The organism is Loigolactobacillus iwatensis, from assembly GCF_003950295.1.
GTDB lineage: Bacteria > Bacillota > Bacilli > Lactobacillales > Lactobacillaceae > Loigolactobacillus > Loigolactobacillus iwatensis.
The window spans coordinates 1-57,671 of record NZ_RHNP01000010.1 but is presented as its reverse complement, the minus strand read 5'-3'; the positions used below and the strand labels follow the sequence as shown (position 1 = coordinate 57,671).

Annotated in this window: 43 protein-coding genes and 2 pseudogenes; 34 read left to right on the top strand and 11 right to left on the bottom strand. The window is 41.3% G+C overall.

Annotated features, from left to right (window positions below):
- Window positions 1–221 precede the first annotated feature (221 nt).
- The 3 genes from EKM98_RS04415 to EKM98_RS04405 all read left to right on the top strand — a co-directional run bounded on the left by EKM98_RS04415 (window position 222) and on the right by EKM98_RS04405 (window position 4,355).
- Window positions 222–2,021: a DUF2075 domain-containing protein gene (locus EKM98_RS04415; RefSeq protein ID WP_125980844.1), complete on the top strand. Its 1,800-nt coding sequence runs from the start codon at window positions 222–224 to the stop codon at window positions 2,019–2,021.
- An 18-nt stretch (window positions 2,022–2,039) separates the two neighbouring features.
- Window positions 2,040–2,360 carry a nucleotide pyrophosphohydrolase gene (locus EKM98_RS04410; protein ID WP_125980842.1) on the top strand — a complete coding sequence of 107 codons (321 nt, stop codon included), beginning with the start codon at window positions 2,040–2,042 and terminating at the stop codon, window positions 2,358–2,360.
- 504 nt (window positions 2,361–2,864) lie between these two features.
- Window positions 2,865–4,355: a flavocytochrome c gene (locus tag EKM98_RS04405; RefSeq protein ID WP_125980841.1), complete on the top strand. Its 1,491-nt coding sequence runs from the start codon at window positions 2,865–2,867 to the stop codon at window positions 4,353–4,355.
- A gap of 186 nt (window positions 4,356–4,541) precedes the next feature.
- On the opposite strand, the pseudogene EKM98_RS04400 reads toward EKM98_RS04405, so the two are convergent.
- Window positions 4,542–5,410 (bottom strand): annotated as a pseudogene (locus EKM98_RS04400) (YitT family protein).
- 118 nt (window positions 5,411–5,528) lie between these two features.
- Here EKM98_RS04400 and dapB point away from each other — a divergent pair.
- The 5 genes from dapB (at window position 5,529) to EKM98_RS04375 (ending at window position 11,645) form a co-directional block, all read left to right on the top strand.
- Entirely contained in the window at window positions 5,529–6,317 is a 789-nt protein-coding gene (gene dapB, locus EKM98_RS04395) for a 4-hydroxy-tetrahydrodipicolinate reductase (RefSeq protein ID WP_125980839.1), read from the top strand.
- Window positions 6,314–7,522 carry a CCA tRNA nucleotidyltransferase gene (locus tag EKM98_RS04390; protein WP_125980838.1) on the top strand — a complete coding sequence of 403 codons (1,209 nt, stop codon included), beginning with the start codon at window positions 6,314–6,316 and terminating at the stop codon, window positions 7,520–7,522. The genes dapB and EKM98_RS04390 overlap by 4 nt, the downstream gene beginning before the upstream one ends.
- A 769-nt stretch (window positions 7,523–8,291) precedes the next feature.
- A complete protein-coding gene (locus EKM98_RS04385) occupies window positions 8,292–10,175 on the top strand; it encodes an ABC-F family ATP-binding cassette domain-containing protein (RefSeq protein WP_125980836.1) in 1,884 nt (627 codons plus the stop codon).
- 15 nt (window positions 10,176–10,190) lie between these two features.
- On the top strand, window positions 10,191–11,138 hold the full coding sequence (locus EKM98_RS04380) for a thymidylate synthase (protein WP_125980834.1): 948 nt from the start codon (window positions 10,191–10,193) through the stop codon (window positions 11,136–11,138).
- 12 nt (window positions 11,139–11,150) lie between these two features.
- Window positions 11,151–11,645, top strand: coding sequence for a dihydrofolate reductase (locus EKM98_RS04375; protein ID WP_125980832.1), 495 nt, complete (start codon window positions 11,151–11,153; stop codon window positions 11,643–11,645).
- A gap of 774 nt (window positions 11,646–12,419) precedes the next feature.
- Here the strand turns inward: EKM98_RS04375 and trhA are convergent.
- Complete coding sequence (gene trhA / locus EKM98_RS04370; RefSeq protein WP_125980830.1) at window positions 12,420–13,067, bottom strand: PAQR family membrane homeostasis protein TrhA; 648 nt, start codon at window positions 13,065–13,067, stop codon at window positions 12,420–12,422.
- 154 nt (window positions 13,068–13,221) lie between these two features.
- On the opposite strand from trhA, the gene EKM98_RS04365 reads away from it, so the two are divergent.
- The 7 genes from EKM98_RS04365 (at window position 13,222) to EKM98_RS04335 (ending at window position 21,396) form a co-directional block, all read left to right on the top strand.
- Window positions 13,222–14,067 (top strand): DegV family protein, encoded by an 846-nt coding sequence (locus tag EKM98_RS04365; RefSeq protein ID WP_125980828.1) that lies wholly within the window; start codon window positions 13,222–13,224, stop codon window positions 14,065–14,067.
- Between the two features lie 69 nt (window positions 14,068–14,136).
- Window positions 14,137–15,021: an SGNH/GDSL hydrolase family protein gene (locus EKM98_RS04360; RefSeq protein ID WP_225418521.1), complete on the top strand. Its 885-nt coding sequence runs from the start codon at window positions 14,137–14,139 to the stop codon at window positions 15,019–15,021.
- The gene (locus tag EKM98_RS04355; protein WP_125980826.1) at window positions 15,021–15,653 is read left to right on the top strand and encodes a YpmS family protein; all 633 of its coding nucleotides are present in this window, start codon (window positions 15,021–15,023) and stop codon (window positions 15,651–15,653) included. Before EKM98_RS04360 ends, EKM98_RS04355 begins: the two co-directional genes overlap by 1 nt.
- The gene (locus EKM98_RS04350) at window positions 15,653–15,880 is read left to right on the top strand and encodes a YozE family protein (RefSeq protein ID WP_125980879.1); all 228 of its coding nucleotides are present in this window, start codon (window positions 15,653–15,655) and stop codon (window positions 15,878–15,880) included. The genes EKM98_RS04355 and EKM98_RS04350 overlap by 1 nt, the downstream gene beginning before the upstream one ends.
- Window positions 15,881–15,896: 16 nt before the next feature.
- Complete coding sequence (locus EKM98_RS04345; protein ID WP_125980824.1) at window positions 15,897–17,333, top strand: S41 family peptidase; 1,437 nt, start codon at window positions 15,897–15,899, stop codon at window positions 17,331–17,333.
- A gap of 403 nt (window positions 17,334–17,736) precedes the next feature.
- Window positions 17,737–20,133: a phosphoenolpyruvate synthase gene (gene ppsA, locus EKM98_RS04340; RefSeq protein WP_125980822.1), complete on the top strand. Its 2,397-nt coding sequence runs from the start codon at window positions 17,737–17,739 to the stop codon at window positions 20,131–20,133.
- 345 nt (window positions 20,134–20,478) lie between these two features.
- The gene (locus tag EKM98_RS04335) at window positions 20,479–21,396 is read left to right on the top strand and encodes a quinone oxidoreductase family protein (protein WP_125980820.1); all 918 of its coding nucleotides are present in this window, start codon (window positions 20,479–20,481) and stop codon (window positions 21,394–21,396) included.
- Window positions 21,397–21,417: 21 nt separating this feature from the next.
- Here the strand turns inward: EKM98_RS04335 and EKM98_RS04330 are convergent, their stop codons facing one another.
- From EKM98_RS04330 to EKM98_RS04315, 4 genes are all read right to left on the bottom strand, one after another.
- Window positions 21,418–22,293, bottom strand: a complete 876-nt coding sequence (locus EKM98_RS04330) for a helix-turn-helix domain-containing protein (protein WP_125980818.1) — start codon at window positions 22,291–22,293, stop codon at window positions 21,418–21,420.
- Between the two features lie 277 nt (window positions 22,294–22,570).
- Entirely contained in the window at window positions 22,571–22,807 is a 237-nt protein-coding gene (locus EKM98_RS04325) for a hypothetical protein (RefSeq protein ID WP_125980816.1), read from the bottom strand.
- A gap of 91 nt (window positions 22,808–22,898) precedes the next feature.
- Window positions 22,899–23,198 carry a hypothetical protein gene (locus EKM98_RS04320; protein WP_125980814.1) on the bottom strand — a complete coding sequence of 100 codons (300 nt, stop codon included), beginning with the start codon at window positions 23,196–23,198 and terminating at the stop codon, window positions 22,899–22,901.
- Between the two features lie 146 nt (window positions 23,199–23,344).
- Window positions 23,345–23,914, bottom strand: coding sequence for a TetR/AcrR family transcriptional regulator (locus EKM98_RS04315; protein ID WP_125980812.1), 570 nt, complete (start codon window positions 23,912–23,914; stop codon window positions 23,345–23,347).
- 141 nt (window positions 23,915–24,055) lie between these two features.
- Between EKM98_RS04315 and EKM98_RS04310 the strand changes: the two genes are divergently transcribed.
- The 10 genes from EKM98_RS04310 (at window position 24,056) to EKM98_RS04265 (ending at window position 35,792) form a co-directional block, all read left to right on the top strand.
- The gene (locus EKM98_RS04310) at window positions 24,056–24,925 is read left to right on the top strand and encodes an SDR family oxidoreductase (protein WP_125980810.1); all 870 of its coding nucleotides are present in this window, start codon (window positions 24,056–24,058) and stop codon (window positions 24,923–24,925) included.
- Between the two features lie 815 nt (window positions 24,926–25,740).
- The gene (gene ylqF / locus EKM98_RS04305; protein WP_068224154.1) at window positions 25,741–26,595 is read left to right on the top strand and encodes a ribosome biogenesis GTPase YlqF; all 855 of its coding nucleotides are present in this window, start codon (window positions 25,741–25,743) and stop codon (window positions 26,593–26,595) included.
- Window positions 26,588–27,346: a ribonuclease HII gene (locus tag EKM98_RS04300; RefSeq protein WP_125980808.1), complete on the top strand. Its 759-nt coding sequence runs from the start codon at window positions 26,588–26,590 to the stop codon at window positions 27,344–27,346. Before ylqF ends, EKM98_RS04300 begins: the two co-directional genes overlap by 8 nt.
- Window positions 27,347–27,405: 59 nt before the next feature.
- A complete protein-coding gene (dprA, locus tag EKM98_RS04295) occupies window positions 27,406–28,278 on the top strand; it encodes a DNA-processing protein DprA (protein ID WP_125980806.1) in 873 nt (290 codons plus the stop codon).
- A 110-nt stretch (window positions 28,279–28,388) separates the two neighbouring features.
- Entirely contained in the window at window positions 28,389–30,467 is a 2,079-nt protein-coding gene (topA, locus tag EKM98_RS04290; RefSeq protein ID WP_125980804.1) for a type I DNA topoisomerase, read from the top strand.
- 15 nt (window positions 30,468–30,482) lie between these two features.
- A complete protein-coding gene (gene trmFO, locus EKM98_RS04285; protein WP_125980802.1) occupies window positions 30,483–31,793 on the top strand; it encodes an FADH(2)-oxidizing methylenetetrahydrofolate--tRNA-(uracil(54)-C(5))-methyltransferase TrmFO in 1,311 nt (436 codons plus the stop codon).
- Between the two features lie 66 nt (window positions 31,794–31,859).
- The gene (gene xerC, locus EKM98_RS04280; RefSeq protein ID WP_125980800.1) at window positions 31,860–32,765 is read left to right on the top strand and encodes a tyrosine recombinase XerC; all 906 of its coding nucleotides are present in this window, start codon (window positions 31,860–31,862) and stop codon (window positions 32,763–32,765) included.
- Between the two features lie 23 nt (window positions 32,766–32,788).
- Window positions 32,789–33,334 carry an HslVU peptidase proteolytic subunit gene (gene hslV / locus EKM98_RS04275; RefSeq protein ID WP_125980798.1) on the top strand — a complete coding sequence of 182 codons (546 nt, stop codon included), beginning with the start codon at window positions 32,789–32,791 and terminating at the stop codon, window positions 33,332–33,334.
- A 15-nt stretch (window positions 33,335–33,349) separates the two neighbouring features.
- The gene (gene hslU, locus EKM98_RS04270) at window positions 33,350–34,765 is read left to right on the top strand and encodes an ATP-dependent protease ATPase subunit HslU (protein WP_100071166.1); all 1,416 of its coding nucleotides are present in this window, start codon (window positions 33,350–33,352) and stop codon (window positions 34,763–34,765) included.
- 136 nt (window positions 34,766–34,901) lie between these two features.
- Window positions 34,902–35,792: an aldose 1-epimerase family protein gene (locus EKM98_RS04265; RefSeq protein WP_125980796.1), complete on the top strand. Its 891-nt coding sequence runs from the start codon at window positions 34,902–34,904 to the stop codon at window positions 35,790–35,792.
- Window positions 35,793–35,869: 77 nt separating this feature from the next.
- Here the strand turns inward: EKM98_RS04265 and plsY are convergent, their stop codons facing one another.
- Window positions 35,870–36,490, bottom strand: a complete 621-nt coding sequence (plsY, locus tag EKM98_RS04260; protein ID WP_191983365.1) for a glycerol-3-phosphate 1-O-acyltransferase PlsY — start codon at window positions 36,488–36,490, stop codon at window positions 35,870–35,872.
- 305 nt (window positions 36,491–36,795) lie between these two features.
- Here plsY and parE point away from each other — a divergent pair, with 305 nt between their 5' ends.
- The 4 genes from parE (at window position 36,796) to pflA (ending at window position 44,899) form a co-directional block, all read left to right on the top strand.
- Window positions 36,796–38,808, top strand: coding sequence for a DNA topoisomerase IV subunit B (gene parE / locus EKM98_RS04255; RefSeq protein ID WP_125980794.1), 2,013 nt, complete (start codon window positions 36,796–36,798; stop codon window positions 38,806–38,808).
- A gap of 18 nt (window positions 38,809–38,826) precedes the next feature.
- On the top strand, window positions 38,827–41,286 hold the full coding sequence (gene parC, locus EKM98_RS04250) for a DNA topoisomerase IV subunit A (RefSeq protein ID WP_125980791.1): 2,460 nt from the start codon (window positions 38,827–38,829) through the stop codon (window positions 41,284–41,286).
- A 369-nt stretch (window positions 41,287–41,655) separates the two neighbouring features.
- Window positions 41,656–43,917 carry a formate C-acetyltransferase gene (pflB, locus tag EKM98_RS04245; RefSeq protein ID WP_125980789.1) on the top strand — a complete coding sequence of 754 codons (2,262 nt, stop codon included), beginning with the start codon at window positions 41,656–41,658 and terminating at the stop codon, window positions 43,915–43,917.
- Between the two features lie 166 nt (window positions 43,918–44,083).
- The gene (gene pflA / locus EKM98_RS04240) at window positions 44,084–44,899 is read left to right on the top strand and encodes a pyruvate formate-lyase-activating protein (protein WP_125980787.1); all 816 of its coding nucleotides are present in this window, start codon (window positions 44,084–44,086) and stop codon (window positions 44,897–44,899) included.
- 53 nt (window positions 44,900–44,952) lie between these two features.
- Here the strand turns inward: pflA and EKM98_RS04235 are convergent, their stop codons facing one another.
- Window positions 44,953–45,402 (bottom strand): universal stress protein, encoded by a 450-nt coding sequence (locus tag EKM98_RS04235; protein ID WP_225418520.1) that lies wholly within the window; start codon window positions 45,400–45,402, stop codon window positions 44,953–44,955.
- Between the two features lie 190 nt (window positions 45,403–45,592).
- Here EKM98_RS04235 and EKM98_RS04230 point away from each other — a divergent pair, with 190 nt between their 5' ends.
- The 4 genes from EKM98_RS04230 to EKM98_RS04215 all read left to right on the top strand — a co-directional run bounded on the left by EKM98_RS04230 (window position 45,593) and on the right by EKM98_RS04215 (window position 51,550).
- Window positions 45,593–46,549, top strand: coding sequence for a LysR family transcriptional regulator (locus EKM98_RS04230; protein WP_125980785.1), 957 nt, complete (start codon window positions 45,593–45,595; stop codon window positions 46,547–46,549).
- A 43-nt stretch (window positions 46,550–46,592) separates the two neighbouring features.
- Window positions 46,593–47,522: a manganese-dependent inorganic pyrophosphatase gene (locus tag EKM98_RS04225; protein WP_125980783.1), complete on the top strand. Its 930-nt coding sequence runs from the start codon at window positions 46,593–46,595 to the stop codon at window positions 47,520–47,522.
- A gap of 277 nt (window positions 47,523–47,799) precedes the next feature.
- Window positions 47,800–50,448, top strand: coding sequence for an aconitate hydratase AcnA (gene acnA, locus EKM98_RS04220; RefSeq protein ID WP_125980781.1), 2,649 nt, complete (start codon window positions 47,800–47,802; stop codon window positions 50,446–50,448).
- Window position 50,449: 1 nt separating this feature from the next.
- On the top strand, window positions 50,450–51,550 hold the full coding sequence (locus EKM98_RS04215) for a citrate/2-methylcitrate synthase (RefSeq protein ID WP_125980779.1): 1,101 nt from the start codon (window positions 50,450–50,452) through the stop codon (window positions 51,548–51,550).
- 255 nt (window positions 51,551–51,805) lie between these two features.
- Here the strand turns inward: EKM98_RS04215 and EKM98_RS04210 are convergent, their stop codons facing one another.
- Both EKM98_RS04210 and EKM98_RS04205 read right to left on the bottom strand, forming a co-directional pair.
- Window positions 51,806–52,726: an L-lactate dehydrogenase gene (locus tag EKM98_RS04210; RefSeq protein ID WP_125980777.1), complete on the bottom strand. Its 921-nt coding sequence runs from the start codon at window positions 52,724–52,726 to the stop codon at window positions 51,806–51,808.
- Between the two features lie 486 nt (window positions 52,727–53,212).
- On the bottom strand, window positions 53,213–54,073 hold the full coding sequence (locus tag EKM98_RS04205) for a DegV family protein (RefSeq protein WP_125980775.1): 861 nt from the start codon (window positions 54,071–54,073) through the stop codon (window positions 53,213–53,215).
- A gap of 277 nt (window positions 54,074–54,350) precedes the next feature.
- Between EKM98_RS04205 and EKM98_RS04200 the strand changes: the two genes are divergently transcribed.
- Window positions 54,351–56,069: an NFACT RNA binding domain-containing protein gene (locus tag EKM98_RS04200; RefSeq protein ID WP_125980773.1), complete on the top strand. Its 1,719-nt coding sequence runs from the start codon at window positions 54,351–54,353 to the stop codon at window positions 56,067–56,069.
- 190 nt (window positions 56,070–56,259) lie between these two features.
- Here EKM98_RS04200 and EKM98_RS04195 read toward each other — a convergent pair.
- A pseudogene (locus EKM98_RS04195) lies at window positions 56,260–57,566 on the bottom strand (IS3 family transposase); the annotation flags it as partial.
- Between the last annotated feature and the right edge of the window lie 105 nt (window positions 57,567–57,671).

Sequence of the window (57,671 nt, the reverse complement as noted above, 5' to 3'; positions counted from 1 at the left end):
ATCGAAATGTATTTTAGGACTAACGGTATTCAAAGATTGACCTTTAGGTAAATAACGACGAATCCTGCGGTTGTGAACTTCATTGGTTCCACAATCAAAAAAACTATGTGGTAAGTGCTCTGGAATCACCTAAACATTAAATTAGTCGTTCTTATATCCGGAAATTTGGAATACAATAATAGAGTAAACAAAAAAGAATTGAGTATTGCGAGGAACACAAAATGGCAATAAAAGGTCCGATCATAAAAGAAGTTACTTACAGTGAAAATTTCACCAACGAGCTAGATGATGCGATTGGTGATAAAAAGATTGATAAAAAATTATTGATTGATTACCCAACTGTTTACATTATTCGGGATAAGGATAGACAGGAACAATATACAGTTTATGTTGGGGAAACGACTAATATTAATCGCCGAACTAATCAACATCTTTATGAGGATCCTGCTAAGCGGTTAGACTGGGATGATCTTTCTAATGCAAAAAATGCCCGTTTATTTGTTATTGGCCATGATCACTTCAACAAGTCACTAACGCTGGATATTGAAAATCAATTAATGATGTATCTGTTAAGTGTCGATAATATTAAACAATTAAATAACCGCCGAACTAATGCGCAAAATCTTTATTACACGTCCGATGAAATGCAACCTATTTTTTCAAAAATTTGGCGTGGCCTACATAAATTCGATCAAAAGTTATTTCCCTTAGAGAGTATTATTCGTGATTCGGCCTTGTTTAAAGCTTCCCCGTTTCATAAGTTGACGGAAGAACAAGTCATTGCAAAGAGAAACATTGCCGGTAAGATTGAACATGCACTGAAACAATCCCAGGCTGGTCAATTAATTTTTGTCGAGGGTGAAGCCGGATCAGGGAAGACAGTTTTACTGAGCAATCTATTTTATGAGCTTAATTCAAGTCTTTTAGATCAACAGGATAATAAAGAAGCAACTGAACACGTTAATCCGCGCAGTTATCTTCTGGTTAATCATGAACAGCAACTGACTGTTTATAAACAGATTGCTAAAAAACTTGGCCTAATACGCTTGGCGAAAGACATTGTAAGCAAACCAACTCATTTTATTAATGAACATACGGGAAAGCCATTAGTGGATATTGTTTTAGTTGATGAGGCTCATTTATTGTGGACACAAGGCAAAATGTCTTATCGAGGCAAAAATCAACTCAAAGATTTACTGAAACTAGCAAAGGTAGTTGTGATTGTTTTTGATAGACATCAAATTTTGACAACTGAAGAGTATTGGGATGAAAAGGAACTATTACAACTTGAAGTTAAGGCACGTGATCGAGGTAATTTAATTCATTTAAAAGACCAAAAGCGAATTGTTGCTGGTCAACCAACAATTGATTGGATAAGGAAGCTTGTGTTTGATAGGACTATTTCTAAAATTCCACTAGATAGTGCAGCAAAGCATGGCAAGGGTTATCAACTTAAAATTGCAGAAGATCCTGAAAGTCTCTATGATGCAATCAAGTCACATTCACGTGAGGACGAAGTTGATAGAGTCGGTATTTCACGAATGTTAGCAACTTTTGATTGGAAATATAATCAAAAAGGACCTGAGAATGGTGATTATTGGCGTGTTAAGGCCGGGGATTTATCTTTGCCTTGGAATTTAGAAATTCCCCAAACTAGGACAGAAAAGCGGAAAAATAGAGGATTGTCTTGGGCTGAACAACCACAGACTATTCAAGAGGCTGGCTCAACTTACACAATCCAGGGATTTGATTTAAATTATGCAGGTGTAATAATTGGTCCGTCAGTTAAATTTCGTCAGGGAAAGGTTATTTTTGATCCTGATGCCAGTCAAAATAAGAAAGCCACGCAAAAACGAACAACTGATGATGGTAAGAAAATAGTTATCGCAGAAGATCTGTTACAAAATGAACTGAATGTTCTCTTGACAAGAGGTGTTCATGGTCTGTTTATTTATGCCGTTGATCCAGAATTACAACAAGCATTACTTAACGCCGCCGATAAAGATCATTTAATTAAATAACAAGGTCAGGAGTAAATAATGAATAATAAAGTAGATTACCAGCAAGTTATTGCGGAATTAATTAAATTTCGTGATGACCGTAATTGGCAAAAATATCACAATTTAAAGAATCTAGCCGAGTCTCTGAATCTGGAGGCTAGTGAAGTATTAGAAATTTTTCAGTGGAAACCAGAAGGCCAGCAGTTGGATGACGCCGAGGTCGATCATTTAAAAGAAGAGTTGGCCGATACATTAATTTATAGTTTTTACATGTGTGAGAAACTAGGGGTGGATCCACTGGAAATTGTGCAGAAGAAAGTTGATTTTAATCAGAAGCGACATTGGAAGATTGATGATTAATTTTGGTTGATTGAATATATTCTAAAGTAGGAAGACAAGCAAAGTGGCTTGGTTGGTGTGATGGATTGATATCTGGTCAATAAATTGCTAATAAAGGCCTATAACTTGTTTGATTTTATGGGTCGGCTTAAACTAGTTGATATTAGTAAAATGAGTTATGAATAAGCTTGTAGTTAGCGTATTTCTAAGAACTAACCTCGGTGGAATTTATCCAGCCGGGGTTATTTTTTTGTAGAATATGAATATATATTTTGAAATTGGAATAAGTTAAATTGTTAAGTATAAGGTTAGTTATTTATCAAACAAAGCCCGTAAATCAGAATTCAAGTACGAGTACACCAGAATTATCAAGAAATAGTTCTAGTATACGGAAATTTTGTTCATCTCCTATTTAATTCATTTTTAATTCATTAAAAAATTATAGCAAAATAACAACCAACATTGCCAATTTCTTCACAATATAATACAATATCTAATGTAGGATAAAAAGAGGAGGGCTATGTTGTGAAGCAAGGGAAGCTATTTACTGTTTTTGCATCTGCGTTGTTACTCGTTTCTAGTTCATTGGGGCTGGTCAGTGGGGTTAGTGCTGCCAGTAAGACGGATGTAACGACATCGGCGTCGAAGGCAAAGTACACGCCAGACAAGGATTTGAAGGGTAAGTACGATGTTGTTATTGTTGGTGCCGGTGGTGCTGGGATGGCGGCCGCTTTGTCCGCCAAGCAGAAGGGTTTGAACCCGGTTATTTTGGAGAAAATGCCGGTTGCTGGTGGGAATACGCTGAAAGCTTCATCGGGAATGAATGCTTCAGAGACCAAAGTTGAAAAGGCAAATGGCGTCAAGGATAGCAATAAACAATTTTACGAAGAAACGCTTAAGGGCGGCCAATATACGAATAATAAGGCGCTCTTGCATTATATGGTAAATCACTCATCGTCTGCCATTGATTGGTTAGATAGTATGGGCATGAAGCTTGATAAACTAACTATTTCTGGTGGGATGAGTGTTAAACGAACACATCGGCCACATGATGGTTCAGCAGTCGGGCAGTATTTGGTCAATGGTTTACTGCGAAACGTTAAGGAAAAGAAAATTCCAGTATTCGTGAATGCCGACGTGACTAAAATTAATGAAAAGAATAACAAAGTTTCCGGTGTCAAGGTTGTTATGAATCAAGATAAGACGAAAACAATCAGTTCCAAGGCCGTGATTGTTACAACTGGTGGTTTTGGTGCTTCTAAAAAAATGATCAAACAATATCGACCTGATCTAGCGAAATACGTGACGACTAATCAAGCTGGTAGTACTGGTGATGGGATTAAAATGATCAGAAAATTAGGCGGCTACACGGTTGATATGAATAAAATTCAAATTCACCCAACGGTTTACCAAAAGCCACCGTATTTAATTGGTGAGGCAACTCGTGGTGAAGGTGGCATCTTGGTTAATAAACAAGGTGATCGTTTCACAAATGATATGTCAACCCGGGACAAGGTTTCGGCCGCAATCAACAAGCAATCCGGGAAGATGGCGTACGTGCTGTTTGACGCTGGCGTAAAGCAACGTTCTTCAGCAATTGATGAGTACGAAAAGAAGGGCTTCACTAAGAAGGCCGATACGGTTGAAGAATTGGCTAAGGAAATCAACGTCCCAGCCGCTGAATTACAAAAAACAGTGACAACTTGGAATCAGGCTGTTGCTAATAAGAAAGATACGCAGTTCCAGCGAACAACTGGTATGGATCATCAGTTGAATCAGGGACCTTACTACGCGATTCCAGTTGCGCCTGGTATTCACTACACAATGGGTGGCGTGAAGATTAACACCAAGACGCAAGTGCTCAAGAAGTCTGGCAAGGCGATTCCTGGTCTGTACGCTGCTGGTGAGGTTGCTGGTGGTTTGCACGGCAATAATCGAATTGGTGGTAACTCAGTTGCAGATATCATCGTGTTTGGCCGGCAAGCAGGTGACCAAGCGGCGGATTATCTGAAATAATTAATGACGTTATCAACTAAAAAATGAGCGGCATGTCTAATTTGCGGACATGCTGCTCAGTTTTTGATTGCAACACATTTTGGGTCTGGACGCTTTTGAAAATTATGCCTATTGACCAAATTTAGTATAAACGTATTTAAAATAGCGTAAGACATTGTTTTTTCAAGCATACTTTCTCAACCATCCCTAAAAAAACGATCGTCCCTTGCGTTTATAAGTAAAGCCCTCCCCAATTGCCTCGTGAACGTTGATAATCGACACGAAGGCCTGCGGATCACGATAGGCAATAATTCGTTGACGGCGGCGATTTCGTTTGGTGCGACCACGCAATAAATGATTTGTTTTTGTTGATTTTGGAAGCCGCCAGTGCCATTGAGGAAGCTGACGCCGCGTTCAAGTTGTTCCATCAGATCGCTGGAGATTGCTTGATAATTTTCACTGATGATTAGGACACCTTTGGCCGCGTACGCTCCTTGTTGAGTGAAATCAACGACTTGGGAGAAAATGAATGAGGCCAGTAGCGTGTACATCATGTGGCGAATATCCAGGTAACTTAAGGATAGTAGCAAAACAACGGTGTCAAAGATCAGCATTGTGCGGCCCATGGAAACGCCGCGGTTACGTTCAATAATTTTAGCAATGACGTCACTGCCACCAGTTGTGCCGCCGGAACGGTAGATTAAGCCGCTGCCGAAACCGCCGCAAAGCCCTGCCATGACACCAGCAATGAAGAGGTCGTGGTGCAAGTTGAGTTGAACGGGTAGTCGTTGCCAAATCCACAAGAAGACGGATAACATGACGGTTCCGTAAATCGTTAGAATTAAAGCGTGGCGACCTAAATATTTATAGCCGATAAAAATTAACGGAATGTTAAGCACCAGGCTTGAGTAAGCGGGATTAATTTGGAACCAGTAACGCAAAATCAAAGTGATCCCGGTAATGCCGCCCTCGGCCAAGTGACTGGCAATGTTAATGCTGACGAGGCCTAGTGCGTAGAGTGCACAGCCTAAAGTGATGAGCAATAAGTCTTGTAGTCTAATCCGTGTATTTTCCAAATAACCGCCTCCAAAGTAGCCCTCAGTTGCATTATACCGAATTAAGCTAACTTTACCCGTTTTATTAGAAAGTAAATTTTGTTACTATAGAAGTATCTTGAAGAAAAGGGTGATCGGTTTGAAGAAAATTGTTGTCGCTGGTTTTAAAGGGCGCATGGGCTCTACCGCAGCAAAGATGGTTTTAGATAATGAAGATTTTGACTTAGTTGGGGTTTATGATCCACGAGCAACGGAGAAAAGTCTCGCTGGGGATGCCACTTTTAATAACGTTGACGTGCCAGTTTTCACTGAACGCGAGGCTATTCTTAGCGTTAAACCCGAGATTTGGATTGATTTCACTGTTCCCGCAGCCGCCGTTAAAAACACTAAGTTTGCCCTTGAACACGACATTTCACCAGTTGTGGGCACGACTGGCTTCACCGATGACGATATTAAACAGTTACAGGCAATTGCCAAAAAGCGTCAAGTTGGTGGCTTAATCGCACCTAACTTTGGCTTAAGTGCCGTTTTAATGATGCAGTTTGCTAAGCAGGCGGCCAAATACTTCCCGGATGTTGAAATTATTGAAATGCACCACGATAATAAATTAGATGCCCCAAGTGGCACGGCTTTAAAGACGGCTGAAATGATGCAAAAAGAGCGGGGCGACAAGCCACAAGGTAATCCCGATGAAACTGAATCCTTACCTGGTGCGCGGGGTGCTAACTACCACGGCATGCGCATTCACAGTGTTCGCCTTCCTGGTTTGATTGCCCACCAACAGGTTCAGTTTGGTGCTGTTGGCGAAGGGTTGACGATTCGTCAGGACACCTATGATCGTGCCTCCTTCATGACTGGCGTTGCGTTAGCTTGTCGTAAGGTAACTGACCACCACGAATTATTTGATGGATTAGAGTATCTACTATGAAATTAAGCACCATTCCCGAAGAATTCACCCAAGCAATACCGATTATTCAGGCAATTGAACAGGCCGGTTATGCGGCTTATTTCGTTGGCGGTAGTGTTCGTGACGCCATTTTAGGTAATAAAAAAATTCACGATGTTGATATTGCCACCAGCGCCTACCCAGCCGAAGTGAAGGCTATTTTCCGACGAACGATTGACACGGGCATTCAGCACGGCACGGTCACAGTGATGGAAAAGGAGACTGCCTATGAGGTGACAACCTTTCGCACGGAATCCACTTACCAGGATTTTCGCCGGCCTGATCACGTTACCTTTGTCCGTTCCTTAGATGAAGATTTAAAACGCCGGGATTTCACGATTAACGCCTTAGCTTTGCGCCACGATGGCACGATCATTGATTTATTTGATGGCTTGACTGATTTAAAACACGGTCTGATTCGGGCAGTCGGTATTCCTGAGGAACGTTTTCATGAAGACGCCTTACGCATGATGCGCGCAGTGCGTTTTCAAAGTCAGTTAAATTTTGAGCTTGAGCCTTTGACTGAAGCGGCAATCGCTAAAGAACATGACTTGCTAGCCAAGATTGCAGTGGAACGAATTCACGAAGAATTTGTCAAACTATTATTAGGCCAAAATCGAGCGGCTGGTTTGAAAACTTTTGTTGAAACTGACCTCTACCAAAAATGCCCCGGTTTTCGTTCCGCTGGCGCCAATCTGTTACGAATTGCCGACTTACCGGATAGGCGCCTAGTCCGTGAAAAGAGTGTCTGGCTACTGATTGCCTATGAATTAGGCTTGGACACAACTGCAACGCGACAGCTATTAAAGCAGTGGAAATCGTCCAATGAGTTAGTGAACAACGTCGGCAACAACGTCACTTTGCTGGCAAAATTTTTGGCCGATCACATAACTAACTGGGATTTATATGCTGCTGGTCGCGACAATTTATTGTCCGTTAATGAAGTTGCCACTTTGCTGGGTGCCGGCCAGACTCCGGCAACGTTGACGACGGCCTATTCGTCCTTAGCAATTCACGACAAGCACGAACTAGCAGTTAACGGCGCTAATTTAATTCAACAGGCTGGGGTTAAACCAGGGCCTTTATTAGGCGATATCTTGGCCAAACTGGAACGGCAAGTGGTGGAAAACCAGTTAGCTAATGATGAAGCTAGCTTATTGGCGGCGGCAAAAGAACTTCTAAACTAAGGCGTGTTTGGAAAATAACCTTAATTAGTGATTTTTTAACCAATTTAGTTGAGTAAAGGTGTTAAAATTGATTGTTTAGATGGGTAAAACAGCAGATTGCGTTAACTGCTGTTTTATTTTTATCATTGGTTAATTTTTTTGCAAATAGTCTGCTGTGACTGGAATGTAGTTGAAGAGCGTGGTTACAACGGTTAAATGCTATTACTGATAGCCGTTTAATTGGCGAAAACGTGTCTAAAAAGGCAGATTCCTGTGCCTAGCTACAATCGCCAAATAATCCACTGCGTGAATTATTCGTTAATTTAGGCTACCCACAGGAATCTTGCCGCCTTTTTAGATAGGCTAAACGTGTTTGGAAAAGCAGGTTCCTGCGGTTGCCATGTTTCAACTTGGCGTTCTTTGCCTTAGTTGAATGGACAACGGATGGAGCATCAGGATTATTAGCGTACTAAAGCTAATAATCATCAATTGCGGAATAGTGGCTACAACAGCCAAATCACCTTTTTCAAAGGTGATTCGTCTGTTTAGGCCAATCCTCAGAGCCATGTTTCTTGCGGTGACCGAGACGAACCTAGTCGAGGAAACACAGTTATGGACTTTATAACTGTGTTCCTTAGCTTTTGCCACAAGAATGGCCATCGTTCGTAGCATCAAGATTATTAGTGGTCTAGGCTAATAATCATCAATTGGGGAGTAGAACCTGAACGCTTTTCCAAACACTCTGTTTTTATAGTATGATGGACTGTGAATATAGTTGGGGAGATAACGTATGCAAACTTTAGCAGTAGAAGATCTGACCAAAATTTACGGTGAAAAAACGCTGTTTGATCATATTTCATTTATGATTAAGGAAGGCGACCGTATCGGTTTAATTGGAACTAACGGAACGGGGAAAACCACTTTACTGAACGCAATTACTGGTTTAGACAGCTATGATGCGGGGTCGGTGGTGACGCCGAAACAGTACCGAATTAGTTATTTGCAACAGATACCACAATTAAATGATGAGTTGTCAATCATGGCCGCCGTTTTTGCCGGGGATAACCCGATTTTTAAAACGATTCAAGAATACGAAAGTGCCTTGCAGCAGTTAGGGGAACAGGCCACTAACGAAAAAGTGCAGGACCGTTACACTAAGGCTGAGCAGGCGATGAACCGTGATGATGCTTGGACGGCGGATACGCAAATCAAATCAATTTTAAATCAGCTGAAGATTACCGATCTCAATCAGAAGATTGGGACGCTATCCGGTGGGCAAAAAAAGCGGGTCGGTTTGGCGCAAGTGTTGATTGAGGCGCCTGATCTATTAATCCTTGACGAACCTACCAATCATTTGGACTTTGAGTCAATTGCCTGGTTGGAGTCTTATTTAAGTAGCTACAAGGGTGCTTTGCTGGTCGTAACCCATGATCGTTATTTTCTTGATCGGGTGACTAATCAGATTTATGAGCTTTCTTTTGGCAAACTGGAGGCATATACCGGCAACTACGAAAGCTACTTAGGGCAAAAAGTGAAGCGGGATGCGACTGAAAGCGAACAAGCCGCTAAGCAGAAGAAACTTTATAAAAAAGAATTAGACTGGATGCACGCCGGCGCCAAGGCACGTTCTACGAAACAGCAGGCCCGCATTAATCGTTTTAATGACCTGAAGGAATCCGTCAGTGGCGGCACGAATAGCCAAGATGATGTTGATATCAACTTGGGCCAGCAACGTTTGGGCAAAAAGGTGTTGCAACTTAAGGATGCAAGTCTGACTTTTCACGATCACGTGATTATGAAAAATTTCGACCTCATGATTCAAGGTGGCGCTCGCTTGGGAATTACCGGTGAAAATGGTGCCGGTAAGACAACCTTCCTCAACGCTTTGACGGGCAAGTTACCTTTAACTAGTGGCACCTTGATTCTCGGTGAAACGGTCAAAATTGGTTTTTATACGCAGATTACGGAACCAATGGACCCAGATAAACGCTTAATCACTTATCTGCAAGAAGTCGGTGAACAAGTCGTTAACAAAAATGGCGATACGGTGAGTGTGACGCAATTATTGGAACAGTTTCTTTTCCCACGATTTATGCACGGCACACTGATTCGCAAGCTATCTGGTGGTGAAAAACGTCGCCTGTATTTACTGAAAATTTTAATGACGCAACCGAACGTTTTATTACTCGATGAACCAACGAATAACCTTGATATTGGCACTTTGACGGTGCTTGAAAATTATCTAAAAACTTTCAATGGTGCTGTTATCACGGTTTCACATGATCGTTATTTTCTTGATCACGTTGCGGATGAATTGTTGATCTTTGATGGCAGTGGCAAGATTGAACGTTTCACCGGCCAGCTATCGGATTACTTAAAAGAAGCCGCTAAACCAAAGCAAACTGCACCAAAGGCAGCTCCAGTCCAAAAAACACAAAGCACGGAACAGGCAAAAAAAGTTAAATTAACTTATAATGAAAAGAAAGAGTGGGCAACCATTGAGGCTACGATTGATGGACTTGAGCAACAACTTGAACAAGTTCAAAAAGAAATGGCCAACAATGGGGCCGATTATGGTAAGTTAGCTGAACAACAACAGTCAGTGGATGATTTAAATCAACAGATTGAAGAAAAAATGCAACGGTGGGATTATTTGAGCCAGTACGCAAACTAAGGCGGTGCAATGAACTTGGAAGAGGAATATTTAAACCTAGCTCGTAAAATCTTGAAAGATGGTCACTATAAGGACGATCGGACTAATACTGGGACTTATAGTATTTTTGGCTATCAAATGCGTTTTGACCTAAGCCAAGGATTTCCTTTATTAACAACTAAAAAGGTTCCTTTCGGTCTCATTAAAAGTGAATTGCTCTGGTTCATTAAGGGCGACAGTAACATTCGTTATTTGTTACAGCACAAGAATCATATTTGGGACGAATGGGCCTTTGAGCGTTACGTCAACAGCAAGGACTACCAGGGCTCAGATATGACGGATTTTGGCCACCGGCATCTGAGCGATCCTGAATTTAATCAGCAATATCAAGAACAAATGCATTTGTTTGACGATCGAATTTTGGCTGATGAAGCTTTTGCCAAACAGTACGGCGAGCTGGGTAATATTTACGGTAAACAGTGGCGGGCTTGGAAAACCAGCCAGGGCACAACAATTGATCAACTTAAAAACGTTATTGACGCAATTAAGAAGACCCCTGATTCCCGACGCCTGATTGTTTCGGCCTGGAATCCGGAAGATATTCCGAATATGGCCTTGCCACCATGCCACACAATGTTTCAGTTCTACGTTAACGATGGTAAATTAAGCTGTCAGCTTTACCAACGTAGTGGCGATGTTTTCCTTGGGGTACCGTTTAATATTGCGAGTTACGCACTGTTAACGGCCTTAATTGCTCATGAAACTGGGCTTGAGGTTGGTGAATTTATTCATACGTTAGGTGATGCTCATATTTACAAAAATCACGTCACCCAAATTAAAGAGCAATTGCAGCGGGAAGTCCGACCAGCACCAACGTTAGTCTTAAATCCTGATAAGCAAAGTATTTTTGACTTTGATGTCAGCGATATTAAGCTAACGAACTATGATCCGCAGCCGGCCATTAAGGCGCCAGTTGCGGTGTAATGAGGTGAGCAAATGTTAGCTTATATGTGGGCTGAAGATAAGAATCACTTGATTGGCGCAAAGGGTGCTTTACCATGGCATTTACCTGCCGATTTGAAGCATTTTAAGGATGTGACTACGGGTAAGCCAGTCATTATGGGACGCAAAACTTTTGTCGGCATGGAACAGGCACTGCCTAATCGACTTAATATTGTGTTAACCCAGAAAAAAGAACTGGCCGTCCCTGATGGCGTTATGGTGCTTCACAGTAAGCAGGCCGTTTTAGATTACGCGGATCTACACAACGATGAAGAAATTATGATTATTGGCGGTGCTAAGATTTTCAGTTTATTCGCCGATGTTGTGCAACGCCTGTACATTACGCGCATTGACGGTGCTTTTTCTGGCGATACGTACATGCCAGAACTTAATTGGAAGGATTTTGAAATGATCGACCATTTTGATGGCAAAGTTGATCAGGACAACAAGTACCCGTATACGTTTGCGACTTATCAACGAAAGAGCTAAGGCTTGCCGCGAAGGTAGGGTTAGTTTGGTTGATTGAAAAATAATGTAAAAGTTGTTTAAAAAGTACGTTAAAAAACGCGAAATGGAGGCCGAAATCGGTCGTCTATTTCGCGTTTGTGTGTTTGTGGATTGTCTTTTTTAGATGAAATTGTGTTTGAAAGCTGGCTTTGCTTGGGTCTGGCCAATTTGGCGGAAACGTGTTTGAAAAAGCAGATTATTGCGTATAGCTACGCCGGTCGAACGATCCGCTGCGCGTGTCTTTTCGCCCGGCTGCCATGTTTCTTGCGGTGACTGAGACAAACTTAGTCGAGGAAACACAGTTATGGACTTTATAACTGTGCTCCCTAGTTTTTGCCACAAGAATGGTCAACGTCCGTAGCATCAAAGAATATTAGCGCTCTTCGCTAATATTTCTCCTCCATTGCGGAGCAGTAGGCTATACTCCATAATCTGAACGCTTTTTCAAACACTCTCTCGACTGAAACGTGCCTAAAAAGGCAGCTTCTTCCGCTTAGCTACGATCATCAAATAATCCGTTTCACGAATTATTCGCTAATCTAGGCTGCGACTCGGACTTCGGTTTATCTTAGTCCGATCGACATCGTCAGTAATGCTCAGAAGCTGGACGCCTTTTTCAAACACTCTCTCGACTAAAACGTGCCTAAAAAGGCAGCTTCTTCCGCTTAGCTACAATCGCCAAATAATTCATTGCATGAATTATTCGTCAATTTAGGCTAATGCTCGGAAGCTGAACGCCTTTTGAGGCACTCTGTTTTATACAAACAACAAAATCGAAAAGTACATGAAGCCTGTTCCTAGTAGAACAAATAGGTGCCAGATGACGTGGATGAATTTGATTCTGGGGAAGCTATAGAGGACTGCGCCTAGGGTGAAGGCCACTCCTCCGGCGACTAGTAGCCAGAAGCCAATTGGGCCTAGGTGCTGGTAAAGTGGTTTCATGGCAACTAGGCAGCCCCAGCCCATTAGCACGTATATGACGGTTGTTAAGTGGTTGAATTTATTTCCGGCAATGGATTTAAAGATCACACCAAATATCGCCAAGGCCCAGATCACGGCGCATAAGACGTAACCCAGTGTGTTGTGTAACGCGATTAGGCAATAAGGCGTGTACGATCCGGCGATGAGTAAGTAGATACTACAATGATCAAATACTTGAAAAACCGACTTGGCTCGGGTGAAAATTAGACTATGAAATAAAGTCGAACTGAGATAAAGGATCATGAGCGTAATGCCGTAAATTGTGTACGCAATTGTTTGACCAATTGTGTTAGCCTTGATCAATAAAAAGATTAGGCCGACGACACTTAAAACAAAGCCAATACCGTGAGTTACTGCATTTAGGACTTCATTGACGATGAGGTAGCGCCGGGAAAAAGGTGACTGCTGAAAAGTACCATGCATAACTTGTTGCTCCATTCTTTAATTTTTAGCTGTAGCAGTGAAAAACAGAATTTAATCTGCTATACTAGTCAATATTAGATAAATACCATGTCCACAATTTCATTGTAGCATGGTTTAAAAAACCTTAGTAAGAAAGTGTGGCTGAATAAAAGTCATGGCAACTATAAAAATTGTAACCGATTCTTCGGTTCAACTCACACCAGAAGAAATTGAACAGAATCACATCACTGTTATTCCGTTGTCCGTTATGATCGACGACACGGTGTACGTGGACGGTAAGACCATTACTCGTCCTAAGTTTATTGAATTAATGGGTCAGGCGAAAGCTTTGCCCAAAACAAGTCAGCCGCCAATTGGCGAATTTATTGAGCTCTTTGATCAGCTGGGTGAAGACGGCAGTCAGGTTATTGCCCTTCATATGACGGATGCCATTAGTGGTACCGTTAACACGGCTCGGCAAGCAGCTCAATTAAGCAAAAGCGACGTTACCGTTCTAGATTCTCGGGAAACTGATCGCGGGATGGCTTTTCAGGTCTTGACGGCTGCTCGGATGGCCCAACAAGGAAAAACCAAGGCTGAGATTTTAACTGCTTTAGAACGGGTTAAGGCCAATACTAAACTTTATATGGCAGTTATGACCTTAGACAATATCGTTAAGGGTGGTCGGGTTAGCCGGGTAACTGGTTTGATCTCCAACATTCTTAATATGAAGGTTATCTTTGAGATGGTCGATGGTGAGCTACAAGTTCGAACCAAAGGCCGGGGCATGAAGACCGTTAATAATTTTATGCGCGAATTGATTGCCAAGTTGGAAAAAATTCCGAATATCAAGGAAATTGGTATTTCCCACGTGGCAGCGGATAAGGTAGTTAATGGGTTTAAAGCAGATTTGGAGAAGGCGTTACCTAAAGTTCCTGTCTTAGTTCGCGACACAAGTCCAATTATCGCAACTTATGCCGGGCTAGGCGCTTTTGCCATTATGTATTACACGGAAGATTAATGATTTTTAAAGGGCGTAGACGTTATTTGTCGTAGCCCTTTTATTTTTAAATTGTAAGGAGTTGGCAAGTTGAAAGTCCTGAAGCGATTACGGGATATCTTGCTTGCACTAGTTGTACTGGGAATTGTTGCGCTAGGCGTTTACTTTGGGTTTAACCATTTTTATCCAGAAACTGTGCAGCAAAAGACCCAACAGGTGACCAAAAAGAAACAACCAGCTAAAAAGAGCCAAATTAATTTAGTGGCATTAGGTGATTCGTTAACGCAGGGTGTTGGCGATCAGAACAAGGCCGGCGGGTACGTGGGCATGATTAAGCACTCGTTAGTCGATAAGGATCACGTTCAGGTTAAAACGGCCAACTACGGGGTTGCCGGCGATACGAGTACCCAGATCGATCACCGCTTGCAATCCCAAGCAGCAATTCAAACCTCGCTCAAAAAAGCGGATGTCATTGTGATGACAGTTGGCGGTAATGATCTGATGGGTGTCGTCAAAAAGGATATGCTTGATACTAACGAAAAGGATATTCAAGTGGCGCAAAAAAGTTACACCGCACACTTAACGACCTTACTAGGGCACGTGCGGCAATATAACGCTAAGGCACCGATCTTTTTGTACAGTATCTACAATCCTTTTTACGTTTATTTCCCTAAAATGACGAAAATGCAGGATGCGGTGGTGAGCTGGAATACGACATCGCAACAAGTTTTGCAACAGAGTCAGCCTAGTCATTTCGTCAATATTTGTAATTTAATGTCTAAAAGCTCAGTTTTAACGAAACAGGCTAAGGACAGTAGCGGTGGCAGTAGTAGTAATAGTAGCAGTAGCGATAAAAAGAATCCGTTAATTTCGACTGAGGATAACTTTCACCCCAACGTGACTGGCTATCGGAAAATGACGCAAAAATTATACACTAGCATGCAGCAAAACCAGAAAGAGTGGCTAGAAAAATAGTGACAACAAGAACACAAAAAAAGACGAAGCCAACGCCAACTAATTTTAATATTTGGAAATGGCTTTTTATAATCTTAGTGGCAATTATCGTCGGTACCGGCGTCTATTTTGGCCACAAAATAACCCAACCACCGGCTCAGACCGCCCCGAATGAGCAGTTAATTAAGCGCCAAGCAACCTTTTCGGTTAATTTAAATAAATCCCAAGTGAACGATGTTATTGGTTATTATTTAAACCACTATTTGAAGAAAACCAAGATTAAATACACTTTCGATCTCGGCGATCAGGCTGTCTTAAAGGGCAAGTTCAAATTGTTGGGTTACGGCGTGCCCTTTAGCATTTACCTGGATCCGTACGTGATGGAAAACGGGGATGTTCAATTAAAGGCCAAGCGAATGGAAATCGGTGCGTTATCCGTGCCAATTAAAGTTGTGATGAATTACATTGGCAATAGTTATAAATTCCCTAAGTGGGTCGTTTTGAATAGTAAAAAAGAAACAATTCAACTGCGACTTAATCAGTTTAAGATGAAAAACGGGATGCAGATCAAGGCTAAGAAGATCGACCTGGCAAATAATAAAATCAATTTAGACGTTTATCTGCCCCAGGTAACCAGTGAAGGGGGACAATGATGCGAAAAAGTTTCTATCAATTTTTAATGACACAACGTAACCCTAATAGTCACGATGAAGTTGCGGAGTTTGCGGCAAATGCTTTTTTTGATCAAAGTTTTCCTAAGTTAGAAGAGGATTACGATAAAATTTCCAAATACCTTGAAGAAAACGGTGGTTATTTACCGACGATGACAATTTTCGATGAGGCGTTTCAACGATATCAGGAACAGGCAAGTTTACTGTAGTTAGCGGAGGCAAGTTATGGCACAGAAGAAGCGTAAACGGCAGGTTCGCCTGCCTATTTTTATTAGTTCAGTTGTATTAGCGTTTGTCGTTGGTGTTTTTGGGACGGTGATTTTGTTAACCGCCCACTTTAATGCCCAAACGGCAGCAACTGGGAGTTACCCAGCAGGTTTTGAAAAGCTAAATGCAGTTTACCAAACGATTGACCAAAATTATTATAAAAAGGTCAGCAAAAAGAAGTTAATGAATGGGGCCATTAACGGCATGATTAGTAGCTTAGGCGACCCTTATTCAGAGTACTTAACGGGCAGTGATGCCGGCGATCTCAACAACACAATTTCTGGTAATTTTGAAGGAATTGGGGCCGAAGTTCAAAAAGCCGGCGGTCGCATTCAGATCATTTCGCCAATTGCTGGTAGTCCGGCTAAAAAAGCTGGCTTACGGGCTAATGACGTTATTATGTCAATCAATGGTGACTCGACATCTGGTTTGACGGCTAACCAGGCCGTCGCTAAAATTCGGGGTAAAAAAGGCACTGACGTTAAATTAACGATTAAACGAGGCGACCATAACTTTAACGTCACCGTTAAACGCGATGTTATTCCGGTTAAAACCGTTAACGCCCATATCGTCAAGAAACAACCAACTGTTGGCTACATTCAGATCACGACTTTCTCTAACCCAACCTTTAAGGAAATGAAAACGGCGGTTAAGAAATTACGGAGTGAAGGGGCCAAATCCTTTATTGTCGATGTTCGGGGCAACCCTGGCGGCTTAATGGATCAAGCACTGAAGATTTCTAGTATGTTCCTTAAAAATGGTCAAACCATCATGAAGGTTCAACCACGGACAGGCCAACCAGAAGTTTATAAAGCTAGTAAGAAGCAAGACGGCGGCTTTAAGATTACCGAACCAACTACCGTTTTGATCGATGACGGTAGTGCGTCGGCTGCCGAAATCTTCTCAGCCGCTTTAAATCAATCGGCCCACGACCCATTAGTTGGGACTAAGTCGTTTGGTAAAGGGACTGTCCAAAACGTCACTAACTTTAAGGATAAGAGTGAATTCAAAATCACGATTGCCAAATGGTTGACGCCAAACGGTGATTGGATCAATAAAAAAGGCCTAACGCCAACGACGAAGGCCGATTATCCAAGTTACGCCTATCTGCCAGTGGTCAACGGCAAGAAAACTTACCAACAAGGTGACGTTAATACCAATATCAAGACGCTGCAAAAGGCCCTAACTGCCTTAGGTCAGAACCCAGGCGAAGCAAACGGCTACTTTAGCCCGCAAACCGAGCAAGCAGTGAAAGCTTACCAAGCCACTGCCAAATTACCCCAAACTGGTAAACTTGATCCGGCTACAATTGACAAAATGCAAGTTGCCTTAACTCAGAAAATCAGTCAAAATGATGTTCCATTAGAAAAAGCATTGGCACAAATGAAAAAATAACGACTAACTTTAACGGAGATTACCTATGTAGTGATTTAGTGGGTGAAACCATTGAGTTGTCACTCTGTTAATGAGGTTCGTTTGTGTCGCAAAGTTAATTAACAAAAAGCCCTTGAAATCGGGCTTTTTTGTTTGGCCTGAAGAAGCACATTTTGTTGGGTAAAATTTGGGGTGGTTGAGCAGTAAAATCATATTTTTACCTAACTATTTAAATTCTTTGCTAAAAATTAATTCTTGGTGCTTCCGGTACTGAGCACGGCTTATTTGTACAGTAATGATACTATCACTTCCCCTTTATGCGAAGTTGAACTATAATGAAGTATATTGACGTAATCGCTTTCATCAGAAACCTGATGTTTGCAGTCAATAAAATTAAAGTGATTAATTACAGGGAGGTAATTTCATGAGTAGTCGGGATACGGCAAATGTTTTATGGTTTAATGAATTGCACCGTGAAGATGTTAACCTAGTAGGTGGTAAATCTTCGTCACTAGGGGAAATGACATCCTCAATGGATATTCCAGTGCCATACGGCTTTGCTACGACTGCGCGGGCCTATCGTTATTTTATGGACCAAACGGGATTAAATGATAAAGTTAATGCTTTGCTTGATGGGATTAAAGATTATGAAAATTCGGATGAACTGCGCGCAACTTGTGAGCAGATTCGTGATTTGATTGTTGGGGCCAAGATGCCAGATGATTTGGCGTCTGATATCAAGCAGGGGTACGCTGAACTGGCTAAAAAGGTCGGGCAGGACAATCCGTTTGTTGCGATTCGATCTTCCGCAACGGCTGAAGATTTACCAGATGCTTCGTTTGCCGGCCAGCAAGAATCTTATTTGAACATTAAAGGGGCCGCGGACGTTGTTGACCGAGTCAAGCAGTGTTATTCTTCACTCTTTACTGACCGGGCAACCTATTACCGCCACAAACAGAATTTCCCCCAAGAAAAGGTAGCTCTCTCAGCAGCAATTCAGATGATGGTCTTTTCTGAGGCGTCTGGCGTGATGTTTTCCGTTAACGTTGCCAATGGTGATGACACAAAGATCGTGATCGACGCCATCTATGGTTTAGGCGAGTACATTGTTTTAGGCAAGGTCACACCAGACCACTTTGTAATCGACAAACAATCGAAAAAAATTGTTGAGAAAAACATCATTAAGCAATCCGTTGAATTAGTTCGACTTCCCGATGGCGGAACCAAAGAGCAAGCCGTCCCTGCTGAATTGCAGGAGCAACCAGCACTGACGGATAAGCAAGTGATTGAGTTGTCCGGCTACGTTTTGAAAATAGAGCGGCATTACGGCTGCTACATGGATATGGAATACGCCTTGGATGCTAATACCAAACGGCTATGGATCGTGCAGGCACGGCCCGAAACTGTTTGGTCACAGCGCAATAAGAAGAAATCTGCTGAGGATGACGCGGATAACGTAGTTGCAGCAGCTGATGCCAAAGTTGCCGTTCGTGGTTTACCAGCTAGTCCTGGTTTAGCCAGCGGTGTGGTTCACGTTATTGATGATCCGAAAGACATTGATCAATTCAAATCGGGCGAAGTTTTAGTGACGCTAATGACCTCACCGGATTGGGTTCCAGCTATGAAAAAGGCGGCGGCAATCGTTACTAATAATGGCGGGATGACTTGTCACGCGGCGATTGTTTCCCGAGAAATGCAGATTCCTTGTATCGTTGGAACTAGAAGTAAGAACCTTGCGGCAACTGATGCCCTTAAAGATGGCGATGTGGTAACCGTTGATGCTAAAAACGGGGTCGTTTATCATGGTAAGGTTGCTAGCATGCTCAAGCCAGACGACGCACCAGCAACTGCTCAAGCCGTGGTTGCGGAAACCTTTGCGCCAACCGCTACCGGCGTGATGATGAATCTCGGTGATCCCGAATTAGCTGATAAGTATGCTTCCTTACCAGCCGATGGGATTGGTTTGATGCGGGAAGAATTTCTCTGGACCACTTATATTCACGAACATCCGTTATATTTAATTGAACAAGGTCACCCGGAAAAGGTGGTCAATCAGTTGGCCGACGGCGTTGCCAAAGTTGTTCGCGCAATGGCCCCACGACCTGTTATCCTGCGGCTTTCAGACTTCAAGTCAAGTGAATACCGAAACCTTAAGGGTGGCGAGAAATATGAACCACATGAACCTGCCGATTTATTAGGCTGGCGAGGAGCTTCGCGTTACTACGATCCTAAGTATATCAATGCCTTTAAGCTTGAATTAGCAGCGGTTAAAAAGGTCCGCAATGAATTTGGCCTGAAGAATCTGAACGTCATGATTCCGTTTGTACGGACAGTCGCTGAAGCTGAAAAAGTCACCACGATTATGCACAACGAAGGATTAATTCGTTCGGCGGACTTCAAAGTTTATATGATGGCGGAAATTCCGTCCAACATTATTCTCGCCGACCAATTCAACCAATTCATTGATGGCTATTCAATTGGATCGAATGATTTAACGATGCTAATTCTGGGCTGCGATCGGAATAACGATACGGTTGCCAGTCTCTTTGATGAACGAAATCTTGCCGTTAAACGTGCTATTCGGCACCTAATTGAAACCGCTCACAAAGACGGCAAAACTGTGTCAATCTGTGGTCAAGCACCTTCAGAATACCCAGATTTCACAAACTTCCTAATTCAAAGTGGCATTGACTACGTTTCGGTCAACCCAGATATGGTTAAAGAAACTAAGCGCAATGTGGCTCACTTTGAACAACGAATCATGCTTGATAAGGCTACCGGAAACGGCCTGCAAGATCAAACTGATTATGATTGGAAATAATCAAATTGAAATCTAGAAAAAAGTTAAAGAAAATCTGTTTAAATAAGTAGCTAACGCCTTGTTGGTTACGGATAAGCTTTTTGGGAGAATCAATTGTCTTTTAATTGGTTCTCTTTTTTTGGTTACGATCGTTTAATTGAGCATGGTTTTATGGTTGTTTGACCATTATTGAGGTTATCTGCTTAAATTTTAAAATCATTACCAGAGTTGAAAGTTTGCGTTAGAAATGACAAATTATCAGAACTCTTATTTTTGTTTAACCTGGCCGTTTTGTATAGTTAGCTTATTCAAAGTTATTTGAATAAAAATTATGCGAATTAAAGTGATGAAAGGCTAGTGATTAAAATGAAAAGAATTATTCAGCGGGATTTCAATGGGGTTGATAATCTTCAAATTGAAGTGGGCAATATCAACAAACTGACGCCATTATCAGTGTTGGTAAAAAATAAATATACGCCAGTTCTGCCGTATGATTGGATGACTGAATACGGACTGCTAAAAGACATTCGGCCAGTGAAGTTGCCAATGGTGATTGGTTATGCCTTTGGTGGAATTGTTGAAAAGGTGGGATTACTCCGTGATAAAAATTTAATTGGTAAAAAAGTGATTGGTGCGCAGCCAACCGGAGCGGCCGCGGAAATGATTAACTCCCAGTTGCCACCTTTGATTTTTGAGGTACCAGACAATGTGCCATTGAGTGCTGCGGTAACCCTGATTGGTGGGGCAGATGCAGCATTACACGCCATTGATTCAGTTAATGTGACTTCTAAGGACACTGTTTTAGTGACTGGTGCGTCTGGTGGTGTTGGCACGTATTTGATTCAGCTTCTAAAGTTAGCCGGTGCTCAAGTAATTGCCTTGGCCAGTCCTGGCAACCTTGATTTCGTTAAATCTGTTGGCGCCGATATTGTTCTAAACTACCAAGAGGAATTGGCCGCGCAGTTAAAGGCCACGGTGGCCCCAACTAAAATCATTGATACAGTTGGCAGTGCTGCTTTATTGCAATTGATTACTGATATTTACGATAACTTAAACATTTTTTCTTTATCACTGTCCAGTTTTAATCCACCTAAGGCACAACAAACTTTCAAGTTTAGTAATGGCACTATCGGTATTGGTGGCTACAAAAAGTTATTGAAATTACTGGCCGCTGGGGAAATCACTGCCTACATCCAGCACCAGTATGAGTTTACGGACGTAAAAAAGGCCCATTTAGCTTCTAAAAATGGGCCTGCACACGGGAGAATTTTACTTAAATTTTAGAGCCTTAAGCGTGATACTTTTTTAGAATTTATAGGTTTCTACTTTAAAAATGTCGGCCAGTGTTTGACTTTTATTTAACGCTAGTTTGGCCGCGGTCGGATTTTCTAGTATTTCGTGCGTTTTTGCTAAGAGAAAAAATAAATCCGCAAGCATGTAGTATGAGGCGTGCTCAGTTGTCCAAGCAATGCCCTTAGTGATAATTGTGACCGCCTCTGAGTATTGTTTTGCCTCCAGTAAACGTAAGCCAAATTGATAAAAAAGAATGTTACTGTTTTCATCATAGTTAGTGACCTGATTATTTTCGATAAAGGTAAGCGCGGAATTGAAATCGGCAAATCCATTTTTAAAGTCAGTCTTGTTATGAGAAAACTTTGTCTCTAAATAAGCAATACTGGACAGAATCAGAATTTCATTTGGTGTGACCACTTTTTTCTGTGCTGTGAAAGTATAGTTATAGGCTAGGCGAAGATAACGTAGGCCATTCTTAGTATCGTTTAAATATTGTTCCGTTGCAACACCATAATAGTAGTAATAAGTCTGTAAATCCGCGTTTTTGAAAAGTTGATCGGCTAAGCCAGCAGTATCTAAGTAGCTTAGCATACCAGCATAGTTATGCTGATTGCAGAGGTTTTTGATCGTGGCGTTAAATTGATCCAGACCGTCTATTTCTGGATAATTACTGAGCATTGCATTATCCATGGAAATTTTAAGTTTGGCGCAAATTCGTGATAAAAGCACGGCATTAGGAATATAAATTCCTTTTTCAATGCTACTAATCATCGATTGGGAACAAATATTTTCGGCCAGTTGTTGTTGTGAAAGCCGCCTTAGCTTTCTTTCCAGTGCAATCTTTTTTCCAAGCGAGACGGCAATCTGATTCTCAGTTTCATTTTCCATCCTGGCCACACCTTCCACGGAAAGTTTTCGAAATCAATATTAATTTACCATGTGTGTCAAAAAAATGAAAGTAGGTTAGTCTGATGCCACTATTAATAATAGCAATTGGCTTAGCGTTGATTTTTAATAGGTCCATTTACGGAATAATTAGGCTTGTTTTCGGTACTCTGATTAGTTTGTGGGTAATAAGGGCAGGCCTGATCATTTTACTGTTACTGGCGGGAATCCTTTATCTGAAGAAATCTAAATACGATCAAAAATAATACCGGAAGCCAAATTAGACTTTTTTGTTTGAATGCTTGCTTAAGAAATCATGGAACCTAACCCGATCTTTTTCAGTCAAACGGCCAAAGGGGATTGTTACCATTTTTGCTGGGAATTCTAGCGGACCAATGTTGGTATCAATCCAAGACTGTTTACTTAAACTGGCCTGTTGCCAATCGTTTATTTTAAAGTAATTTGCTTTTATTTTCTCCGATCCACGAGCAAATTGGGATGTGATTTTAAACGCCAAAACAAAATTTCCTTTGATTTTAACAATTAGTACTGGGACTGTTTTTCCTTCCACCGAATTAATGTAGCCCACGAACACTCTGGAAATATCATTAATCCTCATTTAACCAGTCCGCAACTATTCGTGGGTCGGAAGTTTTCTTATGGGAAATTTTGTCGGCGATAGCACCAATTTCGTTATCAATTTGCGAGTAAAAGTCGTCTTTTAATTTTTGAAATTCGGCAAAGTCGGTCGCGCTGATCACAAATAAATCCTGATTAGGACCAGAATTTTTATTCGGGATGGTTACTCGAATTGGTCTATTACTTTGGGCAACTTGCTTTAGTAATTTTGATTGGTACTTACGAAAGTTTGATGGTGTGTATGTTGGCGTTGGCTCACTGGTATCCATAATTACATCTCCTTGTTCTTATTTTATCTATATTCTAATTAAATGTTGTACAAAAACCAACCAAATTTAATTATGAATACATACTTTTTCGGGCATACGTCACCGCTGGAAGAGGTGGAAAAATTTCCTTGTGTGTTTTTTAGTGCTTACTGAGTCCGAGTATTCACGATACCTGAAATATGTTTTGCAAGCTCAGCACTGACAAGCGTCGCCATTTGTTCAGCACTTTCTTTCATTCCGGTTTGACTCCAGGCTAGAAGGGTACTGAAAAAACCGCCAACTACAAAGCGAATATTATAGTCTGCAACTTTGCCAGGACACGCTTCGACACAAACGATGGATTCAGAAAAAGCAACAACAAAACTGACCAATTTATCAAATAACATGCCAGTTAATCGTGATCGTTGGAGATTGAGAATGAATTGTAGGTGCGGCTGAAAACAAACAAAAAAGGTGTAGCTTAGTTCGTAATTATTAATCTTGCCTTTTGTAAGCCGTGCCTGATAATCGGCCATAATATCGTTAAGATGTTCGGAGATCAGATCTTCCAAAATATTGTAATGTCGGTAAAAGGCCATCCGTGAGACCCCTGCCTTACGGGTAACCGCTGAAATAGAAAGATCATTGAGATCCGTAAAGGTCATTAACTGCATTAAAGCATTAAACAGACTTTCTTTTGTGAGTTGGGTTTGTTCACTATTAGATTGATTGGCCATAACAATTTTCCTCCTTTTGTAACAGCAGCCCCTTATTTGATTGAATTGTAAGGCATCAATCACTAGACTGTTACTGTATTTGAGCTATTATACACCTTGGCCTTATTTGGCAAGAATCTAAACAAACGGAGGAATTTTAATTTGAAAACATGGTTTATTACTGGTGCAACGGGCGGTTTGGCTTCACAAGTAGTGAAGCGGTTATTGGAACGTGGTGACCAAGTCGCCGCAACGGTACGTAAAATGGGTGCCTTAGATCAAATCCAAAAGAATTACGGCCCTCAGCTACGACAATATCAGTTAGATTTAACAAATCCAGATCAGATTAGTGAGGTTGTCGGGCAAGCATTTAATGATTTTGGATCAATTGATGTTATTTTAAACAATGCTGCTTACGGCCTATATGGCGCGGTTGAAGAAGTGAGCGATGAACAAATTCAACGATTGTTTCAGGTAAATGTATTTGGATCATTGCGGGTAGCTAGAGCGGCTATGCCATTTTTACGTCACCAGCACGATGGTCAAATCGTTCAAATTGCTAGTATGGCGGGAGAATATTCTGAGCCGGCAATGGGGCTTTATAGTGCTTCAAAATGGGCAATTGAAGGTGCCTTTGAGGCTTTATCAAAAGAGGTTGAGCCATTTGGCGTTAAAGTTTTGATTGTGGAACCTGGTGGAATTCGAACTAATTTTGCCGGTAAAAAGGCTTCAGTTGGAAAGACCATGGACGCTTATCAGGATACGCAAGTTGGTAAATTTATGAACCTCTTAACGGGACAAGTGTCTGCTGTGGATGCGGAACGGATGAAACGATTAATTGTTGGTGATCCCGGGAAAATGGCCGAGCAAATCATTTATCGTGTAGATCGTGGTGAAGGACCTTTGCGAATAGCGTTGGGAAGTGATGCTTACACCAAAATCCGTAAGAGTCTTGAGCAACGGTTATCTGATTTAGACGCTCAGAAGAAAATCTCTTATTTGACTGACGCGGATGATACAAAAATAAAGTAAACTGGATGAGCATTATTTAGAAAATACCCTATTTTCAAATTCTACCTGCATAAAAAGGTCTAGCAGCGGTTAAAAAATAATCCGTTAGCTAAAATATCTTTGTGTTAGTGTTTCAACTAGCTGTCCTGAATTTAATTATTGATTTATGAGTGAACTATCGAGTTGGATACAATCTACAACTCTACAGGTTCACTCTTTATTTGGGTTAAAAAGGATTTTAAAAGGTTACCTATTTTTATAGATAATCTTTTGAATGAATCATTTATAATGGTAGATTTATAGTCAATTAATTTCCTAGTCCAAGAATGATTTTTCTATTAGAGGCAATATAGTTATTTGAGAATTACAGCAAAATAATCATAATGATGGTAAAATAGATCAAGCCAATTAGGCTCTGTTTTTGTCCTTTTGTGGTTCAAAAAGGATAAAACATGCATTTTTGAAGAGAAATATGCGTTCAAATGGAAGAAAAACGCCATTCCCGACAGTTTTCGCCACATTCGTTGTTCAGTTCTAACGAGCAGGTTGTGGGATAAAGGTTGTTTTGGCGACGTTTTAGTTTTGGAATAATACCCTGAAATGGTAAGTGGCTAGGACTTTTGTCCCGGCCGCGTGTACCTCAACATTTAGAAAAATTGATAATGGAATTTATACACTTAAAAATGCCATACAGAATAACTTAGCGGTGGCAGTTAGTCGATAGACATTAAGTAGGTAATAAATTGGGTAAAAAAAAAAGATACTCAAAAGTTACTTAATTTCCCAAAAAGAAAAATCAGGGTGCTTAAAGCCTTGGTAAAAAGGAGTTACACAACATGGCAACGATTCAATGGTACCCCGGGCACATGGCCAAGGCCAAAAAGCAAGTTCAGGAGAACCTGCACTTGGTTGATATTGTTTTAGAGATTGTTGACGCGCGAACGCCGAATTCATCCCGGAATCCAATTTTAGATAAAATTATTGAGCAAAAACCACGCTTAATGATTTTAAATAAGGCCGATTTGGCGGATCCGGTGCAATCAGCCGCTTGGATTAAGGAATTTACGGCTAACGGGCTGCCGGCAATTGCGCTGGATTCCCAGCACAATAAGGGCGTTCAGCAAATTGAAAAGATGGCCCAACAGATCTTACACGATAAAATCAAACGGCAACATGAGCGGGGCATTAAGAACAAGCCGATTCGGGCTATTTGCATTGGCATCCCCAATGCTGGTAAATCAACGATCCTAAATCGCTTAGTTAAAAAGAATGTGGCTCAAACTGGCGATCGTCCTGGGGTGACGAAGAAGCAGCAGTGGTTGAAGGCCGGTAAAAATATGGAGTTACTGGATACGCCAGGAATTTTGTGGCCCAAGTTTGAGGATCCCTTGGTTGGAAAAAAATTGGCCTTAACCGGTGCGATTAAGGATTCGATTTACCACGCGGACGACGTTGCCTTGTACGCTTTGGATCACTTTAAGGCTACCAATCCCCAGTTGCTGCTGGAACGTTATCGCTTGGCACCTGAAGATCTGAATTTATCGACGGCTGATTTATTGCTTAAAATAACGCAAAGAATGGGTTTAAAGGATGATTTTGATCGTGCCAGTGAACGCCTAATTCTCGAGATCCGTAAAAATAAATTAGGTCGCTACACCCTAGACACCCCAGGTGATGAAATTAATGGCTAAGGAATCAATTAAGGCGATTCGTGAAAAATTATTGCAGGATCCTTCAGCGGATTATTTGGCTGGCTTGGCAACTGATCCCCGTAAAGGTGTGCAACAATTATTGCAGCAGGTTGCTAAACGACAAGCGGCGCAAAAGCAGCAATTGGCGACTTTTTTGAGCAAGCGCCATTTTGAAGATCAACTATGGCCCCAGTACCCACTGATTGCTGGGATGGACGAGGTTGGACGCGGGCCACTAGCTGGTCCTGTGGTTACGGCTGCCGTGATTTTGCCCCATGATTTCGCCGTGCTGGAGGTTAACGATTCCAAACAGTTGTCGCCCCATAAGCGAGTGCAGTTGTACAATCAGATTCTTGAAACAGCCGTGGCAGTCAGTGTTGGCGTGAGTGATGTTGCAGTGATTGACCGCGTAAATATTCTTGAAGCAACTAAGCTGGCGATGCAGCAGGCAATTCGCGATTTAGCCGTTCGACCAGATTATGTGTTAATTGATGCGGTTAAAGTGGACACTGGCATTCCCGCTACTAGCATGTATAAAGGTGACGCGAAAAGCATCAGTATTGCTTCCGCCAGCATCGTTGCCAAGGTCATTCGTGATCGGTTAATGATTGCCTATGATCGTGCTTATCCAGGTTATGATCTGGCCCAAAATGCTGGTTACGGAACGCAGAAACATTTGGCGGGCCTTGCTAAATATGGCATTACGCCAGCGCACCGAAAAAGTTTTGCCCCCGTCAAAAAATATTTATAATACTTTAAGAACTCCTTTACGTAGATTATTAATAAATCCCGTTAAAGGAGTTTTTTGGAATGCAAAAACGTGAATTACTCTTACAATTACATTTGGCCCAGGGCATTGGTTTGGCCAGCGAAAACCACTTGGCAAAACTATTGGCCAAGTTACCCGCGGATTTTGATTGTAATCATTTAAAAACAACTCAACTGGCCACGTTGGCTAAATTGACAGCCGCTAACCGTAGCCGCTTTATTGCCGATTTTCGAACGGAGGCGCATTTAGCCCGTTGCTGTCAACAAGGGGAGGACTACTTGACAATTTTTGATGCGGCCTATCCAAAGCGACTACGGGAAACTTATCAACCGCCAACTGTCCTGTTTTACCAAGGAAATCTTGCGCTACTGCAGACCACTTGTTTAGCAATTGTTGGTGCGCGGCAAGCTACTAGTTATACGCCGCAAGTACTTAAGAATTTTTTACCTAGTTTAATCAAGGTCCAGTGCACAATTATTAGTGGTTTGGCTCAGGGCGCCGACGGTTACGCCCACCAATTGACCTTGGCCAGCGGCGGTCAAACGATTGCGGTGATCGGCACTGGGTTAGATACCTATTATCCCAAACAAAATGCGCAGTTACAGGCCCAAGTTGCCCAAAACGGATTAGTTCTTTCTGAATACCCGCTAGGAAGTCGGCCAGAACGGTACCATTTTCCCCAGCGTAATCGTATCATCGCCGGTTTATGTCACGCCTTGTGTGTTACCGAGGCCCGGCACCACAGTGGCAGTCTGATTACGGCCAACCTAGCGCTACAGGAAAATCGTTCCGTTTTGGCCGTTCCAGGTTCGATCATGGCACCCTTATCCGCCGGGTGTAATGAATTAATTTTGGCCGGCGCAAAACCAGCCTTAACCGTCCGCGATATCTGGGAAGAATTACAGTATTTCTGAGTATATATAGTAGGAAAAAGTTTTTGAAAGTTGACAAAACTATTAATAATGGCATATGATGTTTAGCGACTTCGTTGAGTTAAAAAAAGACGAATCGAAAGGGGATTGTCATGGCCTATAAAAACCTCGTGATCGTGGAATCACCGTCTAAAGCCAAGACGATTGAAAAGTATTTAGGCCGCAACTATAAAGTGGTTGCCAGCCTCGGCCATATTCGTGATTTACCAAAAAGTAAAATGGGTGTGGACGTTGAAAATAATTACGAACCACACTACATCTCCATTCGCGGTAAAGGCGATACCATTAAAAATTTAAAAAAATACGCTAAAAAAGCGGAGCGCGTCTACCTGGCTTCTGATCCCGATCGTGAAGGTGAAGCTATTGCCTGGCACGTTTCTCATATTTTAGGTTTAGACCCAAAGGATAAAAATCGGGTAACTTTTAACGAGATTACTAAAGACACCGTCAAGAATGCCTTTAAGGAACCCCGTAGCATTGATATGGACCTAGTTGACGCTCAGCAGGCACGACGAATTATGGATCGCCTAGTTGGCTATTCAATTTCACCGTTACTGTGGAAAAAGGTTAAAAAAGGCCTAAGTGCTGGCCGAGTCCAATCAATTGCGCTGAAAATTATTATTGATCGAGAAAACGAAATTAAGGCGTTTAAGCCCGAAGAATACTGGACGATTGATTCACAGTTCAAAAAAGGCACGCATAAATTTGATGCTAGTTTCTACGGCTTAAACGGTAAAAAGTTAGCTTTAAGTGATGAAGATGCTGCTAAGGATATCTTACAGCGGATTAAACCCAGGGCCAATTTTGATATTACCAAAGTAACTAAGCGGGAACGCAAACGTTTCCCCCAAGCACCATTTACAACTAGTTCACTGCAACAAGAAGCAGTTCGGCGTTTGAATTTCCGGACACGGAAAACAATGATGGTGGCGCAGCAGCTGTATGAAGGCATTAATTTGGGTGGCCGTCAGGGCAGTGTTGGTTTAATTACCTACATGCGGACTGATTCCACGCGAGTTTCGCACATTGCCCGCCATGAGGCCAGTGAGTTTTTACACGACAACTATGGTGAAGAATACGCGGCCTTGAAGATTCGTAAAACCAAGAATCCAGAGGGCGCCCAAGATGCCCATGAAGCGATTCGGCCTTCGTCAGTTAAGCGGACACCAAAGAGCTTAGAGGGCGTTTTGAATAAAGATCAGATGAAGCTGTATAAGTTAGTCTGGTCACGTTTTTTGGCTAGTCAAATGACACCGGCTATTTTGGATACGATGGCCGTTACCATCGAACAAAATGGCGTCACTTACCGGGCAAATGGCTCAAAGATGAAGTTTGCTGGTTTCACTAAGGTTTATGATGCACCAGGCAATCAGGATAAAAAAGATAATATGTTGCCTGATTTAGTTGAAGGCGATCACGTTAAATTAGTTAAAAATGATCCCAATCAGCATTTTACCCAGCCACCGGCACGTTATTCTGAAGCAACCTTGATTAAAACTTTGGAAGAAAACGGTGTTGGCCGCCCATCAACCTACGCACCAACAATTGAAACGATTCAACGGCGTTATTACGTCAGGTTGATCACCAAACGTTTTGAGCCAACTGAATTAGGTGAAATCGTTAATAAGATTATTGTCGAATTCTTCCCCGATATTGTTAACATTGATTTTACTGCTGGTTTAGAAAATGATTTGGATAGCATTGAAGAAGGCAAGACGAAGTGGATTAAGGTAGTGGATGAATTTTACCAACCATTTGAAAAAGAAGTCACTTCCGCCGAATCTAAGATTGAAAAAGTTCAAATCAAGGACGAATTGGCTGGCTTTAACTGTGATATTTGTGGCGCACCAATGGTCATTAAATTAGGCCGTTACGGCAAGTTTTACGCCTGCAGTCGTTTCCCTGATTGCCGTAATACCAAGGCCATCGTCAAAGAAATCGGCGTTGTTTGTCCGACATGTCATAAGGGTCAAGTTGTCGAACGTAAATCAAAGAAAAACCGAATTTTCTATGGTTGCAGTCGTTATCCTGAGTGCGATTTTGTGACTTGGGATAAGCCAGTTGGGCGTGATTGTCCGAAAGACGGTCATTACCTAGTTGAAAAGAAAATTAAAGGTGGCAAACAGGTTATTTGTCCAAACGGTGATTATGAAGAAGCCGTTCAAAAATAGAAATGAGGTTCTAAGATGACAACATCCCCAAGTGTTAATGTGATTGGTGCTGGGCTTGCTGGTAGTGAAGCAGTTTGGCAAATAGCAAAGCGTGGCCTGCACGTTGATTTATACGAAATGCGCCCGGTTAAGCTGACGCCGGCGCACCATACAGGTGACTTTGCCGAGCTGGTTTGTACCAATTCTTTGCGGGCTAATCAAATAACTAACGCGGTTGGTTTACTTAAAGAAGAGATGCGCCGCTTGGATTCAGTTGTATTGGCTTCGGCCGATGCTAATGCAGTGCCAGCCGGTGGTGCCTTGGCCGTTGACCGGGGACCTTTTTCCGAACAGATCACGGCCAAAATCAAGCAGTTGCCTAACGTCACGGTTCATGCTGAGGAAGTCACTGAATTTCTCGCAGGCCCAACGGTTGTGGCCACTGGTCCTTTAACCTCAGAGTCTTTGGCCAAACAAATTCAGGCTTTGAATGATAGTGATAGCCTTTATTTTTACGACGCAGCGGCGCCCATTTTAAATCAGGACTCGATTGATTTTGACAAAGTCTATTTAAAATCCCGTTACGATAAAGGTGAGGCCGCCTACTTAAATTGCCCGATGACCAAAGCCGAATTCGAGACTTTTTATGAAGCGTTAGTGACCGCAGAAACGGCTGAAACCCACAGCTTTGAAAAGGAAAAATTCTTTGAAGGCTGTATGCCAATTGAGGTTATGGCTAAACGGGGCATTAAAACCATGTTGTTTGGCCCTCTTAAGCCAGTTGGTTTGGAAGATCCCAAGACTGGTAAAATGCCTTACGCAGTTGTTCAACTACGGCAGGATAACGCTGCTGGCAGCCTGTACAACATTGTCGGTTTTCAAACCCATTTAAAATGGGGCGAGCAAAAGCGTGTTTTCCGGTTAATCCCTGGGTTAGAACAGGCCGAGTTTGTCCGTTATGGTGTGATGCACCGTAATACATTTATGAAATCACCTGATTTGTTGGAACCAACTTATCAGTCTAAACGCCGGCAAGATCTTTTCTTCGCTGGTCAAATGACTGGCGTTGAGGGATACGTTGAAAGTGCCGCTAGTGGCTTAGTTGCGGGCATTAATGCCGCCCGCTTTGCCAATGATCAAGAACTACTGACTTTTCCAACGGAGACGGCCATGGGAGCAATGGCACATTACATTACCCATGCGTCCGCCAAACATTTTCAACCAATGAACGCTAATTTCGGGATTTTTAAAGCACTACCTAATAAAATTCGCGATAAAAAATTACGCAATCAAACATTGGCTGATCGTTCGTTAGCAACTTTAGCTGAATTTTCACAAAAACTTTAAAGGCCCAACATTTAAATCCGCTAACCTGTATGCTACAGTTAATGTAATCAGGTTGGAGGGATTTTTTTGCTTGAATTAAGCTGGCTGGACCTATTCATTCAGTATTTAGAAGTTGATCGGCGTTATAGTCCGGAGACGATTAAGGCCTATAAAGAAGATATTTTGGCCTTTATTGATTTTTTGAAATCAAATGGTGGCGTGACTTCACTGAAAGCGATAAAATTATTTGATGTAAGGACCTATCTGAGCCATTTATATGAAGTTAAATATAGCCGTAACTCAGTTTCAAGAAAGATTTCTAGTCTACGTTCATTTTATAATTACTTAGTTAGAAATGATTTAGTGGCGGATAATCCCTTTGCAACCGTCCAATTAAAGCGGCATAACGCCCACTTACCCCAATTCTTTTACGAAAAAGAAATGACGGCTTTGTTTGATGCCGCCAAGGGTGATCAACCGTTGGACCTACGTAATTCGGCGCTATTAGAAGTTTTGTACGCCACTGGAATTCGGGTCAGTGAGTGCGTTAACCTCACCTTGGCCAACGTTGATTTTGATCTTGGCATGATGTTAATTCATGGTAAAGGCAATAAGGATCGTTACGTTCCTTTTGGTCAATTTGCGGCAATGGCGTTAGACAGCTATTTAACTGATTGCCGCACGCCACTAATGGCAAAGTATCACGTTGAACATGATTATGTGTTTGTTAATCATTACGGCAAAAAATTGACGGCTGCTGGAATTGAGTATATATTGAACCAAATTATTAAAAAAAGTAGTTTAACGGCGGATATTCACCCGCATATGTTGCGCCATACGTTTGCAACCCATTTGCTAAACAATGGTGCTGATCTGCGGACGGTACAGGAATTACTGGGGCATAGTAGTTTATCCACAACACAGATTTATACCCACGTAACAACCGAGCATTTACAGCAAGATTACCGGAAATATTTTCCCCGCGCCAAATAAGAGAGTTTAAAGGAGTTAATAAAATGACAGCACCAAAATTTGAAGCAACTACGATTTGTGCAGTTAAACATAACGGCCACCTTGCAATGGCCGGTGATGGTCAAGTGACAATGGGCGAAAGTGTCATCATGAAAGGTACCGCCAGAAAAGTTCGCCGAATTTACAATAATGAAGTCGTTGTCGGTTTTGCCGGCAGTGTTGCCGATGCGTTTAATTTAGAAGATCGGTTTGAAAAAAAGTTAAATGAATACAGCGGTAATTTAACCCGGGCGGCAGTTCAGTTGGCCCAAGAATGGCGTTCCGACCAAACATTACAGAAGTTAGAGGCACTGTTAATTGTTATAAATAAAGACCAATTACTACTGGTTTCTGGTAGTGGTGAAGTGATCGAGCCCGATGATAATATTTTGGCCATTGGTTCAGGTGGTAACTACGCTTTGGCCGCAGCTAAGGCTTTAACCGTTCACGCAAAGGATATGTCCGCAAAAGAAATCGCTGAAACGGCGATCGGTATTGCCGGCGACATTGATATTTTCACCAATCACCACATTATTAGCGAAGAATTATAAAAGTGAGGTTTAATTATGCAAGAAATTGAAAAAACACCCAAACAGATTGTTCAAGCATTAGATGAATACGTGATTGGCCAGAATGATGCTAAAAAGGCAATTGCAGTCGCATTACGTAATCGGTACCGGCGCATGCAGCTTTCTAAGGGGATGCAAGAAGAAATCACCCCAAAGAACATGCTAATGATCGGACCGACTGGGGTTGGTAAAACCGAAATTGCCCGGCGTTTAGCTAAGATTGTCTCGGCGCCATTCGTCAAAGTTGAGGCAACTAAATTTACTGAAGTGGGTTACGTTGGCCGCGATGTTGAATCGATGGTTCGGGACCTACTTGATGTTGCGATTGAAATGGAAAAGGACGAACAGTACAAGACTGTTCGGAGTGAGGCGGCCCGTGAGGCTGATAAGCATTTGGTCAAATTGCTGGTTCCTGGAGTTAAAAAGGAACAGAATCAAACGAATCAATTCCAGAATTTAATGAGTGCTTTTACAGCAATGCAAAATGGCCAGAATCCAACTGCAACACCGGAAAACAACGAAGAAGTTACGGATGACGTTCGTGACCAACGTCTTTCTGTTAAAGAACAATTAGATCGTGGTTTGTTAGAAAACCGTGAAGTTACGATTGAAATGGATGATCCTAAGCAGGCCGTTGCGATGAATAACAATATGATGGGCCAAATGGGGATCGATTTATCCGAAACCTTAGGTGCGTTAACACCAAAACGGAAAATCAGCCGGACGGTAACCGTTAAAGAAGCCCGGGAAGTCTTTATTCGGGAAGAATCCGAAAAATTAGTGAACGCAGCGGATATTTATCACGCAGCGATTCAACGTGCGGAAAATACGGGTATTATTTTTATTGATGAAATTGATAAGATTGCTGCAACTGGTCAAAAAAATAGTGGTGAAGTATCCCGTGAAGGTGTTCAGCGGGATATTCTGCCCATTGTTGAAGGTTCGGCGATTACGACTAAATACGGCACGATTAATACGGACCATGTCTTATTCATTGCCTCTGGCGCCTTTTCGGACAGCAAACCCAGCGATTTAATTGCTGAATTACAGGGCCGTTTCCCCATTCGGGTTGAGTTGGACGACTTATCGACTGAAGATTTCGTACGTATTTTGACGGAACCAAATAATGCCTTAATTAAGCAATACATGGCCCTAATTGGCACCGATAATATCCACACGACCTTTACCAAAGAAGCCATTGAGCGGATTGCTGCGATTGCCTATCAGGTTAACCACGAAACGGAAAACATTGGTGCCCGCCGTTTGCACACAATTTTAGAGAAATTACTTGAGGATATTTTATACGAAGGCCCAGATATGGAAATGGGCGAGATCACGATTACGGAGCAATACGTCAACGATAAAATCGGTGATATTGTGGCGGATACTGATTTAAGCCGTTACATTTTGTAGCAGGGAGTGTTTGAATAAGTGGGTAGATTCTACTCAGTCAGCGAAGAAAGCTACTTTTCAAACGCGTTTCCATTAAAATAATTAGAAAAATACCAGCAGGCCTAATTTTCAAACACGGCCCAAGGGGGAGCACACAATGACAGTAAGTATTGAAAATGAGTTTTTGAAGGCAACGTTTAAGGAACATGGTGCCGAGCTAATCAGCCTTATTTCAAAGGATTCTGGTAATGAGGCCATTTGGCAGGCTGATCCAAAAGTTTGGGGCCGCCACGCACCAATTTTATTTCCCATCGTTGGTCGCTTAAAAAACGATGAATATCGTTATCAAGGTAAGACTTATCACATGACGCAACATGGTTTTGCCCGGGATAAGGATTTTATGGTGGTTGAACAAAAGGCGGCTAGTGTCAGCTTACAATTAACGGATGACGAGCAAACGCGGCAGGTATTTCCTTTTGCTTTTGAATTAACCGTTAATTATCAATTATTGGATAATCAGCTAATCGTGGGCTACCAGGTTCATAATCCAACAACTAACGATCTTTACTTCTCAGTGGGTGGACACCCTGGCTTTCAGATTCCATTAACGTCCGATACAGCATTTGAGGATTACTACATCAGTTATGATCCAAAGAAAACGCGCGTGCAGATTCCTTTGCTTGGTGCTTATAACGACGCTGAACATAAGACGTTAGCATCCACCGATACAGATCATGATCTTAGCCATGAGCTATTTAAAGATGATGCGCTGATTTATGAGTTGCACCAACAAAATACATTTACGCTAAAAAATGATCAAAACAAATCCGCAATTTCGGTCACCGTTCCTAATGCGCCGTATACGGGAATTTGGTCACCGTATCCGGTCACGGGTAACGTTGTTTGCATCGAACCATGGTGGGGAATCGCCGATAATATTGCGGCTAGTGGTGAATTAACTGAAAAAATGGGCATTAACCATTTGGCGGCTAATGAAACGTTTAACGGTAAATTTATGATTACGGTTCACCAACAACGGGCATTTTAAATAAAAATAGAGGTTGCAGCAAAAAGTTGATTTTGCCGCAATCCCTATTTTTATTTTGACTGTTTTAATGATAATGTTTATTTCGGTTTATGGTAATGAAAGCCAAAAGGCACTTTGCTTTCCGTTCCACTTTTAATTCGTTTAATATTGTCGCGGTGTAGGTAAATGATAAAGACCATTAAGATTGCCGCAACAATGGTTAAGACACTGTCGTGGAAGAATAAGGATAGGATGACTAAAATAATCATCCCCAGCGTGCTGGCAACGCTGACCATGCGGGTAAAGTAGACAAGACTACCAAAGACAAGCCAGCTTAGTGCAAAGAATAATGGATTGTACCCTAGAACCATACCGGCACTAGTCGCAACTGCCTTACCACCATGAAAGTGATTAAAAATCGAAAACGAATGGCCGATAACGGCGGCCACACCAACAATTAACGGATTAAACAGTGGGTGACTGAAGCTTTGAAAGAAATACGGCAGACAAGCCGCTAAGGTTCCTTTTAACATATCCATAAATAAAACGACGATGCCTGCTTTTTTACCAAGGACGCGGAACGTGTTGGTGGTCCCAATATTGCCGCTGCCAAGTTTGCGAATATCCTTATGAAAAAAAAGACGCCCAACCCATAAACCAGAAGGAATTGATCCAAGTAGGTAGGCTAATACAAACATGATAATTATTTTTAAAGTCACGACGGAGTCCCCCTCAATGTCGTTACTAAGCTAGTGAGAAACTTAGTGTATTTTAGCATGTTTCGACTGGTTTCGCCAAACAAGGCGTAAAAAATGTGTTAAAATAGATTATCGAATATACGTTCCCTTTTTGACTTTTTAGCATTAATTTAATAAGGTATGATAGTGACTTAACACTATAAATTAAAAATTTGATAGTTAGTTTACTTTGAGAATGACTGTTACGTAATTATTGTAACAGTCATTTTCACGGAAACATAACTTTAAGTTGCCAGTATAATTTTAAAAATCAAGGAGTTTTTTGAATGAAACAGCAAAAAGTAACCTATGATGATTCATCAATTCAAGTACTTCAGGGTTTAGAGGCTGTTCGTAAGCGACCAGGTATGTACATTGGCTCAACGGACAGCAAAGGTCTCCACCATTTGGTTTATGAAATTGTGGATAATGCTGTTGATGAAGCATTAGCCGGTTTTGGTAAAGAGATTGATATTACAATCCACGGGGATAATAGCGTTACCGTTCGTGATTTTGGTCGTGGAATGCCAACCGGGATGCATTCTTCAGGCATTCCCACGATTGAGGTTATCCTAACCGTACTTCACGCCGGTGGTAAGTTTGGCCAAGGTGGTTATAAAACTTCTGGTGGATTACATGGTGTTGGTTCTAGCGTGGTTAACGCCTTATCCGAAACCTTGACGGCGACAGTTGTTCGCGATGGTCAAAGGTTTCAGGAGAAGTTTCATAATGGTGGCCAGCCAGTAGGCACGTTGAAAAAATTAGGTAAAACCCGGGAGCCAAATGGAACAACAATTACCTTTAAGCCTGATGCCACTATTTTTACGACGATCAACTTTAATTTTGCAACGTTGGCGGAACGAATTCGTGAGTCGGCTTATTTGTTGCGTGGGGTTAAATTCACTTTTACGGATGAGCGTGGCGAGGGCCAACAGGAAATTTTTCATTACGAAGAAGGTATTAAAGAATTTGTTGGTTACCTAAACGAAGATAAGGATGTCTTAGGGCCAATTATGGATTTCACCGGAACTAAGGATGGTATTTACGTTGAGTTTGCCGGCCAGTATAACGACGGCTATTCCGAAAACATCTTGTCCTTTGTTAATAACGTTCGTACCAACGACGGTGGAACCCATGAGGCGGGTATGAAAACGGCCTTAACGCGTTCCTTCAACGATTACGCCCGGAAGATGAACTTATTAAAGGAAAAGGATAAGAACTTAGAAGGCTCTGATGTTCGTGAAGGCTTAGCGGCCATTATTTCAATTCGGGTTCCCGAAGAGATTTTACAGTTTGAGGGCCAAACTAAGGGTAAATTAGGGACACCGCAGGCCCGAGCCGCCGTTGATAACGTTATTGGTGAAAAATTAGCCTATTACCTACTTGAAAATGGCGATTTTGGTCAAATGATGGTTAAAAAAGCAATTAAGGCCCGGGATGCCCGGCAGGCGGCACGTAAGGCCCGGGACGATAGTCGGAATGGTAAGCGTAAGAAAAAGACCGAGCGTCTGTTATCCGGTAAGTTAACGCCGGCCCAATCGCGCAATAGTAAACGCAATGAACTATACCTAGTCGAAGGTGATTCTGCCGGTGGTTCCGCTAAACAAGGCCGTGATCGTAAATTTCAGGCGATTTTGCCATTACGAGGTAAGGTTATTAACACGCAAAAGGCCAAAATGGACGATATTTTAAAGAACGAAGAAATTAGCACGATGATTTATACGATTGGTGCTGGTGTCGGACCGGAATTCAACGTTGCGGATAGTAATTACAACAAAGTGATTATTATGACCGATGCGGATACCGATGGTGCGCATATTCAAATTTTACTGTTGACCTTCTTTTACCGTTACATGAAGCCATTAATCGAAGCTGGCCGCGTTTATATTGCCTTACCGCCACTTTATAAGTTGCAAAAGGGTAGCGGTAAGAGCCTTAAGATGAGTTACGCGTGGACCGATGAGGAATTAGCGGCTCAAACTAAAATCTTTGGTAAGGGCTTTAATTTACAGCGCTTTAAGGGTCTTGGGGAAATGAACGCCGATCAATTGTGGGAAACTACAATGGATCCGGCAACGCGGACGTTAATTCGCGTTCGGATCGACGACGCTGCCTTAGCTGAACGCCGGGTGACCACTTTAATGGGCGATAAGGTCACACCCCGCCGGAAATGGATTGAAAAGAACGTTGAATTTTCAATGGAAGAAGAAGGTAGTATTCTGGAGACAAAGACAACTGGCCATTCTGGATCAGTTAAGGAAGCCGAGAAAGAGATCGATTTATTTGATAAAGGTAAATAAAGTGAGTGGTGAAATTTAATGAGTGAAAATCAAGAAAACATTCAAGAATTAACGCTTGAAGAGGTTATGAGTGACCGTTTTGGCCGCTACGCAAAGTACATTATTCAAGAACGAGCTCTACCGGATATTCGGGATGGCCTAAAGCCCGTTCAGCGACGAATTCTTTACGCAATGAACCTAGATGGTAATACCTACGATAAGGGATTTCGTAAATCGGCCAAATCAGTGGGGAACGTCATGGGTAATTTTCATCCCCACGGCGATTCAAGTATTTACGAGGCCATGGTTCGTTTAAGCCAGGACTGGAAACTTCGGGCACCATTAATTGATATGCACGGTAATAATGGCTCAATGGATGGTGATTCACCTGCCGCAATGCGTTACACTGAAGCACGACTTAGTAAAATAGCGGGCGAATTATTAAAAGATATCGATAAGGATACCGTTGATTGGGTGCTCAATTTTGATGATACCCAGGAAGAACCTACCGTTTTACCAGCACGTTTTCCTAATTTACTGGTTAATGGGGCGTCCGGAATTTCTGCCGGCTACGCAACGGAGATTCCGCCACATAATTTGACCGAAGTTATTGATGCGTTAATTTACTTAATCGATAACCCCCAGGCGTCATTAGATAAACTAATGACTTACGTCAAAGGGCCAGATTTCCCTACTGGAGGCATTATTCAGGGGTTAGACGGTATTCGCCAGGCCTACGAAACTGGAAAAGGGCGGATTGTTGTTCGTTCAAAAACAAGCTTTCAAGAACTACGCGGTGGCCGCCAACAGATTGTGGTCAGCGAACTACCTTATGAAGTTAATAAGGCAGTTTTAGTTAAACGGATTGATGAAATACGGCTATTAAAAAAGGTTGATGGTATTTCCGAAGTTCGGGATGAAAGTGATCGTCACGGGATGACCGTTGTGGTGGAACTTAAGAAAAATGCCGACGGACAGGGAATTCTGAATTATTTATTGAAAAATACTGATTTACAAATTACGTATAACTTCAATATGGTTGCGATTAATAAACAACGGCCGGAGCAATTAGGGCTTAAACCCATTTTAGAGGCCTATCTGGCGCACCAACGCAATATTATTACGAAGCGGACCCAATTTGACCTGAAGAAGGCGCAAACCCGGCAACACATTGTTCTCGGATTAATCAAGGCCTTGTCAATTCTGGACCAAGTCATCAAGGTGATTCGCCAAAGTGAAAATAAAAAGAACGCCAAAGATAATTTGGTGACCTCCTTTGCGTTCACGGAAGCTCAAGCCGAAGCAATTGTTTCGTTGCAGTTGTATCGCTTAACTAATACCGATATTACGGCCTTACGTAAAGAACAAGCAGGTTTAGCCGAAATTATCAAAAATTGTCAGCAAATTCTAAATGATCCAAGCGAATTAGCAAGGGTCTTGAAAAAGGAATTACGCCAAGTTAAGAAAGATTACGGTACGAAGCGTTTAAGTGAAATTCAGGCTGAGATAGAGAATATTAAGATCGATACTAAAGTTTTGGTTCCAGAAGAAGATGTTATCGTTGCCGTAAGTCATGATGGTTATTTGAAGCGTAGCAGTTTACGCTCATATAATTCAACGACGAATGATGACAACGGCCTTAAAGAAGATGACTTTTTAATTTTCCAACAAGTCTGCAGTACGTTAGACCATCTCTGGCTGTTCACTAACAAGGGTAATTTTATTTACCGAACGGTTTATGAACTGGCTGATGTTCGCTGGAAGGATACTGGTGAACACATTTCACAAACGATTGGTTTGGACGCTGATGAAGAGATAATTCAAACTTTCGCTTTTTCTGATCTTCAGCAACCGGGTAACTTTGTGTTAGCAACGACGGATGGCTACATTAAGCAAACACCGTTCAAGGATTTTGCACCAACGCGAACTTATAAAACACGTGCGGCACAAGCAATTAAATTAAAAACAAGTTCGGCCGACGTTACTGACGTTATTTACGTTTTGCCAGAGACTAACCTTGATGTTTTTTTGGCCAGTCAACATGGTTACGGACTGCGTTATGCTTTAAGTGAGGTTCCGGTAACGGGCGCTAAGGCAAGTGGAGCCAAGTCAATGGCTTTGAAGGATGATGATTCGGTGGTTAATTTGGCCTTAGTTTCACCTGATAAGGCAACACCAGTGGTGATCATTACACAACGGGGGGCTTTAAAACGAATGAACGCCCAGGAGATTACGAAGACAACTCGTGCTCGCCGGGGGATGTTGCTACTCCGTGAATTAAAGCGTAACCCACATCGCGTTCAAATCATGACAACTGCACCAAAGGATAAGGTGCTAATTGTCCAGACAACGACCCGAAAGAAGTTCACTTTAACGATGGGCGAACACCCACTTTCCGATCGTTATTCTAACGGCTCGTTCGTGATTGATACCGTTAAAGATGGTATCCCTGTTTTGGCTTATCCAGTAGTTGAAACTGAAATTGAGACACAAGAGTAATATCTTGTTCTCTTCAAAAAGATTGATCAGAAGTTATTTTGCAAACTTAATTTGTAGAATAACTTCTTTTTTTGCCAAAAAAGGCTATTTCTTTACTCAATAAATAGTTTCTGTTATAAAAGTAATACGTACTGTATCATTTTCAAATATAACAGTGTAAACGATTAATATAGTACAGTCAGCGTATTTCTTGGGTTTGGACGATTTTAAAGCCGCATAACAGTTTGTTAGAGAACAAAATAAGATAAATCGGTCTAAATATTGACATTGTGGTAAAGAAAGGGCTTGCAAAGAATAACGGCTATGTTATACTAACTTATGAAAACTGTTACACAAAGTTTGTTAGAATTCACTAGGGAGGTACAAAGTATGAAAGAACTTAAAACCGAAACAACACAGAATTATTGGGATGGTTTCAATGCAGGTGATTGGCAAGGCGAAATTGATGTTCGTGATTTCATCCAGCAAAACTTGACTCAATATGATGGTGATGAAAGCTTCTTGGAAGGCCCGACTGAAGCAACAACAACGTTAAATAATAAAGTTATCGCTTTGAAGCAGAAGGAACGTGAGGCCGGCGGTGTTTTAGATGCAGACACTAAGGTTCCAGCTACCTTAACTTCACATAAAGCAGGTTATATTGAAAAGGATTTAGAAAAAATCGTTGGTTTACAAACTGACAAACCATTAAAACGTGCTTTCATGCCATATGGTGGTATCAGAATGGCAGAAGATGCGCTTGAAGCTTATGGCTACAAACCAGATCCAGAAATGCACAAAATCTTTTCTGAATGGCGTAAAACGCATAACCAAGGTGTTTTTGATGTTTATACACCAGATATGCGTAAGGCTCGTCACTACAAGATTGTTACTGGGTTACCTGATGCTTATGGTCGTGGCCGGATTATTCCTGATTTGCCACGGGTTGCCTTATATGGTATCGATCGTTTAATCGAAGACAAGATGGCAGATGGTGCTAACTTAGGCGACGGTGAGATGACTGATTCTGTACTTAGATTACGTGAACAAGTTAGCGAACAAATTCGTGCTTTAACTAATATGAAGGAAATGGCCGCTAGTTATGGTTATGACATTTCACGGCCGGCAGCTAATGCACAGGAAGCCGTTCAGTGGTTATACTTTGGTTATTTAGCCGCAATCAAGACCCAAAATGGTGCTGCAATGTCCGTTGGCCGAATTGATGCCTTCATGGATATTTTCATCCAGCGTGATCTTGATAAAGGTTTAATCTCCGAAAAGGATGCACAAGAATTAATCGATCAATTCGTTATGAAATTACGTTTGGTTCGTTTTATTCGGACACCTGACTATAATGATTTATTCTCCGGCGATCCAATTTGGGCCACTTTATCAATGGCTGGTGTTGGTATGGACGGTCGGCATCATGTTTCTAAGACTTCATTCCGTGTTTTGAAGACCTTAGAAAACATGGGCGCCGCACCAGAACCAAATATCACTTTACTTTGGGACAAACGCTTACCAGATGGTTTTAAACGTTATGCTTCTGAAGTTTCAATTGATAGCTCAACGATTCAATATGAAAACGATGAATTATTACGTGACCAATGGGGAACAGACTATTATGGCATTGCTTGTTGTGTTTCCGCACAACCGGTTGCCGATGGTGTTCAATTCTTTGGTGCTCGTGCCAACCTTGCTAAAGCAGTTCTTTATGCCATTAATGGTGGGGTTGATGAGCTAGCTGGTGCACAAGTTGGTCCAAATGCTGAACCAATTACAAGTGATTACATCGACTATGATGAATTCATGCGTAAGTTTAGCGTTCAGACCGATTGGTTAGCCGACGTTTACGTTAACGCCTTGAATGCCATTCACTATATGCATGACAAGTATGATTATGAAGCCGAAGAATTAGCACTTAAGAACACGCGCCTTGATTATACTTTTGCAACTGGTATCTCTGGTTTGTCCCATGCCATTGATTCGATTTCCGCAATTAAGTACGGCCACGTTAAGATTATCCGTAACGAAGATGGTATTGCAGTTGATTTCAAGGCTGATAATGATGATTACCCACGTTATGGTAATAATGATGATCGTGCCGATCAGATTGGTAAAGATTTAATCAAACAATTCTATAACAAGATGAATACACATCATTTATATCATAATGCCAAATTATCAACGTCAGTTCTTACCATCACGTCTAACGTTGTTTATGGTAAAAATACTGGTACAACACCAAATGGCCGTCAAGCCGGCGAACCATTCTCACCTGGTGCTAACCCAGCTTACGGTGCCGAAAAGAATGGGGCTTTAGCTTCATTAATGTCAACTGCTAAATTACCATACAAATACGCAACTGATGGTATCTCAAATACTTTTGGGGTAACACCACGAACACTTGGTAACGATGTTGAAGGCCAAAAAGATACCTTGGTTAACATGGTTGATGGTTACATGGAAAATAAAGGCATGCATTTGAACATCAATGTCTTTAACCGTGACACATTACGTGACGCTCAGGCTCATCCTGAAAAGTACCCAACCTTAACCGTTCGGGTTTCCGGCTACTGTGTCTACTTCGCTGATTTAACGAAAGAACAACAAGACGACGTTATTTCACGGACATACTTTGAAGCAATGTAACTAAAAGTTGGAAAGTGGATGTAAATTCATCCACTTTCTAGTAAAGAGCATTAGACTACGAGTATTTGGAAAATTGCTAGAAAAATACTAGTAAAAGTAACTTTCAAACGTGATCTAGGTTTAGTGTTCTTTACTAGAAAGTAGTTTCTTACTAGGGGTGACAATTATGAAAATTTATGAACAAGATCTATCCGCAGCAACTGCGGTTACAGATAAAGCACCAATTGGTTACGTCCATTCAATCGAAACGTTTGGTTCAGTTGATGGACCTGGAATTCGCTACGTTGCGTTTTTACAAGGCTGTCGGATGCGCTGTCAATTCTGTCACAATCCTGATACTTGGAATATTGGGACAGGTGACGAGGTAACGGCTGACGAAATGTTGGCGGATGCTAAACGTTACCGGGCCTTTTGGGGTACACAAGGTGGCATTACCACAAGTGGTGGTGAAGCTTTACTGCAAATTGATTTTATTCTTGATTTGTTTAAAAAGGCGAAGGCAGACGGTATTACAACTTGTTTGGATACGTGTGGTCAACCGTTCACCCGTAAGCAACCATGGTTTGGTAAATTTGAAGAATTAATGAAATATACTGATATTTCAATGGTTGATATCAAGCAAATCAATCCCCGGGAGCATAAACGGTTAACTGGTTGGAGTAATGAGAATATCTTTGATATGTTAGACTATATGCTGGAACATGATAAGCACGTTTGGATTCGCCATGTCTTAGTCCCACAACGGACGGATTATGATTATGAATTGATTCAGATTGGTAATTACATTAAAACGATCGCACCAATCGTTGATAAAGTGGAAATATTACCTTACCACACAATGGGCGTTCCTAAGTATGAGGAGTTAGGCATTAAGTACCCCTTAGACGGCATTGAACCTCCAACGACCTTACGGGTTAAAAATGCTGAACGCTTATTGCATACCAGTGATTATACCAATTATAAAAAGTTTCCTAATTATTAAAAAAATAAGCCGCTAAATTATGATGATAATTTAGCGGCTTATTTTTTTAATAATTAATTTTCTTCTTCATCGGTTACAACTAAAACTGGCGTTGTCGCGTGGCGGACAACATAGGCTGTTGTTGATCCAAGAATGAGGCGCGAAAGGGCATCAATCCCAGATTTACCGATAACAATGAGATCGGCATGATATTCTTTAGGTAAATCCTCGGTAATTAAGTTTTTCGGGACACCAGATTTAACGACTGTTTTAACGTTAACATTTTGCTCTTTAGCACTTTGTTCAGCAGTTTCAAGAAGTTCAGTTGCTCGGCTTTTCAAGTTCTCTAACAAATTGCCGGAGACCGTTAAGCCATAACCATAGGGGACGTATTGCATATCATTAACGATTGAAACAATATAAAGTGTACTGCCAAATACTTTTGCGAGTTGGATAGCTTCTTCAACGGCATGATTGGCATTAGGGCTACCATCAGTAGGAACCAGGATTGTCTTGTACATCATTATCACCCTTTCTTGTTTTCAACCTTAGTATAACGAGGATTAGTAATTATTAATAGTTTTATGCACTGTTTCAATGTTAAGGACCAATTTTTAAAAAATTTATCGGAATTACGGGTATTTTAAATTGCTTTTATTTATGTAATTCATTATGATAGTCATAGGTATTTCACTATAGAAAAGAGGGACCAAATTGAAGACAAAACAAGAAAATATCTTTTCTTCTAAAACGTTAACTTATTTCTTACAACTTGCGGAGACGATGAACTATACGCAGGCTGCCCAGCTTTTAGGAATCACACAACCAGCGTTAACCCAACAAATTAAGAAATTAGAACGAACCGTTGATGCACCATTATTTTACTCGGTGGGTAAGAAATTACATTTATCTGATGCCGGACGGACAATGCTGAAAACAACGCACGAAATTTATGACCTTCTAAATCAAGCAACGGATGAAATTCAGCAGACAACGAGTGCAACTCAAGGTAAAATTTCGATTGGTCTACTAGCTTCAATTGAGGATCGGGTGCTAGAGGATTTTGCAATTAAATACTACCAACAAAATCCTGAAATTGAACTAAGTTTTCACATGTTAACCCGTAAAGAAATTTGGGAGCGACTTGAAAATAATCAGATTGATTTGGCGGTCATGTATCTGCCTGATGATAGTATTAAAAATTGGAAGCCATATCAATCTAAAAAGATCATTAGTGAGGATCTGCTTTTCTTACATCATAACGAAAAGTTAGCTAAGCGAAAGAAAATCAAGTACAAGGATACAATTGATAATAATTGGGTGACTTATCCTGGCCAATATTATTTAAATTCCTTTATTAAAGAGGCCTATAAGAACCAATTGGTTGATGCGCCGAAGAGTGTGGCTCATTTCACGACGCCTAATCAGATTATGCGCTTTTCCAACGCTACCGGGCTTTACACGGCTTTACCGAACTCATACGTTCAAGCTAACGCCGACACAGGTAATTTGTGGTCAGCGCCATTTGATCCAGCCATTCGCTTTGATTTAGCCTTTGTTTTCCGCAAAGAAAAGAATCAGATTCCGCGGATTGCTAATTTCTTAAGTGGGTTTGATCAATATATTGCGACGGAAGATTATATTTCACGTCTCAAATCAATTGCGGAATAAATTAATTATTCAATATTTTAATTACTAAGGAGTGTTTTGTTAAATGAGTAAGCAGTTAATTTTTGGGCATCAAAATCCCGATACCGACGCTATTGTGGCCGCAATGGCATTTTCATACCTTGAAAATAAGTTAGGTAAAGATACAGAGGCCGTCGCGTTAGGTGAACCAAATGATGAAACTAAATTTGTTTTAGATCATTTTGCCGCAAAGGCACCTCGTGTCATTACTTCCGCGGCCGCAGAAGTTAGCCAGGTAATGTTGGTTGATCACAACGAAGCGCAACAGAGTGTGGCTGATATTAAAGATGTTCAAGTCGTTGCCGTTGTTGATCATCATCGAATTGCGAACTTTGAAACGTCCAACCCCTTGTTTTATCGTGCTGAGCCAGTAGGGTGTACCAGCACAATTTTAACTAAGTTATATCATGAAAATGACGTGGTTATTCCTAAACAATTAGCTGGTTTAATGTTATCAGCAATCATTTCTGACACGTTGTTGTTAAAATCCCCAACGACTACTGATGATGATCGTCAGGCCGTTAAAGAACTGGCGAAGTTAGCCGGTGTGGACGAAAATCAATATGGTTTAGAGATGTTGCGTGCTGGGACTAACGTTGATGATAAGTCTGCTAGTGAGTTAATTGATGCGGACGCCAAATCATTTACGATGGCTGGTAAATCAGTTCGCGTTGCGCAAATTAATACCGTTGACGTGAATGATGTTTATAAGCGCCAGGCCGATTTTGAGGCTGCTATTACTGCTGCAAATAAGGCTAAAGGATATGACTTATTTGTTTTGATGGTCACTAATATTTTAGATAGTGATTCTGATGTGTTAGTTGTTGGTGAACCAACGGCGCCAGTTGAAGCAGCTTTTTCTGCCAAATTGGCTAACAAACGAATCGCCTTACCAGGCGTTGTCTCACGTAAGAAACAGATTGTCCCACAATTAACTGATGCATTTAATGCTTAAGTAATAAAAAATAGTTATTTCGATAATATAAAAGAGCTTTAACAAATCTGATATTTGTTAAAGCTCTTTTTATATTAATATTAAGTTAGAACATCTAACATCATTTGGTTAGACCATAAAAAATTTATTATCCAATTTTAATGTTATTTGATAGTGTTATGAGCAAAAAAGGCTAAAAGTCCACCTAACATAGGCTTAATTACGTTTGACAATCATTAGATTATGATTAAAAATAGATTATATTAAGTTAATGTCAAGTGAGCCAGGAGGCCAATCAATGAATAATGCAGTTAAGCAAAAATTAAAAGTTGCAAATAAAGTTTATTGTTATTGGAATATTGCCACATGGTTAAACCAACAAAAGCAACAAATTGAAACTTTTCCGTACACCATCAGAATTCTGTTAGAGGCCGCTTTACGACAAAGTACTAAACGGCCGGAATTAAAGAAATTTCTAACATCGTTTATAAATTGGGATCATGCTCATAAGCAGGACATTCCATTTAAACCTGAACGAGTTATTTTACAAGATTTTACGGGAATTCCAGCGCTAGTTGATCTCGCGGCCATGCGTGATAAATTGGTTGCAGTTGGGGGAAATGCTAAGCAAGTTAACCCGGATGTTCCCGTTGATCTAATTATTGATCATTCCGTCCAAGTTGATCGATCAGGTGACCCGGCCGCATTTGCGTATAACGTTAAACGCGAATTTGAACGTAATCACGAACGCTATAGCTTTTTAAAGTGGGCCCAACAGGCATTTAAAAATTTAACAATAATTCCACCTGATACTGGTATTATTCACCAAATTAATTTGGAGTATTTGGCCCAAGTAGTTGCAACTAAACAGTCTGGAGAAGAAATTTTGGCCTATCCGGATACGCTAGTGGGAACGGACTCGCATACAACGATGGTGAACGGGTTAGGCGTGCTTGGTTGGGGAGTTGGGGGAATTGAGGCGGAGGCCAGTATGTTAGGCGAAGTCTCGTACATTCCAATGCCAAAAGTTGTGGGTGTTCGTTTAACCGGCCAACTGAAACCAGGAACAACCGCAACTGATCTTGCCTTAACGCTGACACATCAATTAAGGCAACATGATGTTGTCGGAAAATTAGTTGAATTCTATGGCCCTGCCTTGGCTAACTTAGCCGTTGCTGATCGAGCAACAATTGCCAATATGGCGCCAGAGTATGGCGCAACCTGTGGTTTTTTCCCAGTTGATGAACAAACATTGGCCTACTTAAAATTAACCAATCGTTCACCAGAAAAAATCAAGTTGATCAAGACTTACTTAACGGCCAATCATTTATTTTACCAATCCAATGAAGATGAATTGCAGCATTACAGCGAAACCGAAAGCCTTGATTTAAGTACAGTTTCGGCTAGTGTTGCGGGTCCGTCACGACCACAGGACCTGGTACATTTGGCCGAACTTCCGAATAACTTCACCAAATATGCTGAACAAAGTGGATTGCCGGTGTCTGTGAATCAACAAAAATTCACTTTACGACCTGGTGCCTTAGGAATTGCGGCAATTACTAGTTGCACCAATACCTCTAATCCTGACGTTTTATTGGCGGCTGGTTTATTGGCCAAAAAGGCGGTTGAATTAGGGCTCAAAGTTCCCCAATATGTTAAAACCTCATTGGCTCCTGGATCTAAGGTGGTGAGCGACTATTTGGCAAGTACTGGCCTGCAAGATTCACTGGATCGGCTTGGTTTTAATCTAGTTGGTTATGGCTGCACTACTTGTATTGGAAATTCAGGAAAATTAAAACCGGAACTAGAAACTATTTTAGAAAAGCACGCGTATCCAGTTGCCGCAATTGAAAGTGGTAACCGCAATTTTGAAGGCCGAGTACACCCGTTGATTAAAGATACCTATTTAGCATCACCGCCATTAGTTGTTGCTTATGCTTTGGCGGGTAGATTAGATATCGACTTAATTCATGAACCGATAACCCGGACAGCCGATGGTCAAGCTATCTACTTAAGTGATCTATGGCCCCAACAATCTGAAATTACACGTTTAAAGCAAAAAAGTCTTTCGCCAGAACGATTTAAAGCAAATTATGCCGCTATTTTGACACAAAACAGGACCTGGAATAAATTAACAGCACCGACGGGTCAACTTTATGCTTGGGATCCGCACTCAACTTATATCGCCAAACCACCATTTTTCGCTGATTTGACGAAACAGCGGCTAGTGCCAATGACAAATTTACGCGTATTAGCAAAATTAGGAAATACGATCACTACTGATCATATTTCACCTGCCGGTTTTATTGGCCAAGCAACGCCGGCAGGTCAGTATTTAACGGCGCATGGCGTGGCAACCCGTGATTTTAATTCTTACGGTTCCCGCCGTGGTAATCACCAAGTAATGTTGCGGGGCACATTAGCTAATATTCGAATTCAAAACCAGCTAACACCGGATAAAGTGGGGGGCTTTACTCAATATTGGCCGGCAAAACAAACGATGACGATTTATGAGGCGGCACAGCAGTATAAAGCGAATAAAGTTGGCCTAATTATTTTGGCCGGTAAGGATTACGGTATGGGTTCGTCCCGAGATTGGGCGGCCAAGGGAGTGGCGCTTTTAGGTGTTAAAGCTGTTATTGCGGAGAGTTTCGAGCGAATTCACCGCTCGAATTTAGCAATGATGGGCGTTTTACCTTTGCAATTTAAGGCAGGTGAGAGTGCGACCACATTAAAGTTAACTGGTGAAGAACAGTTGGCGCTGGCATTTTTCCCAAATCAACGAGTTAAAGTTACGGCTACTTCTACAGCAGGAAAGAAGACAGTATTCGATGTGCTTTTGCGCTTTGATGCACCAATTGAGCAACGTTACTTTGAAAATCGTGGTATTTTACCCATGGTGGTTGCCGATAAATTAGCAACCCCACGTGGAGAGGAGCTGGTTTGAAATGACAAATGGATTAGCGGGTATTGTAGCCGGACAGACTAGTATTAGTTCTACCAATAATGGCCATTTAATCTACGCTGGTTATTCAATTGAGCAACTTGCAAAAATGCAACCTAACTTTGAAACAACAATGTTCTTATTGTGGCATTTGCGATTACCGCAGGAAACCGAATTAACCGGGTTACGGCAACAATTGACGCGCAATATGGTGTTACCGGCCAATTATTCGATCCTCCTTAAGCAATTTTGTCGCGCGCCGGTGCCGCCGATGAGTCAATTACGAACTGCGGTGTCCTTACTAGAAATGGTTAGTCCAGTTGCCTTAACACCAGAAGCTATTCAGGCCAAAGTATTAGTCGTGATTACAACGATTATTCGATTACATCGCGGCCAATCAATTTTAACACCATTAGCAAGGGCCGATTACGCGACTAATTTACTATATCTGGCAACAGGAAAAAAACCACAACCACGACAGCAATTAATTGAAAATCAGGTTTTACTGGTACACGCCGACCATGAGTTTAACGCCTCAACGTTTACGGCGCGCGTTACGGCGTCAACTGCGACAGATACTTATTCATGTCTGACGGCTGCAATAGCAGCATTAAAGGGACCACTACATGGTGGCGCTAATGAACAGGTGGGTCTAATGCTCGAGGAATTAACAACAAACAAACGACCAACAGTTTTGTATTTAAAGGAAAAATTAGAGCAGGGTAAAAAAATTATGGGTTTTGGTCATAGGATTTATAAAAAAAGTGATCCACGTGAGAAATTACTAAAAAAATACGCCAAAGAATTGGCACGACGCACGAATCATTTAGATTGGTACCAAACATCAATTGAGATCGAACGCTATATGTGGGCACAAAAACATTTAATTCCTAATGTGGATTTTTATAGTGCTACAATTTATCATTGTCTTGGTTTTAAGGCCGATGAATTTACGTTGTTGTTTGCGGCCAGTCGCTGTGCAGGCTGGTTGGCACACATCAAGGAACAACGACAGCAGGAAACTCTAATTCGGCCTAGTTCAGAGTATATTGGACCGCGTCACTTACAAATGATGACTTATGAAGCCAATCAACAAGCTAAATAGTAACGTAAAATAACCGCATTTGCAGAGAAGGCAAGGGTGGTTATTTATTTTTTGCTGATTTAACGTTAAGTTATTTTGAATCAAGCCATGACTGATTAGATCGGATTTTCTACTCATCTTGGTAAACATTGCAAAACAAAAATGAACGGTGAGTCTCCGGAAAAGCACCGGGACTCACCGTTCAGAGAGCGGCCTAACTATATCAGATCTAATTTTAAGTGGTTCACTTCAAAGTATGTTTTTAGGAAAATTCAATTAATCAGAAACTAATGCATGTTCCTTGAACATATCATGAATTTTGGCTGCCGATTTGGCTAGTTCGGCCTCTTCATCAGCAGTCAAATGTAAATTAATTTGTTTTGCAATCCCGTCACCGGCAACATAGGCTGGGTGACCAACGTAAGTATCGTACTTCTTTGAATACGTAGATACTGGGAAAGCACCAACTTCATCAGTTAAAATTGCCTTGACAATGTTGCTAACACAGGCCGAAATACCGTAGCAAGTATAGCCTTTACCACTATGGATTTGCCAGCCACCAGCAGCAACTTGTTCTTTAATTTCATCTAAGTTAAGGTCAACTGACTCCGGATATTCAGCTAACGGAATACCTGCGATTGAGACCGTTGACCAGGCCGTAAATTGTGAGTCGCCATGTTCACCAAGTACATAGCCAGCAACGTTTTTAGGATTAACGTGAAATTTATTGGCAACCACACGCTTCATACGTGCGGTATCCAGTGACGTTCCAGTACCGAAAACGTGATTTTTAGGTAAACCGCTGACTTTTTGAATTAAGGCGGCAATAACATCACAAGGGTTAGTAATTGACACAATAATTCCGTTAAAGCCTGAGGCCATCAATTTAGGAATAGCGTCATAAACGGTTTTCTTTGTCCATTCTAATTCTTGCATTCGATCACGCTCTTGGCGATTCATATTGCCGGTTGAGAAAATGACAACATCAGCATCACTTAATAAGGAGTAATCTTGTGACGAAATTTTTGTATGGGATAAAGTTTGTGAACCCATATCGGCCAAATCAAGTTCTTCAGCATGAGCCTTATCATCATTTCGATCAATTAAAACTAAGTGGTTACAAAGACCACGAACGACAATTTCGTGCGCTGCGGCAGAACCAACGTGACCAACACCAATAATACCAATTTTATTCATTAATAAATCACTCCAATATTTAATAAAGATGTTGATTATTATAATCTTTTTATCATTATAAGCAAGTACAACTAAGATTTACTAACTAAAAAAGTAACAACAATCTAACAAAAAATACCTATGTAGCAGCGATAATAAGCAAATTAATAATTTAGTAATCGAATTAATATTTATTATAAATGAAATGAGAATAAGCCGGCCGTTTAGAAGTTGATTGTAAGTTGGTTAGCTGGATAACAAGATCAAAATACGTTCAAAGCAAGTTTTTCTACGCAATATGATTGTTTCAACACTACTTCGTATAATATATATTATGTAAACTAATAAAATTCTTGATCTATCTACTGATCAATTTTTATTAATTGGTGAATTTATAACTGACCCCCCTCTTCAAATTCATTTATAAATAGCCGACCAAAATCACTTTAAAAGCAACCCAAATTTAACGCTAATTAAAAAAGCACCCAGCTAAGAGTACTTTATAATTTATACTTGTTCATCTTTAATCCAACCAATGGCAATTGCTTTTTCGCCTAGATGAGTTCCAATTACTGGACCAAAATAGCTAATATCGAATTTGATCTTAGGATATTTTGCTTGTAATTCATCACGCCAAGTAATTGCTGCCGCCTCATCATTAGCATGAATGATGAACGCGTGAATTGGATAGTCAGTTGTTTTTACGGCCTGATCAAATAATTCTTCAACACGACTATAAGCTTTTTTTAGTGAGCGAATCTTTTCAAACGCAACTATTTTATGTTCATCGTCAAAGGTTAAAATTGGTTTAATCCGTAACATACCGCCAAGAAAAGCCGAAGCATTGGATAAACGACCGCCTTTGACTAAATTCTGCAAGTCGTTAACAATGAAGTATTCATCAGTTGTTTCGCGAAGTGCGTCTAAGCGAGCCAGAATTTCATCAACTGTTTTTCCTGACTTGGCCATTTTAGCTGCGGTTAGAACCATTTCACCCATTAAAATAACGGTAATCTGCGAATCATACGGAATAACGTGCGTATTAGGCACTAAATCGTCAACATTTCGTAAATTACTAAGAAAACCAGAAATGGTACTGGATAAATGAATGCTGATCACTGTGTCGTAGCCTTGATCACCAAGTTTACGGTATAATTTTACCATCTCACCAATTGACGGTTGAGTAGTGCTTGGTAATGTCTCTGACTGCCGCAGCCACGTGTAGAATTCACTTGTCGAGATCTGGGTACCTTCGTCATATGTTTTACCATCCAGAATTACTGGAATTGGTACGACAGTAATGTTATTTTCCTTGATTAATTGTTGGGGTAAATACGCTGTACTATCAGTTACAACAGCAATCCTCATGAATGACACCTACTTTATAAACTTTTATATTCTAACTAATAACTATACCATAATGACCATAATGGATTATATTTGCATAAATTACGGGAAAAATTTAATAATTCAACTACCCCACTGCTTCTCTTCCCTCTTTACTAACTAATCCAAGGCGCTAAGTTTGCTTGATCAATAATACATTTTTGCTTAACAACTTACAAGAATCAAAGTTTTTGTCTAAACGTCTAAAAACCAGTATAATTAGTACCGATAAACTCTAACAGAAAGCGGGATAGCCTAAATGTCATTTGATGGGATCTTCACACACGCAATGGTCAATGAACTTGCACCATTACTAGTCGGTGGACGAATTAGTCGAATCAACCAGCCGTACCCGAACGAACTAATTTTAGTAATTCGGGCTAATCGGCACAATTACCCTTTGTTACTATCGGCTCACCCTACTTACGCACGTTTGCAGGTTACCGAGATCCCTTACGTTAACCCAGCAAAACCAACTAAATTTACAATGACACTACGTAAATACCTTGATGGTGCACTTTTAAAACAGTTAAGTCAAAAAGAAAATGACCGAGTTGTACACCTAACTTTTACCTCACGGAATGAATTAGGTGATTTACAAAATATTAGTTTAATTATTGAAATGATGGGCCGCCACAGTAATCTAATCCTTCTCCAACAGGATACTGGTCGAATTTTAGATACTGTCCGGCACGTCTCAAGCGATCAGAACCGTTATCGTTTACTGATGCCTGGTGCAACTTACATTGAACCGCCTAAACAAGACAACGTTAACCCCTTCAAGTTTGATGCGGTGGATTACCTTAAGGGGCTACCACAGACTGCAGACGTTTTTAAGCTTGCTAAAAAGCTCCAACAGGATTTTCAGGGCCTTGGTTTTGATAGTAGTGTTGAATTGGCAACTAGATTGACGCAACAACCCAATCCAGTGACTACTTGGCAGGAGTTCTTTCTCGCAATTGATCAGAAACCCCAACCAACTGTTACGCGGTTAAGCGAGCGCCAGCAGATGCAGTTCTCGGCGATTGACTATCAATCAGAAAAAGGCCAAAAGAAGAACTATTCAGGCCTTAGTCATATGTTGGATCAATTTTACCGGGACAAAGTTGAACTTGATCGTGTCCACCAACAAGGCAGTCAATTAATCCATTTTGTTCAAAATGAATTAAAAAAAGACCGTAAGAAGTTAAAAAAATTAACGCAAACGTTGAAAAACAGTGAAAAAGCGAATGATTACCGGATTAAGGGTGAAATCCTAACGACTTACTTAAATCGAGTAGAGCGCGGCATGACGTCAATTGAATTACCGAATTATTATGCTAACGAACAGCCCTTAAAGATTAATTTATCTAATCAGATTTCACCTTCACAAAATGCGCAAAAATATTTTACTAAGTACCAAAAATTAAAAAATGCTGTTCATTACGTTAATGATCAAATGACCGAAACTCAGCAGGAAGTTGACTATCTAAGCGGAATTCTTGCCCAGATTGAAATTGCGGCGCCAAAAGATTTAATTGATATTCAAGAGGAATTATTCCAGCAAGGCTATTTGCACCGTAAACAGCAGAAAAACAAGAAGATTAAACGACCTAAACTCAGCAAGCCTGATCAATTTTATGCTAGTGATGGTACCTCGATTTTGGTAGGTAAAAATAATCTACAAAACGATCGTTTAACCCTAAAAACTGCCAGAAAGACTGATATCTGGTTACACGCAAAGAATGTTCCTGGATCACACGTTATTATTTCTCATTCGGACCCTAGTGAGAAAACGTTGGCGGAGGCGGCCAATTTAGCAGCCTATTTCTCCAAATCACGCTTATCCGCAACGGTCCCGGTGGATTATGTGCAAGTTAAACGAGTTCATAAACCCAATGGCGCAAAACCTGGCTTTGTTATCTATGAGGGTCAGCATACGTTGTTTGTAACGCCAGATGAAGCGTTAGTGGAGAAATTAAGTAAACAACCAAATTAAGCACCACTGTTCACAAAACAGCCACACGATAATCTTCGTGTGGCTGTTTTGTTGATTATTTGACTAACTAGATTTATCAGATTGATTAACCCACTATTGACTGCAGCGATATCCTTTTGGCGCACGTTTTAGCGTATTGCTCAGAAATAGTAAGAGTAGTTGAAGTGAACCCCAAATATTGGACGAAACTTTAAGCAGCTTTCTGGGTGGTAAGAACACGGTATTTAACCGGGCTCTTGCCACCCAGTTTTGTTTTGGTTCGCGTGAAATTATAATATTGAGGCCAGTTCGAGACGGCCATGGTTAATTCCGCCAAGGTAGCGAACTGCTTTTGGTCATAAACTTCTGCTTTTAGAATGTGAAAAAAACTTTCCATAGCCGCATTATCTAAGCAGGTTGCTTTGCGTGACATACTCTGGAAAATACGCTGTTGTTTTAAAATACGGACCCAACGCGAATTTTGATATTGAAAGCCTTGGTCAGAGTGGATTGTTGTCCGATAACCCAGTTGTTTTGGAATCAGGTTGATCGCGGTTGTTAAAACATCGGTGGTGAACACCACCGTTGGGTTTAAAGAAATATTATGGCTCAGGACTTCACCGGAAAACAAATCATAAACACACGTAAAGTAAGCCCGTTCTTCAATCGTTTTATTACCCCAACGAAGCTCAGTAATATCAGTTGTTAACTTTTGATACGGTCGATTGGTCATAAAGCGTCGTTTAAGCCGATTCTTAGCGACGGCTCCAACCGTTCCTTTGTAAGAGTTATACTTACGGGTTTGCTTATTATACGCCGTTGATAACAGGTTCAATTCACGCATTATGCGTAAAACTTTCTTATGATTGACCACAAGCCCCATTTCACGTAATTGGCCAGTGACTTGGCGATAACCGGCCGCAGTCGCTTTGGCTTTAATGTCCGTAATGGTTTGTTTAAGAATCGCGTCCGGATCGTTTTTAGTTGGAACCTGCTTTAGCGCATAGCTATAGGTGCTCTTGGCCATGCCAACGACTTTAAGAATTTTACCGAGCCGATAATTGAGCCTTAGTTCTTGGATGATTTGTGCTCGTTGTCTGCTTGTGATTGAGCCAAGGCCTTCAATTTTTTTAGGTAGTCGTTCTCGATCTTTAGTAATTCGTTTTCGTCACGTAAGCGTGCTAATTCATCTGGTTGCTTCGTTTTCTTACCTGGTTTATTAGCTGACATAATTTTTGACCGTCCTCGGTTACGAAACAAGGCATCAGGCCCGTCATTTTCGAAAGTTCGTTGCCATTGCCAAACGGCTGCTGGCGAAGAAATATCAAAGTTCAGGGCAGTTTCAGTTAGAGATGCCTGATTCGTTTTCATCCAGTTTAAAACAGTCACTTTAAAAGTGCCAGCATAAACCTTTTTGGACTGTCGCACCTCAAGCCCACTGACACCAAAACGCTGGTATTGGCGCACCCACCTATTAATAATGGCGTTACTTTTGATCTGGTATTTCTTGGCAATTAATACGGCTCTATACTTTTTCCTGTTGATCGTTTACAAAGTGGTAAACTATTAACAGGATTTTTTGGGCCCTTGAATTTACAATTTAAGGACAGAAAAAGAGCTCAC

What these genes read in the sequence shown, in the direction of transcription:
- EKM98_RS04205 (WP_125980775.1), bottom strand. Translation starts at nt 54,073, where the DNA reads ATGAGGATTGCTGTTGTAACTGATAGTACAGCGTATTTACCCCAACAA.
- EKM98_RS04345 (WP_125980824.1), top strand. Translation starts at nt 15,897, where the DNA reads ATGGCACAGAAGAAGCGTAAACGGCAGGTTCGCCTGCCTATTTTTATT.
- EKM98_RS04235 (WP_225418520.1), bottom strand. Translation starts at nt 45,402, where the DNA reads ATGATGTACAAGACAATCCTGGTTCCTACTGATGGTAGCCCTAATGCC.
- EKM98_RS04265 (WP_125980796.1), top strand. Translation starts at nt 34,902, where the DNA reads ATGACAGTAAGTATTGAAAATGAGTTTTTGAAGGCAACGTTTAAGGAA.
- trmFO (WP_125980802.1), top strand. Translation starts at nt 30,483, where the DNA reads ATGACAACATCCCCAAGTGTTAATGTGATTGGTGCTGGGCTTGCTGGT.
- hslU (WP_100071166.1), top strand. Translation starts at nt 33,350, where the DNA reads ATGCAAGAAATTGAAAAAACACCCAAACAGATTGTTCAAGCATTAGAT.
- EKM98_RS04335 (WP_125980820.1), top strand. Translation starts at nt 20,479, where the DNA reads ATGAAAAGAATTATTCAGCGGGATTTCAATGGGGTTGATAATCTTCAA.
- EKM98_RS04385 (WP_125980836.1), top strand. Translation starts at nt 8,292, where the DNA reads ATGCAAACTTTAGCAGTAGAAGATCTGACCAAAATTTACGGTGAAAAA.
- parE (WP_125980794.1), top strand. Translation starts at nt 36,796, where the DNA reads ATGAAACAGCAAAAAGTAACCTATGATGATTCATCAATTCAAGTACTT.
- dprA (WP_125980806.1), top strand. Translation starts at nt 27,406, where the DNA reads ATGCAAAAACGTGAATTACTCTTACAATTACATTTGGCCCAGGGCATT.
- EKM98_RS04315 (WP_125980812.1), bottom strand. Translation starts at nt 23,914, where the DNA reads ATGGCCAATCAATCTAATAGTGAACAAACCCAACTCACAAAAGAAAGT.
- ylqF (WP_068224154.1), top strand. Translation starts at nt 25,741, where the DNA reads ATGGCAACGATTCAATGGTACCCCGGGCACATGGCCAAGGCCAAAAAG.
- EKM98_RS04415 (WP_125980844.1), top strand. Translation starts at nt 222, where the DNA reads ATGGCAATAAAAGGTCCGATCATAAAAGAAGTTACTTACAGTGAAAAT.
- pflB (WP_125980789.1), top strand. Translation starts at nt 41,656, where the DNA reads ATGAAAGAACTTAAAACCGAAACAACACAGAATTATTGGGATGGTTTC.
- EKM98_RS04215 (WP_125980779.1), top strand. Translation starts at nt 50,450, where the DNA reads ATGACAAATGGATTAGCGGGTATTGTAGCCGGACAGACTAGTATTAGT.
- EKM98_RS04390 (WP_125980838.1), top strand. Translation starts at nt 6,314, where the DNA reads ATGAAATTAAGCACCATTCCCGAAGAATTCACCCAAGCAATACCGATT.
- EKM98_RS04350 (WP_125980879.1), top strand. Translation starts at nt 15,653, where the DNA reads ATGCGAAAAAGTTTCTATCAATTTTTAATGACACAACGTAACCCTAAT.
- trhA (WP_125980830.1), bottom strand. Translation starts at nt 13,067, where the DNA reads ATGCATGGTACTTTTCAGCAGTCACCTTTTTCCCGGCGCTACCTCATC.
- EKM98_RS04410 (WP_125980842.1), top strand. Translation starts at nt 2,040, where the DNA reads ATGAATAATAAAGTAGATTACCAGCAAGTTATTGCGGAATTAATTAAA.
- EKM98_RS04210 (WP_125980777.1), bottom strand. Translation starts at nt 52,726, where the DNA reads ATGAATAAAATTGGTATTATTGGTGTTGGTCACGTTGGTTCTGCCGCA.
- pflA (WP_125980787.1), top strand. Translation starts at nt 44,084, where the DNA reads ATGAAAATTTATGAACAAGATCTATCCGCAGCAACTGCGGTTACAGAT.
- parC (WP_125980791.1), top strand. Translation starts at nt 38,827, where the DNA reads ATGAGTGAAAATCAAGAAAACATTCAAGAATTAACGCTTGAAGAGGTT.
- EKM98_RS04375 (WP_125980832.1), top strand. Translation starts at nt 11,151, where the DNA reads ATGTTAGCTTATATGTGGGCTGAAGATAAGAATCACTTGATTGGCGCA.
- EKM98_RS04225 (WP_125980783.1), top strand. Translation starts at nt 46,593, where the DNA reads ATGAGTAAGCAGTTAATTTTTGGGCATCAAAATCCCGATACCGACGCT.
- EKM98_RS04300 (WP_125980808.1), top strand. Translation starts at nt 26,588, where the DNA reads ATGGCTAAGGAATCAATTAAGGCGATTCGTGAAAAATTATTGCAGGAT.
- hslV (WP_125980798.1), top strand. Translation starts at nt 32,789, where the DNA reads ATGACAGCACCAAAATTTGAAGCAACTACGATTTGTGCAGTTAAACAT.
- ppsA (WP_125980822.1), top strand. Translation starts at nt 17,737, where the DNA reads ATGAGTAGTCGGGATACGGCAAATGTTTTATGGTTTAATGAATTGCAC.
- EKM98_RS04320 (WP_125980814.1), bottom strand. Translation starts at nt 23,198, where the DNA reads ATGGATACCAGTGAGCCAACGCCAACATACACACCATCAAACTTTCGT.
- acnA (WP_125980781.1), top strand. Translation starts at nt 47,800, where the DNA reads ATGAATAATGCAGTTAAGCAAAAATTAAAAGTTGCAAATAAAGTTTAT.
- topA (WP_125980804.1), top strand. Translation starts at nt 28,389, where the DNA reads ATGGCCTATAAAAACCTCGTGATCGTGGAATCACCGTCTAAAGCCAAG.
- EKM98_RS04200 (WP_125980773.1), top strand. Translation starts at nt 54,351, where the DNA reads ATGTCATTTGATGGGATCTTCACACACGCAATGGTCAATGAACTTGCA.
- EKM98_RS04365 (WP_125980828.1), top strand. Translation starts at nt 13,222, where the DNA reads ATGGCAACTATAAAAATTGTAACCGATTCTTCGGTTCAACTCACACCA.
- EKM98_RS04330 (WP_125980818.1), bottom strand. Translation starts at nt 22,293, where the DNA reads ATGGAAAATGAAACTGAGAATCAGATTGCCGTCTCGCTTGGAAAAAAG.